The sequence below is a fragment of the Phocaeicola sp. HCN-6420 genome (genome assembly GCF_037890145.1).
GTDB lineage: Bacteria > Bacteroidota > Bacteroidia > Bacteroidales > Bacteroidaceae > Phocaeicola.
Genome location: NZ_JBBKBJ010000005.1, coordinates 115,343 through 173,013, shown reverse-complemented (window position 1 = coordinate 173,013; position 57,671 = coordinate 115,343). Strand labels below are relative to the sequence as shown.

At 45.9% G+C, this 57,671-nt stretch carries 37 protein-coding genes and 3 pseudogenes (2 of these 40 running past the window's edge); 22 read left to right on the top strand and 18 right to left on the bottom strand.

The window, feature by feature from the left end; genetic code table 11:
- The 6 genes from WKT12_RS05205 to WKT12_RS05180 form a co-directional block, all read left to right on the top strand.
- Nucleotides 1–1,104, top strand: the 3' end of a protein-coding gene (locus WKT12_RS05205; RefSeq protein WP_340319013.1) for a SusC/RagA family TonB-linked outer membrane protein. It extends 1,893 nt beyond the left edge of the window; the window shows 1,104 of its 2,997 coding nt (coding positions 1,894–2,997); the start codon falls outside the window, past its left edge; the stop codon is at nucleotides 1,102–1,104.
- 6 nt (nucleotides 1,105–1,110) lie between these two features.
- A complete protein-coding gene (locus tag WKT12_RS05200) occupies nucleotides 1,111–2,694 on the top strand; it encodes a SusD/RagB family nutrient-binding outer membrane lipoprotein (RefSeq protein WP_340319012.1) in 1,584 nt (527 codons plus the stop codon).
- Nucleotides 2,695–2,725: 31 nt separating this feature from the next.
- A complete protein-coding gene (locus WKT12_RS05195; RefSeq protein ID WP_340319011.1) occupies nucleotides 2,726–3,739 on the top strand; it encodes a glycoside hydrolase family 18 in 1,014 nt (337 codons plus the stop codon).
- 4 nt (nucleotides 3,740–3,743) lie between these two features.
- Complete coding sequence (locus WKT12_RS05190; RefSeq protein WP_340319010.1) at nucleotides 3,744–4,961, top strand: BT_3987 domain-containing protein; 1,218 nt, start codon at nucleotides 3,744–3,746, stop codon at nucleotides 4,959–4,961.
- Between the two features lie 13 nt (nucleotides 4,962–4,974).
- A complete protein-coding gene (locus WKT12_RS05185; RefSeq protein WP_340319009.1) occupies nucleotides 4,975–5,928 on the top strand; it encodes a BT_3987 domain-containing protein in 954 nt (317 codons plus the stop codon).
- Nucleotides 5,929–6,101: 173 nt separating this feature from the next.
- Nucleotides 6,102–6,296 (top strand): hypothetical protein, encoded by a 195-nt coding sequence (locus WKT12_RS05180; protein WP_340319008.1) that lies wholly within the window; start codon nucleotides 6,102–6,104, stop codon nucleotides 6,294–6,296.
- Between the two features lie 236 nt (nucleotides 6,297–6,532).
- On the opposite strand, the gene WKT12_RS05175 is transcribed toward WKT12_RS05180, so the two are convergent.
- The 3 genes and pseudogenes from WKT12_RS05175 to WKT12_RS05165 form a co-directional block, all read right to left on the bottom strand.
- The gene (locus WKT12_RS05175; RefSeq protein ID WP_340319007.1) at nucleotides 6,533–8,125 is read right to left on the bottom strand and encodes a sulfatase family protein; all 1,593 of its coding nucleotides are present in this window, start codon (nucleotides 8,123–8,125) and stop codon (nucleotides 6,533–6,535) included.
- Nucleotides 8,126–8,364: 239 nt separating this feature from the next.
- The gene (locus tag WKT12_RS05170) at nucleotides 8,365–10,182 is read right to left on the bottom strand and encodes a RagB/SusD family nutrient uptake outer membrane protein (protein WP_340319006.1); all 1,818 of its coding nucleotides are present in this window, start codon (nucleotides 10,180–10,182) and stop codon (nucleotides 8,365–8,367) included.
- 16 nt (nucleotides 10,183–10,198) lie between these two features.
- Nucleotides 10,199–13,382, bottom strand: a pseudogene (locus WKT12_RS05165) (SusC/RagA family TonB-linked outer membrane protein).
- A 220-nt stretch (nucleotides 13,383–13,602) separates the two neighbouring features.
- Here WKT12_RS05165 and WKT12_RS05160 point away from each other — a divergent pair.
- Nucleotides 13,603–15,927, top strand: a complete 2,325-nt coding sequence (locus tag WKT12_RS05160; RefSeq protein ID WP_340319005.1) for a glycoside hydrolase family 20 protein — start codon at nucleotides 13,603–13,605, stop codon at nucleotides 15,925–15,927.
- 178 nt (nucleotides 15,928–16,105) lie between these two features.
- Here WKT12_RS05160 and WKT12_RS05155 read toward each other — a convergent pair whose 3' ends face one another.
- The 4 genes from WKT12_RS05155 to WKT12_RS05140 form a co-directional block, all read right to left on the bottom strand.
- Nucleotides 16,106–17,575 carry a glycoside hydrolase family 30 protein gene (locus WKT12_RS05155; RefSeq protein ID WP_340319004.1) on the bottom strand — a complete coding sequence of 490 codons (1,470 nt, stop codon included), beginning with the start codon at nucleotides 17,573–17,575 and terminating at the stop codon, nucleotides 16,106–16,108.
- Nucleotides 17,576–17,697: 122 nt separating this feature from the next.
- A complete protein-coding gene (locus WKT12_RS05150; protein ID WP_340319003.1) occupies nucleotides 17,698–18,894 on the bottom strand; it encodes an esterase in 1,197 nt (398 codons plus the stop codon).
- A gap of 123 nt (nucleotides 18,895–19,017) precedes the next feature.
- Nucleotides 19,018–21,288, bottom strand: a complete 2,271-nt coding sequence (locus tag WKT12_RS05145) for a 2,6-beta-D-fructofuranosidase (RefSeq protein WP_340319002.1) — start codon at nucleotides 21,286–21,288, stop codon at nucleotides 19,018–19,020.
- Between the two features lie 37 nt (nucleotides 21,289–21,325).
- Nucleotides 21,326–23,665 carry a glycoside hydrolase family 3 C-terminal domain-containing protein gene (locus WKT12_RS05140; protein WP_340319001.1) on the bottom strand — a complete coding sequence of 780 codons (2,340 nt, stop codon included), beginning with the start codon at nucleotides 23,663–23,665 and terminating at the stop codon, nucleotides 21,326–21,328.
- A 688-nt stretch (nucleotides 23,666–24,353) separates the two neighbouring features.
- Here WKT12_RS05140 and WKT12_RS05135 point away from each other — a divergent pair.
- From WKT12_RS05135 to WKT12_RS05125, 3 genes and pseudogenes are all read left to right on the top strand, one after another.
- Complete coding sequence (locus tag WKT12_RS05135) at nucleotides 24,354–26,024, top strand: DUF6377 domain-containing protein (RefSeq protein ID WP_340319000.1); 1,671 nt, start codon at nucleotides 24,354–24,356, stop codon at nucleotides 26,022–26,024.
- Between the two features lie 115 nt (nucleotides 26,025–26,139).
- A pseudogene (locus WKT12_RS05130) lies at nucleotides 26,140–26,760 on the top strand (toprim domain-containing protein); the annotation flags it as partial.
- 8 nt (nucleotides 26,761–26,768) lie between these two features.
- Nucleotides 26,769–27,103 (top strand): annotated as a pseudogene (locus WKT12_RS05125) (MobV family relaxase); the annotation flags it as partial.
- Nucleotides 27,104–27,287: 184 nt separating this feature from the next.
- On the opposite strand, the gene WKT12_RS05120 reads toward WKT12_RS05125, so the two are convergent.
- Complete coding sequence (locus WKT12_RS05120) at nucleotides 27,288–28,733, bottom strand: NADH:flavin oxidoreductase (RefSeq protein WP_340318999.1); 1,446 nt, start codon at nucleotides 28,731–28,733, stop codon at nucleotides 27,288–27,290.
- Nucleotides 28,734–28,827: 94 nt separating this feature from the next.
- On the opposite strand from WKT12_RS05120, the gene WKT12_RS05115 reads away from it, so the two are divergent.
- The 5 genes from WKT12_RS05115 (at nucleotide 28,828) to WKT12_RS05095 (ending at nucleotide 34,797) form a co-directional block, all read left to right on the top strand.
- Entirely contained in the window at nucleotides 28,828–29,187 is a 360-nt protein-coding gene (locus WKT12_RS05115; RefSeq protein WP_340318998.1) for a winged helix-turn-helix transcriptional regulator, read from the top strand.
- 566 nt (nucleotides 29,188–29,753) lie between these two features.
- Entirely contained in the window at nucleotides 29,754–31,049 is a 1,296-nt protein-coding gene (locus WKT12_RS05110; RefSeq protein ID WP_340319017.1) for a hybrid sensor histidine kinase/response regulator transcription factor, read from the top strand.
- A gap of 89 nt (nucleotides 31,050–31,138) precedes the next feature.
- Nucleotides 31,139–33,514 (top strand): TonB-dependent receptor, encoded by a 2,376-nt coding sequence (locus tag WKT12_RS05105; protein ID WP_340318997.1) that lies wholly within the window; start codon nucleotides 31,139–31,141, stop codon nucleotides 33,512–33,514.
- A gap of 365 nt (nucleotides 33,515–33,879) precedes the next feature.
- Nucleotides 33,880–34,389 carry a flavodoxin gene (locus WKT12_RS05100; protein WP_340318996.1) on the top strand — a complete coding sequence of 170 codons (510 nt, stop codon included), beginning with the start codon at nucleotides 33,880–33,882 and terminating at the stop codon, nucleotides 34,387–34,389.
- A gap of 48 nt (nucleotides 34,390–34,437) precedes the next feature.
- Nucleotides 34,438–34,797 (top strand): DUF2023 family protein, encoded by a 360-nt coding sequence (locus tag WKT12_RS05095; RefSeq protein ID WP_021970288.1) that lies wholly within the window; start codon nucleotides 34,438–34,440, stop codon nucleotides 34,795–34,797.
- Between the two features lie 15 nt (nucleotides 34,798–34,812).
- Here the strand turns inward: WKT12_RS05095 and WKT12_RS05090 are convergent, their stop codons facing one another.
- From WKT12_RS05090 to metA, 3 genes are read right to left on the bottom strand one after another with little or no spacing between them, the layout of a single operon-like run.
- The gene (locus WKT12_RS05090) at nucleotides 34,813–35,769 is read right to left on the bottom strand and encodes a hypothetical protein (protein WP_340318995.1); all 957 of its coding nucleotides are present in this window, start codon (nucleotides 35,767–35,769) and stop codon (nucleotides 34,813–34,815) included.
- Nucleotides 35,756–37,585: a peptidase U32 family protein gene (locus WKT12_RS05085; RefSeq protein ID WP_021970286.1), complete on the bottom strand. Its 1,830-nt coding sequence runs from the start codon at nucleotides 37,583–37,585 to the stop codon at nucleotides 35,756–35,758. Before WKT12_RS05085 ends, WKT12_RS05090 begins: the two co-directional genes overlap by 14 nt.
- The gene (gene metA / locus WKT12_RS05080; protein ID WP_021970285.1) at nucleotides 37,585–38,508 is read right to left on the bottom strand and encodes a homoserine O-acetyltransferase MetA; all 924 of its coding nucleotides are present in this window, start codon (nucleotides 38,506–38,508) and stop codon (nucleotides 37,585–37,587) included. Before metA ends, WKT12_RS05085 begins: the two co-directional genes overlap by 1 nt.
- 367 nt (nucleotides 38,509–38,875) lie before the next feature.
- On the opposite strand from metA, the gene WKT12_RS05075 reads away from it, so the two are divergent.
- Nucleotides 38,876–41,089 carry an alpha-L-fucosidase gene (locus WKT12_RS05075; protein WP_340318994.1) on the top strand — a complete coding sequence of 738 codons (2,214 nt, stop codon included), beginning with the start codon at nucleotides 38,876–38,878 and terminating at the stop codon, nucleotides 41,087–41,089.
- Nucleotides 41,090–42,033: 944 nt separating this feature from the next.
- Here the strand turns inward: WKT12_RS05075 and WKT12_RS05070 are convergent.
- From WKT12_RS05070 to WKT12_RS05050, 5 genes are all read right to left on the bottom strand, one after another.
- Entirely contained in the window at nucleotides 42,034–43,209 is a 1,176-nt protein-coding gene (locus WKT12_RS05070) for a TolC family protein (RefSeq protein ID WP_340318993.1), read from the bottom strand.
- A gap of 2 nt (nucleotides 43,210–43,211) precedes the next feature.
- Nucleotides 43,212–46,316 carry an efflux RND transporter permease subunit gene (locus WKT12_RS05065; protein ID WP_340318992.1) on the bottom strand — a complete coding sequence of 1,035 codons (3,105 nt, stop codon included), beginning with the start codon at nucleotides 46,314–46,316 and terminating at the stop codon, nucleotides 43,212–43,214.
- Nucleotides 46,317–46,363: 47 nt separating this feature from the next.
- Entirely contained in the window at nucleotides 46,364–47,503 is a 1,140-nt protein-coding gene (locus tag WKT12_RS05060) for an efflux RND transporter periplasmic adaptor subunit (RefSeq protein ID WP_340318991.1), read from the bottom strand.
- Nucleotides 47,504–47,591: 88 nt separating this feature from the next.
- Complete coding sequence (locus WKT12_RS05055) at nucleotides 47,592–48,017, bottom strand: DUF6769 family protein (RefSeq protein ID WP_340318990.1); 426 nt, start codon at nucleotides 48,015–48,017, stop codon at nucleotides 47,592–47,594.
- A 29-nt stretch (nucleotides 48,018–48,046) separates the two neighbouring features.
- Nucleotides 48,047–49,345 carry a hemolysin family protein gene (locus WKT12_RS05050; RefSeq protein ID WP_340318989.1) on the bottom strand — a complete coding sequence of 433 codons (1,299 nt, stop codon included), beginning with the start codon at nucleotides 49,343–49,345 and terminating at the stop codon, nucleotides 48,047–48,049.
- Between the two features lie 259 nt (nucleotides 49,346–49,604).
- On the opposite strand from WKT12_RS05050, the gene WKT12_RS05045 reads away from it, so the two are divergent.
- The 6 genes from WKT12_RS05045 to WKT12_RS05020 all read left to right on the top strand — a co-directional run bounded on the left by WKT12_RS05045 (nucleotide 49,605) and on the right by WKT12_RS05020 (nucleotide 53,464).
- On the top strand, nucleotides 49,605–50,180 hold the full coding sequence (locus WKT12_RS05045; RefSeq protein ID WP_021971568.1) for a hypothetical protein: 576 nt from the start codon (nucleotides 49,605–49,607) through the stop codon (nucleotides 50,178–50,180).
- A gap of 66 nt (nucleotides 50,181–50,246) precedes the next feature.
- The gene (locus WKT12_RS05040; RefSeq protein WP_021971569.1) at nucleotides 50,247–51,476 is read left to right on the top strand and encodes a 3-phosphoshikimate 1-carboxyvinyltransferase; all 1,230 of its coding nucleotides are present in this window, start codon (nucleotides 50,247–50,249) and stop codon (nucleotides 51,474–51,476) included.
- A gap of 6 nt (nucleotides 51,477–51,482) precedes the next feature.
- Entirely contained in the window at nucleotides 51,483–51,902 is a 420-nt protein-coding gene (locus tag WKT12_RS05035) for a hypothetical protein (protein ID WP_021971570.1), read from the top strand.
- Between the two features lie 39 nt (nucleotides 51,903–51,941).
- Nucleotides 51,942–52,757 carry a metal ABC transporter permease gene (locus WKT12_RS05030; protein ID WP_340318988.1) on the top strand — a complete coding sequence of 272 codons (816 nt, stop codon included), beginning with the start codon at nucleotides 51,942–51,944 and terminating at the stop codon, nucleotides 52,755–52,757.
- Nucleotides 52,758–52,807: 50 nt separating this feature from the next.
- Nucleotides 52,808–53,233, top strand: a complete 426-nt coding sequence (gene tsaE, locus WKT12_RS05025) for a tRNA (adenosine(37)-N6)-threonylcarbamoyltransferase complex ATPase subunit type 1 TsaE (RefSeq protein ID WP_021971572.1) — start codon at nucleotides 52,808–52,810, stop codon at nucleotides 53,231–53,233.
- A 9-nt stretch (nucleotides 53,234–53,242) separates the two neighbouring features.
- On the top strand, nucleotides 53,243–53,464 hold the full coding sequence (locus WKT12_RS05020) for an immunity 17 family protein (RefSeq protein ID WP_021971573.1): 222 nt from the start codon (nucleotides 53,243–53,245) through the stop codon (nucleotides 53,462–53,464).
- 177 nt (nucleotides 53,465–53,641) lie between these two features.
- On the opposite strand, the gene WKT12_RS05015 is transcribed toward WKT12_RS05020, so the two are convergent.
- Nucleotides 53,642–55,525, bottom strand: a complete 1,884-nt coding sequence (locus tag WKT12_RS05015; RefSeq protein ID WP_340318987.1) for a DUF6562 domain-containing protein — start codon at nucleotides 55,523–55,525, stop codon at nucleotides 53,642–53,644.
- Between the two features lie 405 nt (nucleotides 55,526–55,930).
- Nucleotides 55,931–57,671 carry the 3' portion of a TonB-dependent receptor gene (locus tag WKT12_RS05010; protein WP_340318986.1) on the bottom strand. Its footprint extends 875 nt past the window's final position, so 1,741 of the gene's 2,616 nt are visible here — the last part of the coding sequence; the start codon falls outside the window, past its right edge; the stop codon is at nucleotides 55,931–55,933.

Sequence of the window (57,671 nt, the reverse complement as noted above, 5' to 3'; positions counted from 1 at the left end):
GCATCTGCTCCGGAACGTTACCTGACATTGATGCAATACGAATATGACGAACAGACTGGTCAATATGTATATCCGAGCATACATTACAATACGGATCTGAAACCAGAAAACACTAAATCGTGGGAAGTTGGTATCAATGCTAAATTTTTAAACAATCGCATTAACCTCGATGCGACATGGTATCGTTCTAATACATATAACCAAACTTTCTACGTAGATGCTTCTGCCTCATCGGGTTATGACCAAAATATAATACAAACCGGTAACATTCAGAACCAAGGTCTGGAATTGGCTGTAGGGTACAGTGACACATATAATAAAGACTGGCGTTTTTCAACTAACTTTACCTACACATTCAACCAAAACAAAGTTATCAGCCTGGCAAATGGTGCAATCAATCCGGATACCAATGAACCTATTCAGATGGATTACCTATCTAAGGGTACCTTGGGCATCGGAGGTGGTCCTACAATCCGTTTGACAGAAGGTGGAACAATGGGTGACCTTTATACCAATCAGCGCCTCCGTCAGTCACCAAACGGATATATCTGGGTTTCTCCGATGAATGAAGTTGCTCTGGAAACTACGGAATATAAAAAGATTGGATCAGTTCTCCCCAAATTCCATTTAGGATGGTCTGGAAACATAGGCTGGAAAGATTTGAACCTAAACTTTGCTTTCAGCGGACGTTTTGGAGGCATCGTAGTTTCAGATACTCAGGCACTACTCGACCGATATGGCGTATCTCAAAAAACGGCAGAAGTACGTGATGCAGGCGGAGTAGCAATTAACGGTGGAATAATCCCTGCAAAAAATTATTATGAGCAAGTTTCAAATGCAATAGGTACATACTATACTTACAGTGCAACAAACATCCGCTTGTCTGAATTAAGTATAAGTTACTCATTGCCAAAGAAATGGTTCAACGAAAAAGTAGCCATGACTGTAGGAGTAACAGGAAAGAACCTGTGGCTAATATATTGCAAAGCACCATTCGATCCTGAAAACACATCTTCTACAACCAATAATTTCTATCAAGGCGTCGACTATTTTATGCAACCCAGTACACGCAATTTAGGATTTAATGTTAAACTTTCATTTTAATAAGATATGAACCTCATTACAAAATATGCAATCTTTGCTGTTGCGGCAGTCTTGTCTACCGGCTGTACAGACAAATTTGAAGAATTCAACAAAAATCCTTACGGCCCGACATCAGAAGACCTTGCCGGTGACAATGTAGAAACAGGAATCTTGATTCAAGCCATGACTCCGGCCATTGTCCAAGGTCAACAGAATGACTCCCAAATGATAGACCAGATGGTAGGATTGGAATTCGGACGTCATGCCGCCATGATCAATCCGTGGAACGGAACAAATTTTTATACTTACAATCCAAGTATTGACTGGTACGGCATTCCGTTTGACAAAACCATTCCGCAAATCTATTCAAACTTTTTCCAAATAAAAGAAAAAACAGGTGCAAAAGGAATAATCTATGCATGGGCACAAATCATAAGAGTTGCCGCTTCACTAAAAGTAAGCGACTGCTATGGCCCAATACCCTATTCAAAGGTTAATGGTGTAGACTTTGCTGTGGCTTATGACTCAATGGAAGATCTATTCAACGCAATGTTCTCCGACTTAGACGAAGCTATATCAACCCTTGAAGCTGCAATTTCATCCAATACGGACTTTTCAACTCTTGCAGACTTTGACTACGTATACAAAGGTAACTTCACCAAATGGCTAAAATATGCAAACTCATTAAAGCTTCGCATGGCAATACGTATCGTAAATGCTAATCCTACTCTTGCTCAACAAAAGGCAGAAGAAGCAGTAAGCAATTCTGTCGGAGTCATGACAGAAGCAGGCGACGCAGCATACTGTACGTACAATGATGGTATGAATCCTTTCTACCGTGCGGGCTATACATGGGGAAATAATAAAGGTGAATTCAGGGCCAGTGCCGACATCACATCGTATATGAACGGTTACAACGACCCGCGAATGTCTGCTTATTTCGAAGAATGTGCAGCAGGAGGTTATAACGGAGTAAGAAACGGTATAGAACAAAATGCCAGTTCTTTTGCCGGGTATCAAAATACATGTTCGCAAGTTAAAGTCGGACAAAACGATCCGCTATTAATAATGTCAGCTGCCGAAGTTTACTTTTTACGAGCAGAAGGTAAACTCAGAGGCTGGGATATGGGTGATGGTAAATCGGCCAAAGAACTTTATGAAGATGGTATCAGAACCTCTATGTCCGAAAAAGGTGCTTCGATAGGCGATTATCTGAATTGTGAAAATCAGCCTGCAAACTATACAGATCCTTATAAGAGTTCTAACAGCATAAGTGCACAAACCACCATTGCACCCAAATATGACGAAAGTGCCGGATTTGAAAAGAATCTGGAACGTATTATCGTACAGAAATGGATTGCGACTTACCCAAGTGGATGGGAAACATGGGCTGACTTCCGCCGTACAGGTTATCCTAAATTCTTCCCGGTAGTAAACAACCTAAGTGGAAGTGCATCGAGCGGTGCTGTCACCGATAATGGAGGTATGAGAAGATTACCTTATTCTCAGTCTGAATACAACACCAACAATGCTAATGTTCAGAATGCAGTACAGTTGCTTGGCGGAAGTGACAAAGCAGCTACCAACCTTTGGTGGGCAAAGAAACAATAACCTAATAACATAACTTATGACAACAAATAAGATGAAAAAATTTATATATATAGCTGTTGCAATATGTTTTTTCATGCAAAGCTTTATCTACACAGCATGTAGCGACTGGACGGAGTTCGAAGCTGAAAGTTATTACGAACTACCGGATCCACTTTCAAAAGATTTAAGATATTACTACAATTCTCCTCATAAAAAAATGTTCGGATGGTTTGGCAACTGGGCCGGTAAAGGTGCATCCATGCAGTATGCATTATCAGCTTTGCCCGACAGCGTAGATTTCGTTAGCTTATGGCTTTGCTGGGGAAACCTTACCCCTGCACAGCAGGAAGACCTGAAAGAATTCCAAGCAAGAGGTTCCAAGGCTTTATTCTGCTGGCGTGCCGGTGACATAGGAGACAACCTCACTCCTGGAGGAAACGATGACCAATTGAAAAAAGAATTCTGGGGCATCGAAGAAGGTAATATCAATTCTTATATAGAAGCTGCAAAAAAATATGCTCTGGCCATTGTCGACTCCTGCAACAAATATAATGTAGATGGTTTCGACTACGACATTGAAGACCAAGGTACATTAATGGATTTTGGCAACCCTGAAATACCCAATACATTCTTACGTACTCTACGTGAGGAATTCAATAAAACCGGTAAAATGCTCGTTGTAGATATTCCCGGTGACACTTGGTGGTTAGACTATTACAGAGTGTTGGAAAACGATGTCATCGAAAGCTTAGACCATATCATCTGGCAAACTTATGGAGGGAATCAGGCATTCTTAGATAATTTCTTTACAGGAAATTCAGGCAGTGTACAACAATCAAATCCTGCCATGTTTGAAGTAACCATGAAAAAATCAATCATTACAGCTACATTCGAACAAGCCGACCTGAAATATATATTCGAAGAACAGGCTACCTATCATCCTTCTTGCGGAATAGAACATGCCGGAAACGGAGCTTATCACATCGAATATGATTATACCGGCAACCCGGACTACCCGACTGTCCGTGCTGCCATTAGCAAATTAAACCCACCTATAAACAAATAAACTTATGAAAAACATATCTTTTCTACCAATAGTTCTGATGGGACTGGTTACTCTTATGCTTTTCTCTTGTGAAGATGCAGAAAAGAAAGCAATAGATAATTTAGTCTATATAGCAGAAGCATCTTCTGCCAAAACAAAGAATGTGTCCATTTCTGATGCAGAAACGCATACCACCATCACGGCACGATTAGCGCATGCTATAGATGAAAATATAAGTTTCACCATCGAAGCAGATGAAAACATCCTGAACGAGTATAATCTCAATTATGAAGCTGCGTACAAAATGCTACCTTCTGATCTGTTTACAATACAAAACTCTAATGCCGTAATCAAGGCAGGTGAGGTTACTTCGGAACCAATTGACATTACTATTAAAGAATTTGACCCTCAAGGTGTACAATATGCTATTCCCATAAAAATAGGTAGTGTAAGTGGCAGTGTTTCAAAATCAAATTCATCATCAAAACTGATGTTACTTGTCCTGAAACCACTGGAACAACCTGTACCTAAATTTGCTTATGGCAATGCGATGATCTTGGCACCGACAGATGCATCATGGAATCTGGAATTACCTAACTATACACTGGAATGGTGGTGTCGAGTAACCGGCAAGACAGATCCAAGCAAAGGATTTTCTGTTAATAACCAAGCTCTGTTCGACAATAAGGAAGATGCCTCACAATTATATGTACGTTTTGGAGACTTAGTGTATCATGGTCCTTCCGGATATGCATACAATTTCCTACAAGTCAAAACTTTTGGCTCACAATTCGATACTGGTGACCCGACCTCAGGTGCTGGTTTGACCTCCGGCGAATGGTATCATTTTGCAATAACTTATGATGCAGCAAGCGGAACCAGCAAACTTTACCAAAATGGAAATCTCATAAGCACACTTACTACAGCTGTAGGACAAAATATGAAAATAAACAGTCTATATATGATATGTTCAGAAAAGACATATTGTAAAGACTACTTTGAAATGGCTCAGGTACGTTTATGGAAAGTAACTCGCTCTGATGCACAGATACAAAATAACATGAACTATGAAGTAGACTATACCAATAAAGATCTGATTCTTTATTTACCAATGAGTGAAGGGGAAGGTTCTACATTAAAAGATGTTACTGGCAACGGTCATGATGCTGTAATAGGAAACAATCCTTCATGGGGTGGTACCAGTGAGGCCGTTTCATGGGAAACATATTCATTTAAAGATTAAACATTGAATCATTATGAAAAGTAAATTTAAATATCTAATATTAGGCGCATTGATTTCATGTTGCGGATTAACATCATGCAACGATGATGATGAAATGAACGCTAATTCAAACTTTGTGTTCATGTATACGCCTGCAACAACAGAATATAATCTGGTATATAAAATAGATGGCTCTTTCGAAGTAGGTATGAACGAGGAAGCAACCTTGGTTCCTATACAATGCAATCGTCCGGCAGCAAGTGATATTACTGTTAATGTATCCATCGATGACCAGAATTTAGTAGATGAATACAATCAAAAACATGGTACTTCATACGTAATGCTCAAGAATGCAAGGTTGGAAGAATCAACTCTTACGATCAAACAAGGAGAATATGCAACGTCGTCTCCACTTAAAGTCATCTATGACATGGAAGAGTTCAAAAACGGTTCAACCTATTTCATACTTCCTGTAAGTATCGCCAGTATAAACGGAGAAGGTGTCAGCTTAAGTGAAACACATACATTCTACATCTTATTTGAATCAAATATAACTCTTGTAGAATATAACGAAATCACAAATACTTCAACACCAGATTTGCCTTATACTTTAGGAGAAAAGCTTGATGCTTCTTCATGGAAATATTACTTGGATGGTAAAGAAACAACCATAAACCCTTATGGTGGAACAAGTGTCGAAAACAAAGAACTTGTTATTGATATGGGAAAATTGGAACAAGTCGGCACTGTCTTCATGAGATATCAAACAACATCACGTGCAGCGAAAAATGTCGATATAGCATGTAGTACCGATGGAATTAATTATACCAATTTAGGAACTGTAACAATAACAGGTACTAACAGACATATGTGTTACATCCATCTTCTGAAAACGGAACCTGTTCAATATATCAAAATTATAAACCGAGGAAATTATGGATCTGCCTGCAAAATTTTAAAAGCCGAATTATATGCTCCAGGTGAATAATATCATATAATTTTATGGAAATACTATCCTTAAATTATTATATGAAACATTAGATATATTCTATACAAAGAGATGGCTTCATCAACATATAGTAAAATTGATGAAGCCATCTTATTATATTTTGATTACAACAAAATCTAAGAAAGTTGTATCAAACTTCAAATGACGTATTTATGAAAAACAACAAGATCATCGGTTGGACGATATTATGCCTGCATGCTGTCATCCTATTCTTCATTTTTCAGTTTGATGTTCTAGGGGAGTGGAGAAGCGTAAGTCTGACAATCAGTCTTTTCACTCTATACACGCTGGCAATTCCTTCGCTGGCGTGGTATTTGATCAATAAAGAGGAAAATAGAATAACTTGATTGAATCCAATAATTTGAAGTTAAATATACAATGATTTCATACGAAAGTAATTTTTATCCTTATATGCAATAAATCAATGATGTTCTCAAACGAATAAAAGAAAAAACAAAGTTGAAATAAATTAGAAAGTATTCAAGACGATTGAATACATAATATACAAGAAAAGCCCGTCGGTGATGAAGTGAATGACTCTGAATCACCGACGGGCTTGTTTATAGCTTATGATTTTCCCATCTTATTTTTCAGCCGGAGCAGCCGCTTCTTTTGCCTGCTTCAGCTTCTGTTCGATAGGATCCTTGTACTGAGTCTGGAGTTTCACCAGTTCAGCCTTCAGGTCTTCTGTAATCTTTTCATAACCCGGCTGACCGTAGAGGTTGTGCATTTCGGTCGGGTCTTCCTTCAAATCGTACAATTCCCATTCGTCGATGTCGTTGTAGAAATGAATGAGCTTGTAACGGTCGGTACGTACGCCGTAGTGACGTTTTACCATGTGTTCTGCCGGGAACTCATAGAAGTGATAATACAGCGACTTACGCCAATCGGCAGGCTTCTCACCCTTCAGCAGCGGAACCAGCGATACGCCCTGAATATCTTCGGGGATAGGTGCTCCGGCAAGTTCGAGGAAGGTCGGGGCATAGTCGATGTTCTGTACCATCTGAGGAATTTCACCCTTCGCCTTGAAGTCTTTCGGCAGGTGCATGATCAACGGGGTGTGCATGGATTCCTCGTACATAAAACGCTTGTCGAACCAGCCATGTTCGCCCATGTAGAATCCCTGATCGGAGGTATAGACTACCAGTGTATTGTCGAGCATGCCCTTTTCTTTCAGGTAGTCGAGTACACGACCCACATTTTCGTCGAGCGACTTCACCACCTTGGCATAGTCGCGCATGTAGCGCTGGTACTTCCATTCAGCAAGTTCCTTACCCTGCGGATTCTTCTTGTAGAAGTCGTCGATAATCGGCTGGTAGAAGTCATCGTACACCTTACGGTCTTCCGGACTCAGGCGACCGATGTAGCTTTCGTATCTTTCCTTCAGCGGAGAAGTCTTGTCGGCACGATCCATCTTGTTGTCGTAAATCAGGTCCATGTTCTTCCAGATACTCATTTCCTGAGCAGCGGCAGCGGGACGACCTTCGTAGTCATCGTAGAAATTGTCGGGCAACGGGAAGGTCTTGTCCTCGAACAGCGGCAAGTCTTCCAATGCAGGCAGCCAGTTGCGGTGGATAGCCTTGTGATGGATAAACAGGCAGAACGGCTTGTTCTTGTCGCGCTGGTTCTCCATCCAGTCGATACTCATATCCGTAATCAGGTTGGTGACATACCCCTCCTTGCGGATGGTATCGTTGTCCATCGTGATGAAGTCCGGATTATAATAATCACCCTGTTCGGGCAGAATTTCCCAATGGTCGAATCCGGTAGGCAGACTCACCAGATGCCATTTCCCGATGATAGCCGTCTGGTAACCAGCCTGCTGCAACAGCTTCGGCATGGTCTGCTGAGAACCGTCGAACACACACGTAGTATTGTCGGTAAATCCGTTGGCATGGCTGTGCTTGCCGGTAAGCATACACGCACGGCTCGGTCCACTCAGCGAGTTAGCCACAAAACTGTTGGTAAAGATTACGCCATCGTTGGCGATACGGTCCAGATTCGGAGTTTCCACAAAGCGACTTCCATAGCAGCTCATCATCTGCGCCGTATGGTCGTCGGTCATGATGTACACGATATTGTACTGTTTGGGAGCCTGTTTCTCACTGCCGCACGAAGCCAGTGAAGCCAGAGCCGCCATACCCGTCAACGGGTAAAGGAATGAAGATGTTTTCATAAAATGAAATAAAGTAAGTAAAAGTTTATACAGCTTGTTACAAAGATACCAGCTTCGGGAGGATACCCAAAGCCATCAGGCAAAAAAGTCCGAAGAAGTATGGAAAAAATTTCCCCGGACTTTTCTATGATATTCCTGCCAATTTAAGGGCACGTTTTATTTTTTCATCGGCTTGTTTCAGAAAGTTTCTGCCGGTATTATTTTCCCTTTTCCGAGAAGCATGTATCGGAATCGGAAAATTACCAGCCCGGATTCTGTTCCCACATACCGCCGGTCAGACCACCGACCATTTCCTGACGGATAGGCAACAGGTAATCGCGTTTCAAGTTGAACTGCCAGCCATTCGGATAGTTGGTATTGTTGAACGATACGATATAACCATCCTTCAGCCAGATATTCGAACCTACGGTCATGATACCGTCGAAATGTTCGCCCAGCGTACTGCCTGTATACAAGGCACCGGTAGGAGTCTTTCCAACGATCAGTTCATCGGCAGCAGCCCAGCGCAAGATATCCGTCAGACGACAGTTTTCGAGTGCTTTCTCCACACGACGTTCACGACGCACTGCCTGAATGTACTTGTCGAGGTTATGGAACGGATAATCAGCGTCAGTATTATATTCGCGGTCGAAATCTACATCCGGCATGTTCACACGGACGCGCAACGGATGCAAAGCTTTCTGAATTTCGCTGGCATTGTTTGCACCGTCCAGTTCAGCCAATGCCTCTGCATAGTTCAGCAGGATATCAGCATAACGTACCTGAATAGCCGGAGCCTGACTACGGTTTGCAGTAGTGTAGGCAGCAGAATTCGAAGTATTGAATTCTTCGTATTTCAATATAGAATAACCGGTAGTATTCTGATGATAGTTAGTTGCATCCAGCGGCGGCCATGCATACAGCGTACCGTCGTTACGGATCTGCTGTCCAGGCATGAAGACAGTCTGTGACAGACGCGGGTCACGCAGTTCGGGGCTCAGCTCGGATCCGTACGTACGTTTAGCTTCCAGCTTAGCATTGCCGGTAAACGGCTTGCCGTCAATCGTCAGATAATCGTCAACCAGTGAAGCTGAAACACCAATCTGTCCACCACCCTGACAAGCATAGTATGTTACATTGTGACCAATTCCGGCAGAAGCATTATATTCTTTCCACCACAGTACTTCCTGATTGTCGCTCAGATCGGTATCGATAAACATGTCACGATAGTCGGTCAGCGGTTTGCCAGTACTATGGATACTCCATACATTACGGTCAATCACCTCTTTAGCAGCTGTTGCAGCCAGTTCCAGCCATTCCTTGATTTTTGCATCAGGATTAGTCAACGTCTTATCGTAGAACGGGTCGTTTTCTGCACGGTGATATTTTTCCCATGTAGCAGCAAACAGAGCCACTTCACTCTTCAAGGCACGGGCTACATCGCGGTGAACACGACGGGTAGCATTATTGTCTTGCTCTTTCAAGTATGTAATGGCATCCTTCAAATCATTCAGGATGTAATCTACAATTTCCGTACGGGTATTACGCGGACGCTTCATCAGCTCTGAATCCGGATCCAACTGATCTTCTACCCATGTCACACCACCGTAATTTACCAGCAGGTGGTAATAATAAGCAGCACGGAAATAATAAGCTTCTCCCAGACACTGTTCATAGTCAGTTCCCTTATCTTCGCAGTTTGTAATATTCTGAAGCAAGAAGTTTACGTTTCGTATAGCCTTGTAATCATCCAGTTCAGCAGCATTACTAAGTGAAGTTTCACCAGCCAGACGTGTATCAATCGCATTCGGATATAAGTTATCACTGTTGGCATCGCCAAAAGCGATACCGTTGGTACTACTGCTAGACTGAGTCTTGATAGCAGTATTGTTGACAGTACCTCCACCCATCACAGGCACACTTCCCTGATAGAACATATTCAGGTACATGTTGATTTCACTGACTGTAGTGAAAGCACCTACCGTAGACATCTCCCCTTGAGGTTCCTGATTCATATCGAAGCAAGAAGTCGTCCCCAAGCATAAAACTGAAGCAATCAGTAAATGTATATTTTTCATAATTGTTTTCCCGTTTTTACATATTTAAAATAACACCGACAGAGAATACTCTGGTCATCGGATAGTTCTTACCAGCCTGCTCAAGCGCATTGCCATAACTGTTCTGAGTGAACAGACCTTCCGGATCGAAAATGCTGCTCAGCTTGGTAAAGGTCAGCAAGTTTTCGCCCGAGAAGAATACCTGAGCCTTGGTAAGGTGAATCTTTTCGATCCATGCCTTCGGCAGGTCGTAGCTGATGGTCATGTTCTTCAGACGGCAATAAGCGGCACTCTGCATGTAACGGTCGGACTTCTGAGAAGTCTTGGCACGGAACTTGCCGACAGCCTGATTACCGGCAGTGTACGGATTCGGATAGTAAGCATCCGGATTTTCCGGTGTCCAGTAGTCGAGGTGTTCCTTGAAGACAGTGACCTGTGCGTATGCACCCGAACCCCAGAAGTAAGATGTATTCATGGCAGGACACCAGTCGCGCTTGCCTACGCCCTGGAACATCAGGCTCAGTGAAAGACCTTTCCACGAGATTGATCCGTTGATGGTGTACTGGTAACGCGGAGTCGTATTACCGATGACGGTCATATCACCCATATCGCCTACGGTATTGGTACCGTTGTTGATCTTGTTATCTCCGGTTCAGGTCGACATACTTCACGTCACCCGGCATCCATTTCTGTCCGCTCAGGTAAGACAAATCGTAAGTAGAGTTATACGCATCGGCTTCTTCCTGCGTCTGGATCAGACCGGAAGCACGGTATCCCCAGATTTCACCCACTTTCTTTCCTTTGTACCAATTTTCTGAAGGATCAGAACCATCACCTTCGTAAGAAGTAACCTCGGAGGTAGCATCAGAAAGCGAACCGCCGATAGAATAATCGATATCCTTGCCGATCTTTCCTCTCCATTGCAGGGTAAGTTCCCAACCACGGTTACGCATCTCGGCGTTGTTGGTTTCGGGAGCTACAGCACCGAAGAAGTCTGCCAGAGCCACCGAAGGGCCTAACATATCACGTGTATCGCGCTGGAACACATCGAACGATCCGGTCAGGGCATTGCCGAAGAAACCGAAGTCGATACCGATATTCTTATGTTCTACCTTTTCCCAAGTCGTATTGGAGTCGACTACCGAACCCGGACTCAGATAACCCTCACGTCCGTTCTGGAAATACCAGTTGCCGAGAGAGGTCGGGTCCATGGTAGAAGCGAATGTATAGTAAGCGGCACCAGTCTGGTTACCCAGCAGACCCCAAGACACACGCAACTTCAGGTTAGACAGTACATCCAGTGTCTTCTCCATGAACGATTCATGCGTAATGTTCCATCCCAGAGAAACTGACGGGAAGAATCCCCAGCGGTTTCCTTTGGCAAAGCGGGAAGAACCGTCGTAACGTCCGTTTACTTCCACCAGATAGCGTCCCATGAAATCGTAGTTGATACGTCCGAAATAACCGCGGGTAGCCCATGCGTAGCGTGTATCTTTCACGGTACGGTCGCCGTTTGCCATTTCAAGGCTCGGATTGCTGGTAGAAAGGATATCCGTTACAGAATCGTACAGATATTTATATTTATAATATTCTTCCTGATAACCCAGCATCACGGTAAAGTTATGCTTGTCGGCAAGAGAGAATGAATAGTTGGTATACAGGTTGACAGACTGATACTGGTTGTTCATGTCGTAGCGGGTATACGAGTTGCTTGCCCCGTCGGCAATCTCCGCACGTGTACCGATATCGTATGCATCGCCCGAAGCATTCGGAATCTGCGGAAGCACCTTCAGCGCCCAGTAATCGCGCGTATTATAACGGTAAGTATAATCGAAGAAGATGTGCCAGTCCTTCAGCGGCTCCAGTTCCAGACCGCCTGTCATGGTCAGGTTGTTGTTCTCCGTATTGGTATTAGTACCGCTCTGCAAGTACGGAATCATAGACAGTTCGGTAAAGTTACCGTTCGGATCGACTACGCTCACCGTCGGACGGAAACGTGCCAGCGAGTGATAGAAACCTTCGCTCAGCGCACCTGTACCAAACGGAGTTTCATTGCTTGAGTTCATGTATTTGGTATTCACCTTCAGCTTCAGCCAGTCGGTCACCTTCGACGTAACATTGGTACTGAAGTTGAAACGCTTATAACCGATATCGGCATAACGCAACAGACCGTCTTCCTTGTACATACCACCCGAGATGTAGTACTGTGCCTTTTCGCCACCGCCGCTCACACTGACGTTGTGGTTCTGCTTGAAAGCCACATCCTTATAATGAAGATCGAAATAATCGGTATTACCCAGACCTTTGGCACTGTTTTCGAAAGCAGCCACCATCGACTGTCCGGGAGTCAGTTCTGCCCACGGATCGAGTCCGGTAGGATCGTTGATATACTGCTGCAACTGTGCCAGCTTCTCGTCGCTGTACTGTTTCACCATGCCGGCGTTTTCGCAAGCCTTGTTGAAATAAGTAGCAAACTCGTATGAATTAGCCATCTCCGGCAACGACATCGGAGAAGTCCAGCCCAAGGTAGCCTGATAGCTGACACGTGCCTTGCCTTCCTTACCTTTCTTGGTAGTGACCAGAATCACACCGTAAGCCGCACGCGCACCATAGATAGAAGAAGCAGCGGCATCCTTCAGAACGGAGATGTTTTCAATATCATTCGGGTTAACATCGGCAAGATCCATTTCCACGCCATCGACCAGCACATAGGGAGCGGCATCTCCCGACAGGTTTCCCTGACCACGCAACTGCAATGAAGAAGTGGCACCCGGACGACCGGCATTGGCATTGTCGATATACAAGCCCGGAACCATACCCTGCAAACTCTGAGTAGCGTTTGCCAGCGGACGCTGTTCCAATGTTTCACCTTCTACGGTAGCCACGGAACCAGTCAGGTTGACTTTCTTCTGCACGCCGTAACCTACTACGACAACTTCATCCAAGACCTGATTGTCCTCCTTCAGCGTAATGTTAAGAATTTTCCCGGGAGTCACCTGTACTTCCTGAGTCTGATAACCCATATACGAAATTACAATGACAGCATTTTTTGCTACGCTTAGCGTAAAATTACCATCGAGGTCAGTAATGACACCATTCGTCGAATTTCCCTTTTCTACCACTGATGCACCAATAACAGGAAACCCTGTAGCATCATACACAATACCTTTCGCTTCTACTTTCTGCTGGACGGCATTCATAATACCACTCTCTACCACCATTCCCTCAGCATTCGCTATCTGCGGACAGCCTATCCATGCAGCGACTCCCAAAAGCGACACCTGCTTCACGAAGTCCTTACTTAAAAAGAATAGATTCATAAAATATTTAATAATTAACTCCAGTTTTTAAAAAAATTGCGCAAATATAGGAATAAATACCGAGAATGTAAGATTTATTTATTATTTTTGTAGAATGAATTAAAAATAGAACAGATTTACTATGAAAAAGAATCCAGTAAAAAGATGGACGATTTGCCTTCTTATGGCAGGAGGATTAATGGCATGTGCGCCACAGGAAACCAAGCTGGGAAGCCTGAATGTCATCCCATTACCACAGGAAATAATGGAAGACACAACAGCAAAACCTTTTGTGATCAATTCTTCTACAACCATCGTCTACGAGGAGGGAAATGAAAAACTGGCAAGTACTGCCCGTCTTCTGGCTGACTATATTCAGGAGGTAACAGGTACGAAAGTCAAGACAGGTACAGAAGCAGGCAAAAACTGCATTATCCTGAAAGTCGATCCGTCTATCACCCACAAAGAAGGATACGACCTGCATATCACAGCCGATGAAGTTACCGTAACAGGAGCTACGGAAGCTGGTGTGTTCTACGGCTGCCAGACCATCCACAAGGCACTGCCCATTACAGAAGGCAAGGCACTGGCTTCGCTGCCTGCCGGAGAGGTAAAAGACTTCCCGCAGTATAACTACCGTGGATTCATGATCGATGTAGGCCGTCATTTCTTCCCGAAGGAATATCTGAAGAAACTGATTGACGTCATGGCACTGCACAACATCAATTACTTCCACTGGCATCTGACCGAAGATCAGGGCTGGCGTATCGAAATCAAGAAATATCCCAAACTGACAGAAATAGGTTCTTACCGCAAGGAAACAATTACAGCACCGGGCTCGGGTAAATTCGACGGCACACCGGTAAGCGGTTACTATACACAGGAGGACGCCAAGGAAATCGTAGCTTATGCAGCCGAACGTTTCATCACAGTCATTCCTGAAATAGACATGCCGGGACACATGCTGGCTGCGCTGGCTTCGTATCCGGAACTGGGATGTACGGGTGGGCCGTATGAAACAGCTACCAAATTCGGTGTGTTCAAAGAAGTGCTGTGCGGCGGTAATCCCAAGACATTGCAGTTTGCCAAGGACGTGGTAAACGAACTGATGGATATCTTCCCGGATGCTCCTTATATTCACATCGGAGGCGATGAATGTCCGAAAGCAGAATGGAAGAAGTGTCCGAAGTGTCAGGCTAAGATCAAGGAACTGGGACTGCGTGACACGAAGGAGCACAGCAAGGAGAACCAGCTTCAGGTGTACTTCATGAACGAAGTGGAAAAGGAAATCGCCAAACGAGGCAAGAAGATGCTGGCATGGGACGAAATTCTGGAAGGCAACCCGAATCCGGAAACAACAACCGTCATGGCTTGGACGGGCATAAAGGCTTCCATCAAGGCTGCACAACTGGGACATCCTACCATCGTCTGCCCTATCAGTCACTTGTACTTCAGCAATCCGGGTTACAACCGCCTGAAGGGAGTGAGCAGCGTAGAACGTGTATACAACTTTGAACCGCAGTCTGACAAGCTGACTCCGGAAGAGAAGAAAAACATTATCGGGGTACAGGGATGTATCTGGACCGAATGGACAAAAGACAGCCTGAAGATGGAATGGCAGATGATGCCGCGTATCGCAGCACTGAGTGAGTTGCAGTGGAGCAATCCGGCAAAGAAGGACTTGAACGGATTCCTGAAACGCCTCCGCCACCAACTGGACTTGTATGAGCTGTACGGATGCAATTACAAAAAGGATATAGAAGATGTTACGATAGACGTTGAGCCTAAAGGTGAAGGCGGAACTGCCGTAATCAAGCTGAATACGTTCGACAATGCACCGGTTTACTACACGCTGGACGGTTCGGAACCATCGGCTGCATCGCAACAGTATACTCAGCCGTTTACGGTGAACAAGACTACGACCATCAAGGCGAAGGCTATCCGCAACGGCCGCGAAAGCAACGTAACCGAAGAAACGCTGACATACAACCTGGCTACCATGCATCCGATTACCCTGAAATGTGAACCGGATGAAAAGTTCACTTACAAGGGAGCAAACCTGCTGGTAGACGGTATGACGGGAGATGACAACTACCGTTCGGGACGTTACATCGGTATTTACGGTCAGGATTTCGATGCGACCATCGACTTGCAGGAACCGAAAGAAATCTCTTCTGTTGCGCTCGGTACTTATCTGGTTCCGGGTGATTATATCTTCGGTCTGACCGGACTGGAAGTTTATGGTTCTGAAGACGGCAAGGCTTACACCAAGATTGCTTCGAAGGCTATCCCTACACTGGAGGAAGGCAGTAAGAATAATGTACTGAAACGTGATACTATCAGCTTCGACAAGACGAAGGCACGCTATGTACACATCATCGGAAAGAATACTCCGGTACTTCCGAAGTGGCATCCGGGCGCAGGCAAACAGACTTACCTGTTCCTCGATGAAATTGCTATCAACTAAGCGCCTAACGGGACAACTTATAATCCATAAGTTATAACAAAAAATCTCCTGCTTTAGCTTATCCTGATGGATAAAGCGGAAAGCAGGAGTCGAACAGATAATCAACAAAAAAGGAGTCATATCATTACTCCCCGTACGGAGAGTTTGATATGACTCCTTTTTTGTCAGGCAATCGCTATCAGAGCTTAAACGTATTGACCGAATGAGCCTTCAGCGTAGGAGAATAAACGGTACCGTTTACCTGGAAGCTGACAACCTTGTCGGTCGATTCAGCATTACCTATAACAACCACAATACTGTTATCAGTATTTACAAATGCAAGGACATCATCGTAACTGCCAGAAGTTTCAATTCTTTTCGCACCCGGCAATACATAATGGCTGACATGCTTCATAATGTAATACTCGGGAGTATAACGGAAAGTCTTGCTGTTTTCGTCGACCACAACCAATGAGTTCTGTGCCCATCCCCAGCGGCTGATACCACCTTCCATCAACGAAGTATTCCAGTACTCGTATACACTGACACCATTTTTCAGGTAGTGCTTCATCAAGTCCCACGAATGAGCAGCACCCTTCCAGTCGTTCTTACCGTTGCCACACTCCTGTTCTGTCTGATACAATTTCATATCAGGATAAGCAGCCGCAATTTTAGGCAACGCATCTTTTCCAGCCCACTGGAATCCTACACCTGTTACATAACGTGCACAAGCTGTATCTTGCAGAATGGTATCGACCAGTGCGGTATTGGCACGTTCTACCGTACCAAACATAACTTCTACCTTCTTCTCCGCCATAGCCGGCCCCAAATACTTGCCGACAAAGTTTGCCAGCCCTTTTGCCGTCCAGCAGCAACTTGGGAATATCTGAGCTGAATTGAACTCATTCTGAGGCATGACAGCAAATATATCTATACCTTCCTGACGGTAAGCATCAATGAATTTCGAGAAATACAAAGCATAGGCTTTCATGTAGGCATCTTCCTGAATAAACATATCCGTACCTTCTCTTCCTTCTTTGTCTTCCGACAAGCCATTGTCTACCACACGAGTCATATAGGTGCTTTCACCGTCTTTCAGCCGTTCTCTCAGCAAGCGAGCCATCTTCGTTGTCGACAATCCGGCATAATGCTTGTTGTACTTCATCCAAGAAGGTGGACACCAGGGAGATGCCCATATCTTCAGTTCAGGCTGATAGCGCAAGGCAGCCTGAATGAAAGGAATCAGTGTCTGCCGGTCGTGGTCTATCGAGAAATCGTTCATCTCGAAATCTCCCTCCGTTTCATCATACGAATACCAGTCGACAGCAAAGTCGTTTGCAGCAACAGGCATACGGCAGATTGTAAAATTGGCTCCCACACCAGGCGTAAACATTTCATTCAGGATGCTGTCGCGTACAGGAGCATCGAGTTTGCTTAAAGAAACCCATCCCAGTTCATTGAAACAAGTACCGAAGCCATCGATGGTCTGTCGGGTATTGGTTGTATCAATAACAATATCGGCCTCTTTGCCTGCATCTGATACAGGTACTGAGGGTTGAGTAACCCACGGTTCATCGAATGTCGTGCTGACCCATGCAGCTTCCGGGGTATGCTGACAAGCCAATAAGCCGCTTGCAGCCAAAGCTAAAAACATAAACTTCTTTACCATAGTCGTAAATGCGATTCAAGGAATTAAATTATTAATCAATTTGTTTATTTATCTGTCAGTAAGTATATCCCTGCCCAACGAACCTCGACCAGGAGTCGGGCAAGGAATTATGAACATACGGTCTACTTGAACAGTTCGGGTAACAGATGATTCAAGTATTTCCGCCAGTTACGCCATTCATGTCCGCCGTCGGTTTCCATATATTCATATTTATAGCCGTGACTATCGAGCAGCTCCCGATACTTCACATTATCCTGGAACAGGAAGTCACCGTTTCCGATGCCGATGAAATACAGCTTCGGAGCATCGGAGAACTGCTTGGCAAGTTTCTCTTCCAGATTTTCGTAGATATACGTATTCTCTCCCTTCGCCTGACGGTTGATGGCAGCCGAGAACAGACCTACATAACCAAACAGATCGGGATAGTTGGCAGAGATATAAAGCGAATGGAATCCTCCCATCGACAATCCGGCAATTGCCCGGTGAGCCTTGTCGTTAATTGTACGATAATGACTCTCCACATAGTTCATGATATCGGGGAAAGCTTTTTCGAAAGAACCCTCCATCGTCTTGGGATTGGAGAAAGACGGCTTATACATGCTGTTGGGATATTCACCCGGCACAGCTTCCTGAGCTCCGTTACCATTCGGCATGACCACAATCATGGGTTCAGCCTTTCCCTGTGCAATCAGATTATCGAGAATCTGGACAGCCCGTCCCAGTTCGCTCCATGCATTTTCATCGCCTCCGGCACCATGCAGCAGATACAATACAGGATATTGCTTATTGCCGTCTTCATATCCGGCAGGTGTATAGACCGTCATACGGCGGCGCTCCATGCCCAAGGTAGGACTGGGATACCACACCTTCGAAACGGTTCCGTGAGGAACTTCACGCACCAGATAGTTCTGCGACAAATCTCCGTCGACCAGAAAATAATTGGTATAGGTTGCAATGTCACGAATCATATACACATTACTTGGATCGAGCATACGTACTCCGTCCACATAAAAGCAGTACGTATGGAGTTCCGGCGACGGTGTCGAAGTAGTATAGGTCCAAACGCCGTCTTCACCTTTTACCATCGGAATCTGCCCGGGAGCCTCCATCATCCCCAATGATGTCTGCCGTTTAGTCTTTTCAAAGAAATCGGCCTCAACCAGCACTTCCTTTGCATTTGGAGCCAGCAACTTAAAAGTGACTGTCTGATTCTTTACCTCAGGAGAAACTATATCTCCAGTATTTACACCTACAGTTTCCTGAGCCCATGCGGAAAGTGAAATCAAGCACCCTGCCGCAAAACTTAATAATGTTTTCATAGCTAACTTATTTTTATCTAAACTACCTTATTTGTTTACTGTATCCCAAAGTTACAACTTTTCTTCTATCTGCCAGAAGTCCTGCCACAAAAGGCACGGCTCTGGCAATACCCAGTATTGAGCTTAGAAGTTCAGATGTACGGCAAACTCAGCAGTAAACGGACGGATGTATGTACCGGCCATCAGATAATTCTTGTAAGCAGAAACATCTTCCAGCAAATCGGCAGCACCGATACTTCCTGAAGCACCTTTTTCATTAAACAGGTTTACGAAATTGACAGTAAAGCCGACGTGCTTGTTCAGTGTATAGTCTACACCGGCAAATGTTTCCCAGCGTCCGTTGAAATAAAGTGTATTCGTCTTGTTGATATACTGTTTGCTCTGATAACGGAAACTTGCCCAAATACGGAACTTGTCGAAAGTATAGCTTGGATCAAGCTCTACGATATATTTGCTGACACCTGTAGATACATTATCGCTGAACGTATACGATTTTGAAGAACCGTCGCTGAAGGAAGCATTTATATCGAAGTTCTTATACAACGGATTCTGATAAGTAAACAGTCCGTGGAAAGAAAATCCCTTAAACGGATTGAGTACCACGTCGGTAGTCCATCCCATAGTCTGAATATCGTAGGTAATCGGAATCGTTACGACATCGGAAGCATCATTGGGATTTGTAAACTGAGTACGGCTCTTATAATTGCTCTGGCTGATAATAGTGAACTGAGATACAAGCTGCATCCACGGTGTATTCCAGAAAATACCGGCACGTCCGAAATGAATGTTCACAGCATCGAGAATAGGCATATAGGCACCGGCAAAATCCTGTGACTCGGGATGCTGCATGGCATATACATATTCACCCACCAGTCCGAAACCTTTTGAAATGACGAAACGGGTATTCAGAGTAGCAGCCGGATTCACCCATTTTTTATCGAAAGTAGTAATTTTTCCATTATTCACACTGTAATCGATGTTTCGGATATTCTCCGGATAAGTAGCTTCGGTATCCGTTGCATTCAGATAAGCCATCGCATTCTGTCCGCCAACAGTATAATACTCCAGACGGGCACCTGCCGACAGCCACCAGCGGTCTGTCACCTGCCAGTCATCGGATGCATAAAGTGCTGTCTTAACCTCGTGGGTATCATAATACTCGCCACCGGTATTGAAAGTATATCCCTGACTTCCGTTATGCTTCAACCATACAGGATTAGCTTCTACCGTATGTGCATAAACTCCGGTACTGGCTGTAATGCCCTGACGTTCCCACTTAAAGTTATAACCCAGACGCCAGTTATGATTTCCGTCATTGCTCTTGCCACTCAGTTCGGCAGTAGTCATCCAGTTACGCTCATAACCGATATCGCGCAACAGATAACGGCTGTTGAATGAACCGGTAAAGACATCACCAGCCTTATGGTCACCATAGTCGTAAGCATATGTATAACCAGAGTTCTCATCGGCCTCACCTATACCCGACAAAGAAAGCATCGACATATAAGCATTGGCATAACGATATTTAGAATAAACATTCAGCTTCATGCCATTGTCAAACTTATAATCCAACTTGAAATTCACATCATTGCTCATGTCGTGTACTCCATCAGAACGGTCGTATGTCTTCAGTTCACCCGTCATCACATCGCGATACGTAATGTAGCCGTTTCCCGGCAAAAATCCATCGTGTCCCAAATCGAATCCATTGTACTCTTCTACGCTACCATCACCCTTATAAATAAAAGGTCCGTAACTGTCGCCCAGTCCTTTATAGTACACATACTTATAAAATACGCTTGCTTTACCTCTGCCCTCATTCCAGGTTTTGGTCAATCCAGCTTTATACATCTGCATATTGTTGGACAGATACGTATCAGCCAGCCGGTTTGTTCCGGGATCCATATTGACATAGGCTCCAACCGAATAGCTCCATCCATTCTTGATAGGTCCAGCCAGTGCCAGATCGATGCGTTGCAGATTATAAATATTGGTAGTATAGTTGGCATGTCCTTCGAATTTTTCTCCTCCCTCACGGGTATACGAGTCGACCGAATAATTGACAGAACCATTGGTTATGGCATTCTCGCCTATAGATGTCAGTCCCACCCGGCTATGCATCGCACTACCTGCCCAGTAGCAATACGGCAGACAGGGCCAGATGCTATACGAAACAGGAAGTCCATCTTCGTAAATGGTAGTCGACAAGCTGGACGGCAGACCGATAGAAATCTGTCGCGGCTGATTGTCGGACGATGCATTCAACATGACATTTCTATTTTTTACTTCTTTTGTTTCAGGAACTGAATCTTTTACTGCCTGATCCTGCGCAAACGATACGGCAGGAGCAACCAGCAAAGAGCTTGTAAGTAATAACAAATTACGAGTTTTCATGGTTATTTTATAAAGTTATCAGGTTAATTTTCGAGAGTTATTTTTGTTGAAGTACGAGGCATGGTCTTACCGTTTCGGTAACTTTTCCCTCTTCGGTTACGGTAGCAGCAAGCGGTTTCTTGTCAGCAGCATTCTTAGCAACAAGAATCTGATAATCGCCTTCTTCAACCTGCCAGCAACTATCCTTTTCACTGAAGGAAGCCAGACTTTCATAAGGAACAGATACAGATACTGTCTGACTTTCTCCCGGCTGCAACTGACGTGTCTTGGCAAAGCCCTTCAATTCTCTTGCCGGTTTATCCATATCCTTGCCCGGAGCAGAAACATACACCTGTACAACCTCCTTGCCGCTTACCTTGCCGGTATTCTTCACGGTAACAGTCACCCGGATGTCTCCATTTTCAGCCTTATCAGCTTTCATGTCACTGTAAGAGAATGTAGTATAGCTCAATCCGTAACCGAAAGGATATGAAACCGGAACATTCTTGGTTGTATAATAACGATATCCCACATAAATACCGTCGTTGTAAGTAGTCACATCAAAGTTCTTGCGTTCGCCTTCCGTACGGACATTAGCAAATCCCTTCAACGATTCGGTCAACATCTCTTCGCTGATATCATCGGGTACCGGGAAATCATTTTTAGAAGGTACATCGTTATAACTCAACGGCCAGGTCATCGGCAAGCGTCCGGAAGGATTTTCCTTTCCCGTCAGGATATCGGCTACAGAATTTCCTCCTTCCTGTCCGGGCAACCATGCCACCAGCACAGCATCCGGTTCGTCCATCCAACTTGCAGTTTCTATTACACCACATACATTCAGAATAACAACCACCTTTTTACCTTTACGATGAAAAGCAGCAGTAACATCATCTATCATTTTTTTCTCGGCAGCAGTAAGATTGAAGTTTTCAGCAATACTACGGTCGGCAAATTCACCGGAAGTCTTTCCGATTGTAACAATCGCCATATCATTGTCAGAAGCCAGTTTCTCAAGATCCACGTTATCGAGATTCATTTCTGCAATCAGTTTCTTAGGCATGAATGCTGCATACGGATTATCCGACTTCGGCATTTGTGCCTTTGCCTCTTCGATATAAGATTCGTATACCTGCTGTAACCCCTCATCAGTCACCAGACCTGCATTTTTCAAACCGTCCATCAGCGATACGACATACGCATGATTTACATCTCCCGACCCCGTTCCACCGGCAATGAAGTCGTAAGAAGTACGTCCGAATACCGCAACATTCTTTATCTTATTGCTCACCGGCAAGGAATTTTTTTCATTCTTCAGCAATACCATACCCTCGCAAGCCGCATTACGGGTAACTTGTGCATGAGCTTTGAGGTCAGGATTATTATCAGCCACATACCCTTGGAAGCGAGGAGTTTTCAAAATACACTCCAGAATCCTCTTCACGTTACGGTCAAGGATTTCTCTGGATAATATACCGTTAAGAACAGCCTTACGGATTTCCTCACGCTGAACAAGTTTTCCCGGCATCAGCAATTCGTTGCCTGCCTCCATCTGCTGAACAGCATTATCACCGCCAAACCAGTCGGTCATCACCATTCCCTTGAATCCCCATTCGCGGCGAAGGATTTCCGTAATCAGATCGGCTCTCTGGCTGGCATATGTACCGTTTATCTTATTATAAGAAGTCATGACAGTCCAAGGCTGACTTTCTTTTACGGCTATTTCGAAAGGTTTCAAGTATATTTCACGAAAAGTACGCGGTGTACCTATTACATTATTGCTGGTACGGTTGGTTTCCTGATTGTTCAGTGCAAAATGTTTCAACGAAGTACCTACCCCGTTACGCTGTACACCCTTAATCTGTGCAGCAGTAATCTTACCAGCCAGCAACGGGTCTTCACTATAATATTCAAAATTACGCCCGTTCAACGGATTACGTTGAATATTAGTTGCCGGAGCAAGCAGTACATCTACCCCGTAATGCTTCACTTCATTTCCCATCACATCGCCTACTGCCTCAACCAGTTCGGTATTCCAGGTAGCTCCCATCACCGTTGCTACCGGAAAATGCGTACAATAAAATGTTTTATCCGTACCTTCACGAGTCGGTGCAATACGCAGTCCGGCAGGTCCGTCAGCCACTACCACGGCAGGTATGCCCAGACGAGGCACTCCATTAATCTGACCGGCAGCTCCCGGCACCAGTATAGCAGAACTTCCTACTGTAGCAGCAGAATTAGTATTTTTATTTCCGGCCGATCCAACCAATAAATCCAGTTTTTCGTCAAGTGTCATGGCACTTACTACTTTCTCTACCGGATCTTTTCCAAGTTGAGGAGTTTGTGCACATACGCACATTGGCAATATAGCCGACAGCATCACTAAGTTTCGTAGCATATTATTTCTGATTTTTAAAGTTATTAGGTTATTCTTGTTTTTCACGTCCTTCATTGTGTTTTTCAGATGTGTTTTTCTGTCCTTTCAGACTGTTGCAAAGTTATGCCTTCTACCAGTTGGCATGTCTGCATAGTAAGCAGGCATAATGAAGGAAAAGTAAACTATACATTCGCAACAACACACTAATAAACAACACATTACAATCAATCAAAAAGAATAAAAAGTAAATAAAAAAGTAATCCGTACGAAAGAACTATATATCCATACAGTCGTTAATGTAAGGTTACAGAAAGAAAATTTCCTTACAAATTACCGACTAAAAAGTACGATGAAAAGCCTATTACCTTCCGGCAAGTCGGCAAAGGAAGAAAAAAGACCAGCAAGGATGTCACTTCCCCTAAAAAGACCTGTCATTCTCTCCCCAAAACGATAAATAAACAAGACTTCTCACAAAAGAGTGGATTTTTTTGACAAACTTTTCAGCAGTTGTTTTCTACGGCTTAAAGTAAATCGCCATTTACAGATAATAACCAATAAATCAATATACTATTCCAAAATCAGACTACCTCCAAAGTAAATGCCAAAGTAAGCCGAAAAGCTGTTTCTGACCTTTCAGCAACACATAATTTATTATAAATATCTTGATTCTTAGAACAGAACCTCCTAATTTTGTCTAAAAATATCACTCATGAAAATAGTAGCCTTTATCTTGTGCACATTACTACCCCTACAAATTTTCTCCCAAAATAAGATAGAGAAATACCTGGACTCTCTGGATACAGAAGTCATCAGAAGTTCCAGCTACGCTCTGAAAAAACAAAACGAAATCAGTCAGCTTAAAAAGAATCTAGAAACGGCATCGTTTCTACAAGACAAGTATTCTTTCTGCAAACGCATCCTCATAGAATACAGCAAATACCAGGCTGATTCAGCCCAATATTACCTGAATAAATGGTATGAATACGGACAACAAAGCAAAAATCCTAAATGGGAACAAGAAATATTGCTCTACAAGGCTTACATTCAAACCCTGCGCAGCGACTTTACGAACGCCAACCATGTACTTTCCCAACTGCCCGACATTGAAAACATAGAACCCGAACTGCGCTATCTTTACGCCAGAATACAATTTGAGCGATTGCTTCACATTAATAATTTAGCAGAAAACAAAGATTCTTCCCTGAATATCCGTATATGGAACAAATATTCCCCATACATCTCTCCCACCGATGTTTATTATTCCATCTATTACACAAGCCTGTTTCCACACAAGATGACCGACAGTATCTATACGACTCTCAAGACGGAAGCAGAACGTGCCCCCAACGCTACACCACAAAAGGCTTTCCTCCAATTTTGTCTGTCGCATCTGTACGAGCTTAAAGGAGATATGGAACAATCTTTCATCTATGCCATCTGTTCAGCCATTACCGATATCCAAATGGTAAACAACGATTCCCAATCGATGCTGTACATTATACAACTGATGAGCCAGTATACGGAAGGCAAAGACCAACTGGGCAGACTGTACAAGTATACGCAATTCTGTTCCGACAATATATGCGATTATAAAGACTTGGGCAGAAGTTTACAGTTGATTGTAATACAGAATCAGGTACAGAAAATGTACAAACAGTTTATCAGTCAAAAACAGCAGCGATATTCAGCGACCCTCATAATCTGTCTGATTCTGATTATCGTGGCAGCAGGTATAGCATATGCATCAGTCAGACGATACAAGAAAAAAATAAAAGACATAACAGACGTAACTCAAGATTACCAAAAGCAACAGGCACTCATATCCGAATTGCAGCGAGAAAGCAAGACTGCCAATGACAAGATCAACGCCCTCGAAGCTGAAATAGAGAGAAAGAACAATTTCTACATCGAAAGTCTGAGAACGCAGGTCAGTCTGGTTACAAAATTTTCGCAAACCAAGAAAACCCTTCTCAACCTGATTACGACATCGCAACTGAGAGAGGCAAAGAAGCTGTTGAGTGACTCCCTGCTCAACAACAGCGAGCTCAATCAGTTGTACGAAAGTTTTGATGAGATTTTCTTGTCCATCCATCCGGACTTTGTAGAACGCTTCAACAAGCTGCTGACTCCGGAAGCACAGATTACTCTCGAATCGCCACAGAAGCTGACCATCGAATTACGTATCTATGCACTGGTATGTCTGGGAGTAACGGATAGCATAAGCATTGCCAAACTGCTGAATTACTCACCGCAAACCATCTATAATTACCGGCTGAAAATACGCCATTCGTCCATAATTCCGGAAAAGGACTTTGCCAAGACTGTCATGAACATGTATAAGGACGACCTGGCAGACGAAGAAGCGCAGTCAGACGAATAGAAAGATTCGTCTACACAGAGAAAAAACTTATCCAAGACATCAAGGTATTTCAGTAAAAACGTCCCGATGTTTTTTGATTTTTTGTACAAATTCTCAAAAAATATCGGGACGTTTTCCTGTAATCATCGCCTATCTGCAAGAAAGGGGGATAAATATCGGACTTGCCAAAAGGGAATGCAGGGAACTTCGGTTTATGAATGCCGACAAGCCCTATTTCGCCATCGGCTTTCCGAACATGGCAGGAGGATATGAAGTGCGCAACAGATACTTCAAGGGATGTGTAGCTCCGAAAGACATCACCCATATCCGACAGCAGGGCGAGCCACGAAGCGTGTGTTATCTGTTCGAGGGGTTCATGGATTACCTTTCGTTCCTTACCATACGTGTTGGGAGCAATCCGCACCCCCCACGATTGGACACGCAGGACTATATCATACTGAATTCCGTTTCCAATCTTGCGAAAGCAGAAAGCATATTGGAGACCTACGCCCGAATCGGCTGTTTCCTTGACAACGACACGGCAGGGCGGAACACCTGCAAGAAGCTGAAGGAGAGGTTCGGGGAACGGCTGCTTGACAAGTCACTGTACTATCGTGGGTATAAGGACTTGAACGACTACCTGCGCGGTAAGCCACTGTCCCAATCGGCAGAGCCGATAAAGGAGAAGGAGCAAGTCCAATCCGCAAGGCGGATGATGCAGCCACAGAAAAAGAAAGGAAGAATATATAGGTTGTAGTTTTACACATGGAAAAGGCGCACGGCAGCGACAGCGGAACGACCGCACATATCGAGCATTTCATCATACCGAAGAACGTCGACCCCACACGCACCTGAACCGCAGGCTCATCGACTACCCCGACGGGGTGAAAGACCGTTCGGCGGCTGTTCAGAGAAGACTGGAAGAAGCGGGGCTGACACGCAAAATCGGAAGCAACCAAGTACGGGCTATCCGCATCAACGTATCGGGAACGCACGAGGACATGAAGCGGATAGAGGAAGAGGGACGTTTGGACGAGTGGTGCGCCGATAATCTGAAATATTTCGCCGACACGTTCGGAAAGGAGAACATCGTGGCGGCTCAGGATACAAAGATAGCGATAAAAGTGAGAACCGGAAATATTCGGGAAAGACTTTGATTGGCAAAGCGTCTCAATGAGAAGCGCATCATGGTAAAGGCAGTAAACAACAGAGGTGTGCCCTACACAAGTGTGGCACACCTCTGCTATATGAAGTCCTTGGCGAACCTCTTCTGCAACGGCTGTTCTAATGCTTATACTTTGCAACAAACTGGTTAATCAGGTCCGGCTGCGTCATCAGTGGGCGAGCCATGCCGACATAATCAATCGCGGTCTCATTAATCATCTTCTCCATCTCTTCGTAGATGCGGTTGCCGCCCGTGACGATGACCGGCACGGAGGTCTCTCGGGCAATCTTGTCGGCCATCTCCTTGAAATAGGCGGTGTTCATCTTGTACTTGGTGAAAGGGCCGCTGACCTCAATGGCATCGATTCTTCTTTTCGCCAGCTCGCGGCAGAGATAGAGGCAGTCCTCATGCGTGACACCTTGCTCGAAATGGTCCTCGCTCTGCACCTTGATCCATACGGGGAAATCCTCGCCGACGGCGCGGCGGATTGCCCCATAGACCTCGATGGTAAGCCGATAGCGATTCTCGCGGCTTCCACCATAGTTGTCCGTGCGCCGGTTGTAGTAGGGCGTGGCAAACTGATGGAGCAGATAACCGTGGCAGGCATGAATCTCCACGCCATCGAATCCGGCTTGCTTGGCGCGCAGGGCAGCTGCGGCAAACTCGTTGATTGTATTACGGATATCCTCCTCGGTCATCTCTTTGGGAGTGATGCCCGTGTGGAGATTTTTCACGGCACTTGCCCCCATAAGCTCGCCATCGGGAGCTGTGCGCGACGAATATCCGGAGCCTACACTGACCAACTGCATCAGGATGTTGCTGCCATGGCTATGCACAAGGTCGGTGAGCCGTTGGCCACCCTCGATGAACGTATCGTCATACATGGCCAGGATGTTCATGTTCTTTTCATTCCGACCCACCACCGTATATCCGGTCAGAATCGTTCCCACACCCCCTTTGGCCAGTGATTCATAGAGGTTCAATAGCTCGTCGGTCACTTTTCCGTTCGGAGTGGGATCGCTTACCGAGGCCCGAACAAAGCGGTTTTTCATCTGCATGGGCCCGATCGAGGTTTCATCGAATAACGTTTTTGGGGGAGCGGCGGCAGTTGACGGTTCTGTGCTTGTCTCACCTTTCTGTTTGGTAATAAAACGGCAATAGGGACGTTGTACGACCATGGACATGGCTGCAAACAGCATAGCCACCACAAGCAGCGGCACAGATGCCTGCTCAAAGAGGAAGGCGGCGAAGAGTTCGTAGTCCAGCAATTCGAATCCGGTTCCAAGACACATGATGGCCATGATGAGAATCCAGAGCATCTCTCTGAATTCGGTCAGCGTCTGAATGGTTTGGGGCGAAATCTTTACATTATAGGGAACTATGCGGCCAAGTAGCTCCTGGCACGATCCCATCGGGTACATCCATGCACAATAGTGTCCCTTTTTTCCGAAAAAGGGAAAGATGAATGCCGCTATTCCCAATATCTTCTGATTCTTGTTGACTGCTATGGCCATCAACAATAGGCAGCAGGTCAACAGCTGAATGATAAGTGTTAGATTTTTCATCGTTTCTTCTGTTTTTGGTTGCAAAACTATTGAATAAGTCATATATTTGCAAGTACTTACCAAATAGTAATGTAGTAACTAAAAGGTGTATTTTATGGAATACCAGCATGTTGATGAAAAATATTCTTTTAACGGGGAGATATATTTGTGTCCGTTAGACGTGGCCATAGAGATTATTGGCGGAAGATGGAAAGCCAAGATTCTATATCATCTGCAATATGGTCCATTGCGTTCGAGCGAACTGCAACGCCGCGTAAAGGGCGAGATTTCCAACAAGATGTTCACCCAAGTAGTGCGTGAACTGGAAAAGGCGGGTGTGATACGGCGCATAGTCTACCCGGTTGTGCCGCCGAAGGTGGAATATGAACTGACCGAGTTGGGACAATCCGTTATTCCCAACATCAATGACCTGTCACAATGGGGGCGTCGTGTCGGGAAACGAATCGAGGAGTAAGAAGCGGAGCAGGTAATCTGTTCATAGACGTCAGAATGAAGAGAATTTACGGTGCATTCATTCCAAATGTGATTAGAAAATCCACTCAACTTTTTATCATTTACACGCTTGATGTTTTTCGTTTTTTGAAAAACATATTATATTTGCAGATGAAAGAGTTATTTGACAGCACAGCATCGCAAAACGCTGAAATTCGCACAGTTGCCAAATCGTTACCTCTATTTCTCAAGTAATTCGCTAAAAGTTTATTTTTCAATCGGTTAAGCCAAACCGATAAAAATCTTAAAATAGTTTTTCAATTTCTATTCAGGTTTTTACTGAATTTCTCGGTGTAATTGTATCTTTGCACAGACCAACACACTAATATAATGAAAAAACTATTATTATCTCTATATATACTCTCGTTGTGCTACTTGCCTTCAAATGCACAAACAGAAAATATGGAGCATAGATTTTAACAGGAACAGTAGACGGAGAAGATGGTATTCTTTTAGTCCATATCCAGCTATCCCAGTTTATATAAATGCAAGGATTACTGCTAAGAAAGTACTTGATATTACAAAACAATTATTATACCAATAAGAAGGATTGTATGGCTCGACAAAGACAAATTATCAAAAATCCTTAGCAATCTCTTTACAAACGCTTTGAAACATACGCCACAAAACGGCTGTATAAAAATCGGTTTGGCTTGCATAGACTATAATCAGGCAGCTTCAATTATTAAAGATTTACCTGTATACCAAAAGTATATCCACATTTATGTTCAAGATAGTGGGAAAGGTATCCCCGAAGAACAACTTACCGACATCTTCAAAAGATACTATCAGGCAGATAATAAATCTGGATTAAAATATGCAAATTGGGGTACTGGGATTGGACTATATTATGTAAAGCGGCTGGTACAACTTCATCACGGAAATGTAATAGCTCAAAATGTAAAGGACGGTTCTCAATGTCCTGGGGCCATATTTCATGTACTGCTCCCTATTGATGATAGCGCTTATGAAAAAGACGAAAGACTATCGGTTGAAAAAAATAATTTTGAGAATCTTTTTGAAGATACACCAACATATCCTTCAACAAATGCTACTATTGCGATAGACCCATCAAAACCACATCTATTGATTGTAGATGATGATATTCAAATATCGGTCTATCTCAAATCTCTATTCGAAAAGGAATATAACGTGACCAATAAATACGATGCAGAATCTGCCATAGCAGCATTAGAGAATCTGGAGCCGGACATTATCTTATCGGACGTTGTCATGGGAGAAATATCGGGATATGAGTTCTGTAAAAGGCTGAAAGCCAACCAACTTTACTGCCATATTCCTGTTATTCTGATTACAGCTAAATCGCAAATAACAGAACAAGTAGAAGGACTGAATGTAGGAGCCAGTGCATACGTTACCAAACCATTTAACCCGGAATATCTGAAAGCACTCGTCAAATCTCTCTTACAAAACAGAGATAATATACGATCCTTACTACTATCTTCTTCTACCAATAATTCGCAAACTATAACAAATGCCCTGTCTACACAAGATATGGCCTTTATGAATAATCTGTACCAGTTAATGGATAGCATGATGTCGCAAGATGATTTGAATTTTAACCTTATAGCAGAAAAGTTATGCATGAGTCGTTCTAAGTTCAACTACAAACTGAAAGGTCTAACAGGAGAAACGCCCATACATTTCTTTCTTAAGTATAAACTCAACAAAGCAGCAGAACTGCTAAAAAGCGGCAAATACAACGTATCCGAAGTCGCAGACATTACCGGATTCGGAACTGTATCTCATTTTTCTGTCAGCTTTAAGAAACAATTTGGTGTGAATCCCAGTGAATACAAATAATACAGTATAATCCTCATAAATTAGGATTGCCGGATAACGGGAATTGACGTTACTTTGCAGCCGAATTACAAAACCACTAAACAGATAGCATGAAACGTACAATTCTCGCTTCGCTGGCAACTGCCGTGACGACAGTCGCTTTTGCCGCTCCAACCGATACAGAGATTGCATTGGTCAAGGACACTACCAAAGTTATAGACATCGAAGAAGTGGTGGTTATCGCCACTCCCAAGGAAAATAACCGTCTGCGCCAGCAGGCTATTTCGTCGACTTCGCTCTCGCAGAACGAAATGCGCAACAACTCGGTGACTTCGGTCAAGGCGTTGTCGGGACTTGTACCCAATCTGTTTATCCCCGATTACGGTTCCAAGCTGACTACCTCGGTGTATGTCCGCGGTATCGGTTCGCGTATCAACACGCCTGCCGTGGGTCTGTATGTCGACAATATTCCATTTATCGACAAGTCGGCTTTCGACTTCAACTATTCCGATATCGAACGAATCGACGTGATGCGTGGTCCGCAGGGAACGCTGTACGGACGAAACACCATGGGCGGACTGATTCGTGTGTTTACCAAATCGCCTTTTACCTATCAGGGTACGGATATTCGTCTGAGCGCAGCTACATACAATGACTATAAAGCCTCTCTGACTCACTATCACCGTATTTCTTCGCAGTTCGCTTTCTCCACGGGATTCTTCTACGAGCACAAGGGAGGTTTCTTCAAGAACAGTTTCAACAACAAGCGTATCGATACGGACGATGAGTTCGGAGGACGTTTCCGTGCCATCTACCTGCCTACGGAGAACTTGAAGCTGGACCTGACACTAAATTATGAATATACCAATCAGGGAGGTTATCCGTACGAATATACCGGACGTACCGACGACAAGACGGAAGACCGCAATGAATACATCGGAAAGATTTCGTACAACCATACGTGCGGTTACAAGCGTAACTTGCTGAACGGTGGTCTGAATCTGGAACATCAGGCAGACAACTTTATCCTGAGCAGCGTGACGGGTTTCCAGTATCTGTACGACCAGATGAACCTGGATCAGGACTTTACGGAAGCTGATATTTATACGATGATGCAGAAACAGAACTCGAAGACCATCAGCGAGGAACTGGTATTGAAGTCGAAGCCGGGCAACCGCTGGCAGTGGACTACGGGAGTAAGCGGATTCTATCAGTGGCTGACAACCGATGGTCCGGTTACTTTCCAGGAAGACGGTATACAGAGCCTCATCGAGGATAACATCAACGCAGGACTCTCGCATCTGCCTGCCGGAGCGCCTACTCTGGCGGCTAAGATTACGACACGACCCTTGCCCGTATCGGGTGTGTTCGATACACCGATTTTGAACGGTGCCATTTACCACCAGTCTACGTTCAACGATGTGCTAGTAGAAGGTCTGTCGGTTACGGCTGGTCTGCGTCTGGACTACGAGAAACTGAAACTGGACTACAACTCGGTATGCGACATGAATTTCGATTTCAGCGTATCGGCTCCTTTCCTTCCAACGGCAATTGTCCGACCGCTGAATGCTAAGACGCAGTTCGTCGGCAAGGAATCGACCGACTACTTGCAGTTGCTGCCTAAGTTTACCATTCAGTACGCATGGAACAGCAAGAACAACGTGTATGCTACCGTCAGCAAGGGATACCGATCAGGAGGATACAACATTCAGATGTTCTCCGACCTGATACAGAACAACATGCGAAACGATATGATGAATGCCATCAAGCAGGACGAGGTGCTCGGCAAGTTTGCCGGAATGATGCCGGATATGCCAGCTTCGGATGTCAACGTATCGGATGCTACACTCTACAAGCCTGAATATTCATGGAACTATGAGGTTGGTTCGCACACTACCCTGTTCGACGACAAGCTGCAAGCCGACGTTGCTCTGTTCTACATGGATACACGCGACCAGCAGATTTCACGTTTTGCCGAAAGCGGACTGGGACGTATCACGGTCAATGCGGGAAAGAGCCGCAGCCTGGGAGCTGAAGCTTCCCTGCGTGCACAGGTGACTGATGCTTTCAGCCTGAACGGAAACTACGGATATACGTACGCTACCTTTACCGACTACGTGGTGAGCGACACAGAGAACTACAACGGCAACTATGTGCCTTTTGTTCCCAAGCATACGTTCAATGTAGGAGCACAGTATGTGTTCACTATGAGAAAGGGTGCTATCTTAGACAACATTACGGTGAATGCCAACTACAAGGCTGCCGGACGTATCTACTGGACAGAACAGAATAATGCCAGTCAGGCGCTGTACGGCACACTGAACGGACGTGTCAACTTCAACAAGGGCAACGGACAGTTGGCTTTCTGGATAAACAATGCACTCAACACCGACTATCAGGCATTCTACTTCGAAACCATGAACAGAGGCTTTGCGCAGAAAGGCCGTCCCCTTCAGGTAGGTGTGGATATCCGCTGCCGCTTCTGATGTCCGCCTCACATTCCGTAAACCAAACGGATATGTCGAACGAAGCTCTACATAGGATATTATGCCTTAAGGCATTAAAGAATACATTTCATAAATAGAAACTTAAAAACAAAGCATCCTCCTGTCTTTGGTTCCTTCACAACGAAGGCTAAAGCAGGAGGATGCTTTTTATAGATTGCTCCTGTTCGCGTTTCAGGCGTTTCTGCTCCGGTTCTTTTTGAAAGGTTCAGGGTTTCTCCTCAGATCACGATTCTCGCTATGTTTCTGATAGCTATATCTTTTATAAAATCATTATTTTTAGGTATTTCAAAACTCCTCCATACACCGTTACTTTGCAATGTCAAATCAACTAAAAGCATAAAGCAATGAAAAAGACTGGTGTATTTTACGGTTCTACAACAGGCACAACCGAGTCTGTTGCACGCATGATAGCAAACAAGTTAGGAATTTCTTCCGGTGACGTATACGATGTAAGCAAGCTCACTGCTGATGTGGCAGGGAGCTATGAAGCACTGATTTTAGGAACATCTACCTGGGGCGACGGCGAATTGCAGGACGACTGGTACGACGGCATCAAGGTTTTGAAAGGAATGGATCTTTCCGGCAAGACGGTTGCCCTGTTCGGATGCGGTGACTCGGAATCTTACGCCGATACGTTCTGCGACGGCATGGGTATCTTGTTCAACGAACTGAAAGACAGTGGCTGCCGCTTCATCGGTACAGTTCCAGCTACAGACTATACCTACAGTTCTTCTGTAGCCGTAACCGACGACGGGTGTTTCGTGGGGCTTGCCATCGACGACATCAACGAAAGCGACAAGACCGAAGAGCGTATAACGGCATGGATGGAAACCCTGAAAGCCGAACTTGCCTGAAACCGACCTTCGGACAACCCTATCAGTCATTCCCAACAAACTACTCCCATGAAAGTAACTGAAATCAATCCCGTAGAACTGAAAGTGTTTCTGAACCACATCTACGAATACAAAAAAGGTGTGCGTCAGATGGTGCTCTACACCACCAACAAGAAATACGAAACATTTGCCATAAACCGGTTGAAAAGCCAGCGCATCCCGTTCGTGATTCAGCCGGTAGACGAGGAACGCATCAACTTGTTTTTCGGCAAGGCAGAATGTATCAATGCCATCCGCCTGATGGTAACCCGGCCCTTGAACCTGCTCAGCCCCGAAGAAGATTTCATTCTGGGAGCTATGCTGGGATACGATATCTGTGCACAATGTAAACGTTACTGCACACGCAAGACTCGCACGCGTGCATCTTAATCAACATCGTTTTTTCTATTCATTCAGTGCACCACAATGCGGACAAACACCCTTTGTCCGCATTTTTGCTCCACACGCTCCACAGGCATACGGATATTTATCCGACTTCCGCAAGCGGTCTACACACCATACCGTATATGCAATCAGGCAGACATAGGCAGCATATACCCAAACATAAGTGAAGAATATGTACAGGAAGATACAATATGAAGCCAGTCCCAGCAGGTAGAAAAATGCTACCTCCAGCTTTGCCTGATGGAAAAGATCATCGAGCATGGCTACCCCCACCAGCAGAATCAGTCCCACACACACGATGAACAGGCCGAGGATAAACGGCACACCAAACGGATTCAGCGTAGGATCGTAATAATAGTGCATCCACGTTTCCGGTACGAAATGCTGGATGCTGTTGTATAACGTGGCAGCCATCGCCATCAGCAGCGACAAGGTAACCGGAAACACACTGTCGATGTCATTCAGTCCAATCAGCTTAATCTGTTTTTTACGTACTGCCCGATAGACAAACCACAGAAAGAAAACAGCCATTACCAAAAAGAACGGCAAGGCATGCGAACTACTGAACAAGTGAATAAAGCGGGAAATAGGATCCACCGGTACAATATGCTCCAGCAACTCGTGTTCCTGAATCCAACCGATAGTTTCCTGATCGCGTGCCACCTTTACCCAGATGGAATCCAGCGAATCCTGAGGATGCACATCAAATTCGGCTACTACCAACTGATTTCCCTTTACAACAGGAACACTATCCATGAACGGCAACTGGTGTAACCATAAGGTATCGGCCTCGACCTCGAAATTACTGCTCAGGGCATACGCCCGTTCGGGCAAGACGACCGGAAGTGAATCATCCTTTCCTTGCGGTCCCTTGTCTACCGAAGCTGCCGGACGGTAATGGCAAGCCACGATACCGAGCAGCAACAAGAGGATCAATATGTATTTACTCTTCTGCATATACTTTCATCTGACACTGCTTACAGTCGAACTGTAAACGGAAACGCTTGCCGTCGCTGCTGACCAGGAAATATGGTTCGCGGTAAGGCGAGCGCACTTTATGATGTACCGGACACCAGCCCATGCTGTAGCGCAAGCAATGCTTGCAGAACATCAGCGCAGCCTTTTCCGGTGCTTCTTTTTCGAATGCCGGTGCAATACGCCGTACCCCGTGATCGTGATAGAAAGCGGCAGCGGCGCCGTTCATCACATTTCCCAAGTATGTCAGTTCCTGAACCGGAAAAGCATGATGGGTTTCGGGCATACGCCAGATTTCCTGCGGATAATTGATGCGACGAGCCTCCAGCAGTTTCTCTACCGCCCGACGTCGCAGGTCGGACAGTTCGGACGAAGGAATAAACCAGTTGTCCGACAAGGCAATTTCTACCGCCGTAGCCTCGAACGGTGTATTTCCCAGCTTGCTCAACTGGTTCTTCAGGTTCTCCTGCTGAGGAGTACGTGCCAGTTCCTTTTCTCTGGGCAAGGCAATGCTGATACGGTTCTCATCCTCATCGGCAAGCGACAGGGTAAAGCCGAAATTATTCTCTTCCAGCCTCAGCGTCACAGCGATTTTCCGTTCGGCCGACTTCTTCTGCATCACCCGTTCAAACTCCTGATCGAAGTTACGGTACAGTTTGGTCTTGGGCTTTACACGCGGCATCTCCTGCGGATAGAGCTTGTTGCCGTCCACCCGGTTCACACGGAAGCCGCACAACTTACCCCGCTCATCGAGATAACACAAGCCGTCGCCGTTGCTGAACGACTTCACCCCCGCTACCGTGAGGTAATTGCCCCGAATCTCCTTGACCGTTCCTACCTCCTCGCCCAGCGATTTCGGTGTATCGAACGAGAAAATGCCCGGATTACGTCCGTGCGCGAAATAGTCGGTAAAGCCACGACTGAAACTCTTGTCCAACTGTGGACGGAAAGCGAGCTTCACCGTTCCCGACGAAGCACGTGTATATTCCTTGCGGCGCTTCAGGATAGCATCCAGTTTCTGACGGTAGTACGCCGTCACGTTCTTTACATACGATACATCCTTCAGTCGTCCTTCTATCTTGAGCGAAGAAGCCCCTGCATCGAGCAGTGCCTCCAGATTCTCACTCTGGTTCATATCCTTGAGCGACAGCAAGTGCTTGTTGCGCGCAATGACTTTTCCGTCGGCATCTACCATATCGAAGCCCAAGCGGCAGAACTGCGCACACTCTCCACGGTTGGCACTGCGGCCGAAGCACGCCTGACTCACGTAACATTGTCCGCTGTAACTTACGCACAACGCACCGTGCACGAAGACCTCGAGCAGCGTATCGGGACAGGCAGCATGTATTTGGGCAATCTCATCGAGCGTCAGTTCCCGTGCCAGCACCACCTGACGGAAACCGGCATCCGCCAGAAACTTGACCTTCTGCACCGTACGGTTGTCCATCTGCGTACTGGCATGCAGCGGGATAGGCGGCAGGTTGAGCCGTGTAATTCCCATATCCTGAACAATCAGCGCATCCACTCCGGCACGATACAAATCCCAGATCATCGCTTCGGTATCCTTCAATTCCTCGTCACGCAGAATCGTATTCACCGTGACATAAATACGGACATTGTACACATGCGCATACTGCACCAGTGCGGTAATGTCTTCCAGCGAATTGCCGGCAGCCGCACGTGCTCCGAAGCGGGGAGCACCGATATACACCGCATCGGCACCATGATTGATAGCCTCGATGCCGCACTCCAGGTTCTTTGCCGGAGCCAATAGTTCGATAGGACGTTGTCTGATCATTACTTTATCTGATTAATATCGTATGGAGTTTCCTGATATACATAATAGTTCAGCCAGTTGGAGAACAGCAGGTTCGCCGTACTCCGCCAGCGTACCAGCGGTCCCTTTTCAGGATCATTGTCGCGGTAATAGTTCTTCGGCATATCGATGGGCAGACCTTTTCCCAAGTCACGGCGATATTCCGTATCCAGCGTATAAGGAGAATATTCCGAATGACCGGTCACGTAAAACTCACGTCCGCCACGAGCCATCACGATATGCACGCCCGAATCGTCCGACTCGGAAATGATGGTCAGCTCAGGATGTTTCTCGATGTCCGCACGGCGCACCTCCGTGTGGCGGCTATGAGGCACGAAGAACACATCATCGAAGCCGCGGAAGATAGGCAGTTTGCTCATGCCCTCACAGATATGATGTTCGAAGATACCGAACATCTTCTTGTCGAGCGGATATTTAGGAATCCCGTAGTGATGATACAGTCCCGCCTGTGCCGCCCAGCAGATATAGAGCGTAGAAGTGACGTGCGTCCGCGTCCAGTCGAATATCTCTTGAATCTCGCCCCAATAGTTCACCTCCTCGAAATCGAGGTGTTCCACCGGCGCACCGGTAATGATCATTCCATCAAATTTCTCATCGCGCATCAATTCGAAATCGCGGTAAAACGCCTTCATGTGTTCGATGGGCGTATTCTTCGAAGTATGGCTTTTCAGTTTCATGAAACTGACCTCAATCTGCAACGGTGAGTTAGACAACAGGCGGATCAAGTCGGTTTCGGTAGTTATTTTCAGCGGCATCAAGTTGAGGATGACAATTTTCAGCGGACGAATATCCTGCGTACTGGCGCGGGAATTGTCGATAACGAAAATGTTTTCTTCCTTCAGTAAGTCGATAGCCGGAAGTTTGTCTGGTAAATTAAGTGGCATTTCTTTATGAATTAATTGCAAGTGCAAAATTAGGAAATAAAAATAAAATCTCCCTTATTCTTTCACCGGAAAGACTATGAGAGCGAACAGATTATTTGTACAAAAATGCCCGAATTTCCTCCCCATTACCAAACTATCCGGACATTCTCTCTCTGTCCTGACGAAAGCCGCCGAATTTAATCATGCCATAATAGACCTCCTCGCAGCACAAACGACCGTCCATAAACTTGCATATATTAAGAAATTTTACGAATATTGCAAACCTGTTACAGGGACGACAACATATGTTTCTTGTATCTATAAATCTAAATATTGAAATTATTAACATAGGCATTATACTGATAACTTTATACAAACTTAAAATCCAATGAAAAACCTTCTGTTCATATCCTTAAGCTGCCTGACCTTTACAGCCTACGGTCAGACCAGAGAATTTGCCAACACCATCAAAGTAGAAGATTCCGATTCCAAGGAAGTCATTCTGGAAAAGGCGGCACATGTTGTCCCCAAAGCCAACCAGTTGCGTTCGCTGGAAAACGAGTTCATCGCTTTCGTACATTTTGGTCCCAATACATTTACTCGTAGAGAATGGGGAACCGGCAAGGAAGACCCGAAAATCTTCGACCTGAAGCAGTTGGACACCGACCAATGGTGTGAAGCCATGAAAGCCGCCGGAATGAAAATGGTGATACTGACAGTAAAGCATCACGACGGCTTCGTACTGTGGCAGAGCCGCTATACCAAGCACGGCATTATGTCGACCGACTTCCAGAACGGGAAAGGAGATATTCTGAAATCGCTGTCGGCTTCCTGTAAGAAATACGGACTGAAGCTGGGCGTATATCTGTCGCCGGCAGATTTGTATCAGATTGAAAGCCCCGACGGACTGTACGGCAACCTGAGTAAGTATACGATGCGTACCATTCCGCGTCCCGTCAAAGACCGCCCCTTCAAGAACAAGACCACTTTCCAGTTCATGCTGGACGACTACAACGAATATTTCATGAACCAGTTGTTTGAAATCCTTACGGAATACGGCGACATACAAGAAGTGTGGTTCGACGGAGCCCATCCCAAGCGTAAAGGAGGACAGCGCTACAACTATGCCGCATGGAAACAACTGATTAAAGCCGTAGCTCCCAACGCTTCTGTATTCGGACGGGAAGATATCCGCTGGTGCGGCAATGAAGGTGGCAAAACCCGAGATACGGAATGGAACGTGATTACCTATCCGGAAAATCCTGATACCACCTCTTATTTCCCCGATTTGACTGATTTGGATTTAGGTAGCCGCGAAGTTTTATACAAAGGCGATTACCTGCATTATCAGCAGGCAGAAACCAATACCTCTATCCGCGAAGGATGGTTCTACCGTGACGATACCCAGCAGAAGGTAAGAAGTGCCGACGATGTGTTCGACATCTACGAACGTGCTGTGGGTGGCAACTCGACTTTCCTCCTGAATATACCGCCCAACCGGGAGGGACGTTTTTCTGACAGGGACGTGGCAACGCTGAAGGAAGTGGGCCAGCGCATCCGTGAAACATACGGTGTAGACTTGCTGAAGGGCGCAAGCGGTCCGGCAGAGGTTCTGGATGACGATAAAAATACCTTCACGACAGTTGCCTGCGGAGCGAAAATAACTCTTACGACTCCCTCTCCCATCACCTTCAACCGTCTTGTGCTTCAGGAAGCCATCGCCCTGAGAGGAGAACGTGTAGAAGAACACGTGGTAGAAGCATGGATAGACCGCAAATGGAAAGAGATAGCACGCGGCACCAACATTGGCTACAAGCGTATTCTCCGTTTCCCGGATGTAACGACCAACAAGATTCGGGTTCGTTTCACACAGACACGTCTGGATGCAGCCATCAGCAAAATATCTGCCCACTACTACCATTCACGTCCGCCACAGTTGTCGGCACACCGTGATGCAAACGGCATGGTTACCATTGAACCCTTGCGACAGGATTTCAACTGGAACCGCAACGGCGAGAACAGTGCCGACAACTTGAATGCAGGCTATACCATTTACTATACGCTGGACGGCACAGAACCTACCGCCTCATCGAAGGTTTATACAGGACCGTTCTTTGCAGACAACCAAGAAGTATCTGCCGTTTCTGTACTGAACGACCAAAAAGGCGCTGTATGCAAGGAACAGTTCGGATATGTCAAGAAAGACTGGAAAGTAGTACACGCAGGCAGTGAGGACGGCGAGCATCAGGCAGCGTTTGCCATCGATGAAGATCCGGCTACTTACTGGCAGACAGCTCCGGCAGCAACCGACCAAAGTCTGACCATCGATATGGGTAGCGTGAAGTCCATCAAAGGCTTTGCCTATACTCCTCAGAAAGCTAATCAGGAAGGTATGTTTGAGCGTGGTACGATCTGGGTAAGCACAGATAACCAGAAATGGGAAAAAGCGGATGATTTCATGTTTGGCAACCTGATCAATGACCCTGTAAAACGTTACCATTACTTCAAATCGGAAGTGAAAGCCCGCTATGTAAAGATTGAAATGGTCGAATCTGCCAATCGGTCGAAGTATGCTTCGATTGCTGAACTCGATATTCTGTAAAGCGAAAGTGATAGCATAGAGGTAATTAATCTGCCCTGCCATTTCTCCTACTATGGGAAGAAATGGCAGGGTTTTACACTATCTTCATTTGACGGATAAATTCTATTACTGTTATAATATTGACTGGAGGAAATTCGTCTATGGATATTAATCAGAATAAACTAATTATGTATCATTAATATTTAAACATAAGTTGACTCTTTCAACTGTAACTGTTTATAAATAAGAACCTATGAAAGCAATACAAAACTGCTTACAGAAAATAGTTATCTATAAAATATATTCGTTAGAAAAGCAAAAAATGGAATATAATGACAATGAAGTATATAATCACATAGGAGTAGGTTTTTTGATTGTATTCTCATATATAGTAGTTATATTGCTTTTTTTATCCGTACGATTATTTAATGAATTGAGAAACAATTCCACACTTATTGTTTGCGTTACAATATTATGTTTTTCGGCTAAGTATTTTTTCGTAAAACATTTAAAACAAAAAAATATGTTCAGGCAATTCACGAAGAGTATTTACAAATGGATTTAAAGAAAAGAAAGGAAAACTATAAAGTGGGATTATATTACGTTGTATTTGTTATTTTATTTCCTCTATTCAGCATAGTAGTTATGGAATTAATGACTATCATTATTTTAAGAAAATCCTTTACTCTGACAAAATCAATATAACCATCCACAAAAAAGAAAAGCCACTGGAAATGTACGTTTCCAATAGCTTTTCTAACTTTATAAACTCAGGTAGTTCAAACCTATGTGTGTTACAAATATTATTATTTTTCAATGCTTCTTTCTTGTCTTGATGATTGAAGTAAATCACACCGACAATGGCTATAACCGACACAAGTACTGACATGATCTTACAAGCCATAAGCCTGAAAGTAGTGTTAATACTATGGCAATAGAACAACTGAGAACAAATTATAGCTATTTTACAACCGATTTTTGTAAATGCTTGCCATCAGCTTCTGGTACTGATTCTCCAGCTCCATGTAAGCCTGCAAGTTACGATATACGTTGTCGGCTTCCGTATAATAATCGATAATAGAAAGTTGTCCTGCGGTAACGGCTTCTTTCAGCATGTCCAGCGTTTGATGCATCAGTTCCACGTCGTATGCCTGCATGGCGGTAGTCAACTGCTGCATTTCGTTGAACTGACTCTGCACCTGAGCTTCTGCCTGCAAACGGGCATTATCCAACTGATACTGGGCACTGATAGCTTGTGCACGGGCTATCTGGTGCTTCTTCCGGTTCGAAAAGATCGGTAAACTTCCTCCGATAAGGAAACCGTTGCTCTTTTCATCGAGTGAAGTGTTGCGACGATAGCCTATTTCCAGCTTCGGCAACCAGCTCTGACGACTTACACTGATGTTCTTCTCGGCAGCACGTGCGGCGGCATCGGCAGCCAGCAGCGTGGCATCGGTAGCCATTACCTCGTCGTACAGGGCGTTATAGTCTTTCAGTGCTTCTACCTGCGGATAATCGCGTGAGGTAAAGTCCACTGGAAGATTGCCGTTCATGGCAAGCAACTGCTGCAAGGCGGTACGATGAGCAGCATTGTTCTGTGAAACTTCTGTCTGCACACTCATCCGCTCCATCTTGATTTTATTGACTTCCAGTATGCCGGCATCCCCTTCTTCCAGTCGTTTTTGGAACAAGGCAAGCAGTTCGTCGGCGTTCTTTTTCCGTTCTTCCAGCAGACCTTGCTGTTTGTTCAGCATCACAAGATCGAGGCAGAGATTCTTTGCATTCAGCAGAATACTGCGACGGGTAGCCTCGTACTGACGGTGAAGAGCTTCACGCTGCAACTTTCCCGAACGGCTGCGTGCTGCATACAAGGTAGGGAAGTCGAATCCTTGTGTCACGACCAGTTCCGAACTCGACATGCCGGTGATACCCTTGGTATAAAACGGACTATATTCTACCGAAGGATCTTCCAGGTTATTCTGTGTCTGGACTTCCAACTGGGCAGCACGGGTAGTCTGCTGCTGTGCCTGCAATTCTTTATTATTCTGTTCTATCTGACGGAGCACCTCGTCGATGCCCTGTGCCTGCATGCCTGCCGTAAAGAACAGGCATGCAGCCAATGTAATATAGGTATGTTTCATAATTACTGTTTATTAGCATCTGACTTTTTGCGGTTCATCAGTTCGTATACGATCGGAATGATAAATGCATTCAGGAAGGTCGAGGTAAGCAGACCTCCCAAGATAACCTTTGCCATCGGGCTTTGGATTTCGTTGCCAGGCAAATCGCCGCGCAAGGCAAGCGGTATCAAGGCCAGAGCAGACGACAAGGCGGTCATCAGAATCGGGTTCAGACGGTCGAGTGAACCGTGGATAATGCTTTCACGTACTCCCATGCCCTGCTCGTCGCGCAAGGTATTGTAATGGCTGATCAGCAGCATACCGTTACGGGTAGCGATACCGAACAGCGAAATAAATCCGATGATAGCTGGAATGCTGACTTCACCCGTGGTAAACAGCAGGGCGAAGACACCACCTATCAGGGCAAGCGGCAGGTTCAAGAGAATCACGCCACTCTGCGAGGCGTTGCGGAACTGTACATACAGCAGCAGGAAGATGACCACGATACTCATCAGGGAGGTAAGCAGCAAGGTACGGCTGGCGGCCTGCTCGCTTTCAAACTGTCCGCCGTATTCGATGTGATAGCCTTCGGGCAGTTGTATCTTTTCGTTCACCCGTGCCTGAATATCGTTTACCACACTGCGCAGGTCACGTCCGCTGGTGTTTGCCGAAATGACAATCTTACGCTTAACGTTCTCACGGTTGATGGTATTCGGTCCCATGGACGATTCCACACGTGCCACATAGCTCAGCGGTATCTTGCGTCCCTGGGCATCGTCTATCATGAGGTCTTTGATGCGTTCCATTGAACCACGGTTGTCTTCTGCCGCACGTACCACGAGGTTGAACGATTTTCCTTTTTCGTATACCTGAGAAACCACTTCACCCGCCATGTTCACCGTAACAAACTCATTGAACTGTGCCAGTGAAATGCCATACTTGGCAAGCATCTCGCGGCGAGGCACAATCTTCAGTTCCGGACGCTCTACCTGCTGCTCCACGTTCAGGTCGGCAATGCCTTCCACATCCCGTATCGCATCCTTTATCTGGTTACCCAGAGAGAACATCTTGTTCAGGTCGTCGCCGAAAAGTTTGATGGCGATGCTTGCCTGCGTACCACTCAGCATGGCATCGATACGGTGACTGATAGGTTGTCCGATTTCGATGTTGGCTCCGGTCAGTACCGACAATTTACGGCGTACGTCTTCAAGCACCTCTTCGTGTGAACGGCTATCCAGCTCGAACGGAGCTTCTATCTCGGATACGTTTACGCCCAGTGCATGCTCGTCGAGTTCGGCACGTCCGGTCTTGCGGGCTACGGTCTTGATCTCGGGAATGGTAAGCAGCAGTTCCTCTGCCTGACGACCAATCTTATCGGATTCCTCCAGTGAAATACCCGGAAGCGAACTTACATTGATGGTAAACGAACCTTCGTTGAAGGACGGCAAGAAGCTGTGTCCCAAGGTAAAGAACGCTCCCAGTGCCACCACAAACAAAGCGATGGTACCTCCTAACACCGTTTTCTTATGACCCAGTGCCCAAAGCAGTCCACGCTCATAATGTTTTTTCAGCCATACGGCTACAAAAGCTTCTTTCGGCAGTCCGTCTTTCTTGAAATCTCCTCCCAGCAGATAGCTGCACAGTACAGGAGTGAGTGTCAGGGCTACAACGGTCGAAGCAAACAGTGACACGATGAATGCGATGCCCAGCGGAACCAGCATTCGGCCTTCCATACCGCTCAGGAAAAACAGAGGCACGAAGCTCACCACAATAATCAGGGTTGAGTTGAGGATAGGCATACGTACCTCGCGTGAAGCATGGAATACCACATCCAGCACAGGCTTGCGTTCGCCGACGGGGAGCATGCGGTTCTCACGCAGATGCTTCCATACGTTCTCCACATCGACAATGGCATCGTCTACCAGCGAGCCGATGGCAATGGCCATACCTCCCAAGCTCATGGTGTTGATGCTGAGTCCCATATAGTGCAGTACCAGAATTGCGATGACCAGCGACAACGGAAGGGTTACCAGCGAAATGATGGTGGTTCGTGTATTGGCAAGGAACAAGAAGAGTACGATGACCACGAAGATGGCTCCCTCGTAAAGAGATTCCTGTACGTTGCCGATAGAGCTTTCGATGAAACGCGACTGACGGAAGATGTCGGTAGAAACCTTTACATCGGCAGGAAGATTCTTCTGTAAGTCCTTCAATGCTACCTCCAGTTTCTCGGTCAGTTCAATGGTTCCTGTATTGGGCTGTTTGGTGACGGTAATCAGTACGGCGGGCTTGCCCTTTTCCGAAGCCAGTCCCAGCTTAGGTTGCTGAGCTCCCACACGTACGTCGGCTATGTCTTCCAGCGTCACCGGAGCACCGTCGACTGTCTTGACTACCGAACGTGCCATCTGGCGTACGTCGTCGGTAGAAACCACTCCACGCACGATGTATTCGTTGCCGTATTCATAAATCACTCCACCGTTAGTATTCTGGTTCATGCCACGGGTTACTGCCATTACCTCACCCAGTGTCACACCGTAGTGTTTCATGCGTTCGGGATGCAGCAGTATCTGATATTCCTTGATGTCACCTCCTAATACGGCAACCTGTGCCACACCTCCGGTAGACAGCAGGCGCGGACGGATGGTCCAGTCGGCAAGGGTACGCAAGTCGAGCATGGAAGTGCTGTCGGCTGTCAGTCCTACTATCAGCAGTTCCCCCAAAATAGACGACTGAGGACCGAGGGTAGGATTGCCCACGTTGGCAGGAAGCGATTCTCCCACGGCTGCCAGCTTCTCGGAAACAATCTGACGTGCCAGGTAAATATCCGTATTCCAGTCGAACTCTACCCATACCACCGAAAAACCCGTTGTAGACGAAGAACGTACACGGCGTACCCCCGTGGCACCGTTTACGGCTGTTTCAATCGGGAAGGTAACCAACTGCTCCACCTCCTCGGCAGCCATGCCTCCCGCTTCTGTCATCACCACCACGGTAGGAGCGTTCAGATCGGGAAACACATCCACTTCGGTATGAAACGCCGTATAGGTACCTCCTATCAGCAGCAAGACCGAAGCGACCAGAACCAACAAGCGGTTCTGCAATGAAAAATGTATGATTTTATTCAGCATAATACTCTAATAAATGATATCCGTATCTGATAAATACTACCCGCACATCAATGGTTGTGGGTGTGTGCAGGAATCGCATTGCTGGCAGCAGCCAGTTTCACATGCATGGCTCCGGCGGTAACGACTTTCTCTCCTCCCTTCAGGCCTGAAAGGATTTCTACGCGGGCACCGTCGCTCATGCCGAGTTTTACTTCCTGCTTCTTGTATCCTTCGGCATCTACCTGAAGGTATACGAAGTTCAGTCCCTGTTCTTCGGTAATTGCTGAAACAGGCAGACTGATGACTCCCTGCCGTTCTCCCGACAAGAGATAGACTTCGACGAAAGAGCCTGCCAGCATGTCGCCGCGGTTGTCAAATTCGAAAGTTACGGGAATATAGAACGATGCGTCACCCGACGATTTACCGTACGACAGCAGACGGCCTTTCAGGTCGTCCAGCCGGTAAACCTTGTTATCGTAAGGAGTGGTGAAATTGGCCGAAACAATCGATTTCAGTTCGGCATAATAACGCTCGGACACCTCAGCCTTCAGTTGCAGGCGGCGTGTCTGAGTAACGGTCAGCAAAGGCTGTCCCACGGTCACGTAATCGCCTTCCTTTACCAGACACGACTTGACGTATCCTCCTATCGGCGACTTGACCGATACTCCCTTGCCGTCCTTGCTGGGCGAAAGGGCTTCGTAAGCGATACGGGTATTCTCATAATTTTCTTTTAGCAGACTGAAATCTTTCTGCGAAACAATCTGCTTGTCCACCAGCTTGGCAGCACGTTCGTATTCACGCTTGGCCGTTTCATAGGCGATACGGGCACGTTTCACGGCATCTCCTTCCTGAATGTGCTGCGAAGAAACCGTCAGCAGTGCCGTACCGGCACCTACCTGCATTCCCTCGGTCAGCGGGCGGGTAAAAGTCACTACCCCCGACACACCAGCTACAACGGTAGCCTCATCTCCCTGAGCCGCCAGAATCTGTCCGCTGGTAGCAATCACGCTTCGGAACGTACCGGGCTGTACTTCTTCCACCTTCACTCCGGCAGCCTTCGCCTTTTCCGGAGTAAGAATAATTTCATCGGAATGAGCTGCATGTGCTTCCTTCGCCTCAGCCTCCGCTTCATGGCCATGTTCGTCATGACCGCCACAAGAGCCCAGCATACATGCAGCCAGAGCTCCCATCCATATATAATGCTTCATTTGAATGTAATTTATGTATTAAACACAATGATTTAGCTGTCCGCACCACAAAGGTACGGATATCACGCTGCAACCAGATTGCAGTCTTTTATACACGAATTACAGAAGCGGGAGGAGCGCGCAGTCCTGCTACCCGGACAAAATAGTGCGCATGCAGACTTTCTACATACTGTGCCCAGTCGGCATCGGCATCATCGGCCGGCAAATCCAGTACGTGCAGTACCGGAATTAACGGATAAAGTATGGAATAAAAAGAATAATCGGGAGCAATGTCGGACAGATGCTGGTCGGGCGTACTGCACTGAAAATGCGTCACACAACCACTGCCACACGAATGGCGGTCGGCATCACCGCTATGATGCATGTTGCCGCTGCATGTTTCTGTGCTACCGTACGAAACCAGATCGGACGACAAGCAGAATATTTCCGAATGATGATGGTGCGGAAGTACCTGGGCAACCAGCATCAGCATGCAGATTACCAGCAAAAAATACGATTTTAACTTCCGCTTCATCATCCGTTTGTTATCTAACTATTATAAAATCAGGCTTCTTCATCGCCATTGTCTTCAGCCACCGGCATGGTAACAAGTACCTTGTCGATACGTGCTCCGTCCATGTCGACGACTTCAAAACTGAAGCCGTTCCAGTCGAGCGTTTCACCGCTGGTAGGAATATGCTGCAATTCTTTCAGAATCAAGCCTCCTAAGGTATGGTATTCCGAAGACTCGAATAAATCGCTGCGGTTAAAGTAACAAAGAAAATCGTACAGCGAACACTGTCCGTCTACCAGCCAGCCTTCCTTGTTTACCCGCTTGATGATATCGGGTTCCTCACCCGGATCGTCGACGTTACCTACCAGACCTTCCAGAATATCGCGCAAAGTAATGATACCCGTACATACGCCAAACTCGTCGCAAACCAGTCCGCGACTGATTTTCTGTATTTTCATCTGTTCGAGTACCTTATACACATTCATGCTCTCGTGGAAATAAGCAGGCTCATGAATCAGCGAAGCCAGCTTGAAGTCGGGTTTCGACAAGTGTACCACCAGATCCTTCAGGTTGACGATTCCCTTCACATGATCCAGGTCACCGTCGGCTATCGGATAAAACTCGAACAGGTTTTCGTTTACCACCGCTCTCACTTCATCGGCAGTCATGTCCATATCCAGCCATACAATGTCACTCTTGTGCGTCATGATAGAGCTTACCTTCAGGTCACCCAGCAGGAACACGCGCTGCATGATGTCTTTTTCTACAGGCTGAACCTCTCCTTCTTCGGTTCCTTCCTCGATGATAGACTTGATTTCTTCTTCGGTCACCTTATTATCGGTTTCCTTGATATTCAGCAAGTTGAAAATAAGTTCCGTACTCTTGGAAAGCAGCCATACGAACGGCAAGGCAATAGAAGCAAGTACCTTCATAGGACGTGCCACCACCTTGGCAGCCTTCTCGGCCACGCTCAGTCCGACACGCTTCGGCACAAGCTCACCAAAAATAATCGTCAGGTAAGTTACTATTACAACGATGACACCCTGAGCCAGCGCAGCGGCGTAAGTGGTAGAAACTCCCCACGAAATCATGGTCTGAGTCAGGTCGGAAGCAATCCGGTTGCCCGAATAGATACCGGTCAAAATACCAATCAGGGTAATTCCGATTTGTACAGTAGAAAGAAAGCGATCGGGGTCATTAGCCAGTTTCAAAGCAACCTTTGCAGACTTACTGCCCTTTTTCGCATCAGAAGAAAGCCGAGATTTACGAGCTGATATTAATGCTACCTCGGACATAGCGAAGATACCGTTAAGTACTATCAACCCGACAATTATGATTATCTCATCCATATAAAAAATAAGTGTGTTTGCCTCACAAATATAACGCAATGTTCCATGACTGTGAAAGATAGCTTACACAATTAAGCAGTTTTAACAGATATTTCTTATAAAATGTTCCGGTCTGTACATTTTGTTCTCAAACTGAATACATTTCTGTCATTTCGGCTATCCCTTTCCAGCCGTTTCAGCCAATCAAGTTTTCTGTTTTTCGACCGATACGGAGTTTCCTAAATTGAAAATACCTATCTTTGGCGCAAAAATTGAAAAAATGGATACTGATTACTTAAATTACTTTGAAGAAAAATTGCAGCAAGAGCTGCTGCGCCTGTGTACCAATTACGGCGTACTCAGCGGTACTCTGCTGGCAAACGACGATATTGATGCCCGCTGGAACGACCTGGCTCCCGAATACATAGCCGATGCCGTACAACAGATACGCGACTACCCCATCGTATCGGTGGCTTGGACTGCTTACCTCGGAATGGCTGTTGCCGTCGAATGGGATGATGACTGGGGCAGCTATGCACAGGCTCCTTACCCCTCGTACTACGGTGAACAGGCGTTCGACGACATGGACGAACACATCGTACGCGACTTTCTGGAGTTGCCGCTCGACGGAGAAGAGGCAAACCAACTGGCTGATATCATCCGCCGCTGCGGACAGACTACTGTGGGTATGATACGTCACGAACAGATTGAACCGCAAAGTACACTGGCATTTCATATCTTTGCCCGCGCCTGCCGTGCCATGTTCCGCATTGGTGCCTCCATCGAGCTGAGACGTCTGGGATACCAACTCGAGAAAGTAGAATTAGGACGGATTTTGAATGAGTTGCCCTCTTAAGTTCTTCCTTTTTTAGTATCTTTGCGCATAACTTATTTGTAAACAATCAAGAAACGAAATAATAGCATGAAGCGGATAAAAGTCACACCTCCCAGCGAGGTAAACGCCGGCATCCAATTGCCTTCGTCGAAAAGCATCTGCAACCGCGCACTGATTATCAACGCCCTTGCCAAAGGGAACTGTCCTCCGGGAAACCTGTCCGACTGTGACGATACACGTGTCATGGTACAGGCCTTGCAACACATGCCGTCCATCATCGACATCATGGCGGCAGGTACAGCCATGCGCTTTCTGACGGCTTTCCTCGCCGTAAGCGAAGGCACGCACATCATTACCGGAACACAGCGCATGCAGCAACGCCCCATCAGCATACTGGTAAACGCATTACGTACCTTAGGTGCCGACGTGGAATATGCCGGAAACGAGGGTTTCCCTCCGCTGCGGATTACGGGACGCAAGCTGGTGAACAGTGAAGTGATACTGCCGGGAAATGTCAGCTCGCAATATATCTCTGCCCTGCTGATGATAGGTCCGGTGCTGAAGAACGGGCTGAAACTCACGCTGACGGGAGAAATCGTATCACGCCCGTACATCGACCTTACCCTGAAGCTGATGCACGACTTTGGTGCCTGCGTAACATGGGTAGGCGAAAACCAACTGGAAGTGAAGCCTCAGTCTTACCGGGCAGTACCTTACTACGTAGAAAGCGACTGGAGCGCGGCTTCGTACTGGTATGAGATCTGTGCACTGTCGGAAAAGGCAATTGTCTGCCTGCCGGGGTTGTTCCGCGAAAGTCCGCAGGGCGATTCGGAAGTGGCACGGCTGTTCGAGCAGTTGGGTGTGGAAACCGTTTACGGCAAACGCGAAATAACTCTCCGCAAGACGGGAAAGGTTACGGCACGCATGGAATATGATTTCGTCAACCAGCCGGATCTGGCACAGACATTCGTAGTGACTTGTGCAGTGATGGGCATCCCCTTCCGTTTCTCCGGCCTGCAAAGCCTGAAGATCAAGGAAACCGACCGCATCGCTGCCCTGATAGCCGAGATGAAAAAGCTGGGATATGTCATCACAGAAAGCGAAGGTTCCGTATTGTCGTGGGACGGTACGCGCTGCACGCCCGAAACCTGCCCCTGCATCGATACTTACGAAGACCACCGCATGGCCATGGCATTCGCCCCTGCCTGCATACGGCTGGGAGATTTATACATCAACAATCCGCAAGTCGTTACAAAATCATATCCGCACTACTGGGAAAACCTGGTACAAGCGGGCTTTAATATCACGGAGGAATAAATTATCATGTGGATACTTATCGTCATACTGGCAGGAGTGGTCCTGTTCGGACTGATTGCCGGATATTTCTACAACCGGAACATACAAAAGAAAATAGACAGTGGAGAGCTGAAGGAAGCTCCTCCCGTCGTAACAGTAGACAGTGAATGCTGCGGACAGCATCAGATTTGCGAAAAGGAAAGTCTGCTGGCTGCCGTAAGCAAACAGATAGAATACTACGACGACGAGGAACTGGACCGCTTCAAGGGACATCCTTCCGACGGATATACGGAAGAGGAAATCGAAGAGTTCCGCGACATCCTGTACTCCATGCAGGAAGTCGACGTGGCAGGATGGAGCCGGAGCCTGCAACTCCGCGGCATCGAACTGCCCGACGAACTGAAAGACGAACTTTTCCTTATCGTAGGCGAACGAAGATTTCACTAATCTTTCCGCCCTGTCTGTTTCACTACCGAATACAACTCTATGGATTTATTAGAACTGTTGCAATATACTTTTTTCCAGCATGCCCTGCTGGGTAGTCTGTTTGCCAGCATCGCCTGCGGCATCATCGGAACGTATATCGTTACCCGCCGGCTGGTATTCATCAGCGGAGGCATTACCCATGCTTCTTTCGGAGGTATCGGTATCGGACTTTATACGGGCATCTCTCCCCTGCTTACGGCTGCTGTCTTTGCGGTCTTGTCGGCCTTCGGCGTGGAATGGCTGAGCAAGCGGAGCGACATGCGCGAAGATTCTGCCATTGCTGTATTCTGGACATTCGGCATGGCCATCGGAATCATCTTCAGTTTTCTGGCACCGGGATTCACCCCCGACTTGTCGTCGTTCCTGTTCGGAAACATCCTGACCATTACGCAAGGCGACATCATCCTGCTGGGAATACTGAGCGTATTGCTGATTGCATTCTTCTCGCTGTTCCTGCGTCCCATCGTAGCCATCGCATTCGACCGTGAGTTCGCACGTTCGCAACACCTGCCCGTAGCTACTTTCGAATACCTGCTCATGATGTTCATCGCACTGACCATCGTGTCGTGCCTGCGCATGGTAGGTATCGTGCTTGCCATCTCGCTGCTCACCCTGCCCCAGATGACTGCCAACCTGTTTACCAACCGTTTCAAGAACATCATCTGGCTGTCCATCGGCATCGGCTACATCAGTTGCCTGGGCGGACTGCTGTTCTCGTACAAATACCAGATACCCTCGGGAGCTGCCATTATCTTTATTTCGATTCTGATATACGTTGCAGCAAAAATCTGCCGGCAGTTCCGTAAACAGGAATAATTATTCCCGATTTTTACTTACTTTTGCAGTAATTCAAAAAACAGATACTTATGGAAATTAAAATTACTTCTCTCGACCATATCCACGAAGCTGCCAAAGAGTTTATCGCAGCCATGGGTGACAATACCGTGTTTGCTTTCTACGGAAAGATGGGAGCTGGAAAAACAACTTTCACCAAAGCTATATGCGAAGAACTGGGAGTGACCGATGTCATCAACTCACCGACATTCGCCATCGTCAACGAATACCGTTCGGAAACAACCGGCGAACTGATTTATCACTTCGACTTCTATCGTATCAAGAAGCTGGAAGAGGTATACGACATGGGGTACGAAGACTACTTCTACAGCGGTGCCTTGTGTTTCATCGAATGGCCGGAACTGATAGAAGACCTGCTGCCGGGCAATGCCGTAAAGGTATACATTGAGGAAAACGAAGACGGAAGCCGTACGGTCCGCTTCGACGCTGAAGAATAATCCCAAGCCATGGCTACACATTACGTCATACAAGCCATATTCGTCATTGTAGGGCTGCTGGCTGTGCTGGCTGCCCTGTTCAACTGGGACTGGTTCTTTACTGCCCGCAACACACAGTTCATTGTTGCCAATGCAGGAAGAACCCGTGCACGCTTGTTTTATGCCGCCATCGGCCTGCTGATGATTGCCACAGGAGTATTCTTCTTCCTTTCCATTCAGGGATATATATAAGTTACGACTAATCCATAAAGTAGCAATTACAAAAAATGCCTCATAGTAAGTTTACTCGAACTTCTTATGCAGGATATATAGAAATATTCACTCAATGCCATAAAATAAGCCAGCCGATTCATCATACACCGATGATGAATCAGCTGGCTTATTTTGTATTATTTCTAAATGCCTCTATTATTTTTTCTCAGCGTTTGTATCTACTTCTGTTTTCACTCCGTTTATATACAATTTACCGCCATTTAAATTTCCTTCTCTGATAAGACCTAACAAGCCTTGATATCTTACAAGTCCGCCATCCTCTGCACCTCTGATGATTCTCTTAGAACCGACAAGAGCGTCCTCTTCTGCGCTAATTGAAACGGTATTTCCAGCAAAAAAGCATGTAGCCACATACAGACATGCACCTCTGCCCGAAGACAAATCTATTTCATAGCCAAAAACCTGCTGGGTTAATTTCTTTATCGTTTCACGGTACGCTTCGTCATAACGCTGAATATCGATATATCCCTTTAAGATATCGTCCAATACAGCCTTATATATCGGATTGGTTTCATCCTTTATTTCTACAATGGAATAAAGAAACTTATTACCGGAAATTGTAGCAGACGTAACGTCGTTGCCTATAAATCCAACAATACCACCGCAATCGCCTCCATCCCATGTATAAGTCATCAGGTGCGTATTTTCAACCACACAGCCTTTCACTTCTATAATACCATCGGAAACAAAACCAACAATTCCACCGACCTTATTGATACCGTTCACCTCGGAGTTAGTGACACGGCAGTTCTCTATCACAACATCGCCATAAGCTTCACCGACCATTACTCCTGAATAAGAATCTGATTTACTCTCATCTCTTACAATCCTAAAATTATCGATATGAAGATTGGCAACAGTACCACCCGCCAGATTCGGTATCAGTCCGCAAGCAACATCATTACTCAGAAGCGTAAGGTTCTTAAGGGTATGACCTCTACCATTTATTGAAAGAGCGATCTTTGAAGCAGAATTCTTGATTTCAGCACCTGCAAAATCGATGTTGCAATTTACTGTTATAACTTTATCATTAAACTGAGTCAAGTTCTTAAGCACATACGCCATATTTGCGGCTGAGTTTACAGTTACAGTATTGCCATCCATATCGGGCTTAACCACAGAAGACCCGTCGTAAACATCAAACGCTGTTCCGGATGTGCCAATTCCCGGTTTGATAACAACCTCCAGCTCGCCTGAATTTGTCAGCAAATCGCCTGTAACAGAAGTCGCACAATCGCGCTGCACAGGAATATCAGAAAATTGATAAGGTTCAAAAACAGTACCTGACTCATTCGAAAAACTTATCGTAAAATTGGCAAGTGTCTGTTCATCCACAGAAGCAAAGAGATAATCGTAAGACAACTGCATGTTGTCACCAATGATAGCTACAGGGACAGCATATTGCAACTTAGCTCCACCAGAAGCTACACCAGTAAGTGCATTGAAAGAGGTATATACAGAACTGAACGATACAGAAACCTTTGCAGGACGATTGGCTCCAGACAGATCATTGAGATCGGATGCATAGATATTCAACTGTGCAAACGGACGTTTCATTTCAACGTTGACCGTATTTCCGTTTCCAGCAAATTCCTGACAAGCATAAAAAGCATCAAGTTGCTCGTTATTACCTGTATATTTAGCTGTATTGCGTGAAATATTCTGCAATCCTCCGGCGGTATCATAAAATCCGTCACTGCTGCCGTCGGCAGAATAATCGGCCCACAACACCAATTTATAAGTCTGACTATTTTGCAGTTTCACTTTGAACTGAGCATAACCCGAAGAGAGCTTGGCAATCTGCCTTTCACTAACAAGGCTATTGTCCGCAGCACTATAAACTTCAAGGATACATCTGTTTATTGCTGCTCCACCTCCAACTTCTCCGGAAGACGTAGATGAAATTTTGGCCAAGATTGTTGTATATCCGTCCAAATCATTGTTCTCGGAAACCGGCGATTCACTACTACAGGAAACAGCTAAAAACAATATTGCCACAAAAAAGAAAACAGTTCTCATATCTTTAAAAAATTAATTATCTATACCAACGGACTCATTCTTCCTTTTTTAGTTGCCCCACAAGAACAACAAGGCTGCAAGGGCTTTATTCATGCAACTGACTTATGCTCACAAAGATAAGCATTTATCTAAAATGACATGCTCAATTGTAAAATTTTTATAACAAAAGGCTCATATCTCTTTCTTTTTCATTCAGGGATATATATAATCAGGAATAAACATCGGGAGAACTCAAAAAGTTCCTCCTCACACTTAACCGGAAATTTGTACAAATTTTCGGTTTTTTTGTACAAAAACAAAAAGGATGTCGTGATAACACAAAAAATCCGCACAAGTCTATGCCGGAACTTTCAGGCATGACTTATGCGGAAATCTCAAACTTAAAATATTATTTCAGGAATAAGGTTAGAACCCAATCTTAAACTGCAAACCGATAACGGAACGACTGCCGCCCACAAAAGTAGGATAATTGATCTGACGACCGGTATTGCCTGCATCGACTATATACTCCGTATCGAATACATTCTTGCCGAAAGCACCGATCTCGTAATACACGTTCTTGGGCTGGAAACGATATCCGGCAGTAAAATTGGCCAGTCCGTAACCATCCTGTGTAAGTTCCGGTTCGTTGCTGTCTTCAAAGTATACCTTCGACTTATACGAGTAAGTGGGGCGGAAATAGATCTGAGAGGTCTTTCCCGTAGGAACAGTTACATCCAGTCCGACCGAGAAACTATGCTTAGGAGTCAGTCGGAAACGATTACCTGCATATTCCTGTTCGATTCCGTTCTCATCCTTCTCGTTGAACTTACCGTCGATGTAGGCATAGTTTCCAAAGATATTCAGGTACCGGCAAGGAGCATAACTCAATCCGGCTTCCACACCAAAGGAATGAGCTTTTCCGGCATCGTCTGCCACATACTTGCTGGAAAGCTGGTCGAAACGCGTCGTCTGGAAATGATTCCAGTCGTAATAATATGCACACAGGTCGTAGTTCAGCCGTCCGTTCAGCAAGGCACCTTTCACGCCAGCTTCGTAACTATAGATAATCTCAGGAGCCAGCCGCGACAAGTCGTCCGGATCGTTGTTATAATAAATCACACCGGGACGTCTGCCTCGAGATACACTGACATAGAAATTGTTCCGCTTGTACATATAGTTCAGGGCTACACGTCCCACCCATGAGAAATAATCGTCGGAAGCAGCGACTTTCTGTCCGCCGGCAGTGGGATGATATATCAGGGATCCAAATACTCCGGGAACAGTCGTCGATGAATATGCCGAATACAGATGCTCGTATGTACCTCTCAGTCCTACGGTCAGAGAAAGACCTTTTACCAGCTTGAAGGTACCGTCAGCAAACACTTCTACCGCCTGATTGGTTCCGTAATTGGTTCCGTTTTCAGAATAATCGTCGGGAAGCGACTGGTTGGAAACGCCTTTCAAAGTAGCCAGAATCGTCTGCCCCTGTGTACCCAGTCCGCCAAGCAACTGGTCGAGATCCATTCCAGCCATAGCCAGCGCCGCCTTCAGGTCGCCATAGATATCGGGTGTGGCAGTAGTCTGTGCCGGTTTCCCGTTTCCGTCGACCAGCGGTGTATCGGGGAACCATTTACCCATCAACTGGTTCATCGTACTTTCTACTACCGGACGCAACTGTTCGGGAAGCTGCGAGGTAAGCAGTGGCAAGAATCCGTTCAGCAGTTCGGAGAACTGTCCTTTCAGATTGCCTTGTATATATACAGGGTACATATTCTGCATATTGGTATGTGCGATTACTTCCTGCGAAGAATGTTCAAAGAAATAACTGGCACCTACAAATCCCGAAAAATGTTTCCGGCTATCGTAGTTGAAACGGAACTCCTGACTGAACTGTGTTCCCCTGGCTTTCTCCTGACAAGCCAGTAAAGGCACATATGTACCATCGGCATCGAACGTTTCATCCGACTGGAATGCACGGAAGCCGGTAATGGAAGACATCTTCCAGTTATCGTTCAGGGTATGGTCGGCCAGGAACGTAGCTCCGCCTACATGACGCTTGATGCCCAGATCATCTCCCTCCTCCAGATTGGCAGGACGGTTCGGGTCGGGATTGCCATACTCCGGCTTATTGGTCTTAAATGAGGTACCGGGATAATTATCGTGC

Excerpts from the sequence above, each read along its gene's own strand:
- WKT12_RS05200 (WP_340319012.1), top strand. The coding sequence starts at position 1,111 with ATGAACCTCATTACAAAATATGCAATCTTTGCTGTTGCGGCAGTCTTG.
- WKT12_RS05195 (WP_340319011.1), top strand. The coding sequence starts at position 2,726 with ATGAAAAAATTTATATATATAGCTGTTGCAATATGTTTTTTCATGCAA.
- WKT12_RS05190 (WP_340319010.1), top strand. The coding sequence starts at position 3,744 with ATGAAAAACATATCTTTTCTACCAATAGTTCTGATGGGACTGGTTACT.
- WKT12_RS05185 (WP_340319009.1), top strand. The coding sequence starts at position 4,975 with ATGAAAAGTAAATTTAAATATCTAATATTAGGCGCATTGATTTCATGT.
- WKT12_RS05180 (WP_340319008.1), top strand. The coding sequence starts at position 6,102 with ATGAAAAACAACAAGATCATCGGTTGGACGATATTATGCCTGCATGCT.
- WKT12_RS05175 (WP_340319007.1), bottom strand. The coding sequence starts at position 8,125 with ATGAAAACATCTTCATTCCTTTACCCGTTGACGGGTATGGCGGCTCTG.
- WKT12_RS05170 (WP_340319006.1), bottom strand. The coding sequence starts at position 10,182 with ATGAAAAATATACATTTACTGATTGCTTCAGTTTTATGCTTGGGGACG.
- WKT12_RS05160 (WP_340319005.1), top strand. The coding sequence starts at position 13,603 with ATGAAAAAGAATCCAGTAAAAAGATGGACGATTTGCCTTCTTATGGCA.
- WKT12_RS05155 (WP_340319004.1), bottom strand. The coding sequence starts at position 17,575 with ATGGTAAAGAAGTTTATGTTTTTAGCTTTGGCTGCAAGCGGCTTATTG.
- WKT12_RS05150 (WP_340319003.1), bottom strand. The coding sequence starts at position 18,894 with ATGAAAACATTATTAAGTTTTGCGGCAGGGTGCTTGATTTCACTTTCC.
- WKT12_RS05145 (WP_340319002.1), bottom strand. The coding sequence starts at position 21,288 with ATGAAAACTCGTAATTTGTTATTACTTACAAGCTCTTTGCTGGTTGCT.
- WKT12_RS05140 (WP_340319001.1), bottom strand. The coding sequence starts at position 23,665 with ATGCTACGAAACTTAGTGATGCTGTCGGCTATATTGCCAATGTGCGTA.
- WKT12_RS05135 (WP_340319000.1), top strand. The coding sequence starts at position 24,354 with ATGAAAATAGTAGCCTTTATCTTGTGCACATTACTACCCCTACAAATT.
- WKT12_RS05120 (WP_340318999.1), bottom strand. The coding sequence starts at position 28,733 with ATGAAAAATCTAACACTTATCATTCAGCTGTTGACCTGCTGCCTATTG.
- WKT12_RS05115 (WP_340318998.1), top strand. The coding sequence starts at position 28,828 with ATGGAATACCAGCATGTTGATGAAAAATATTCTTTTAACGGGGAGATA.
- WKT12_RS05105 (WP_340318997.1), top strand. The coding sequence starts at position 31,139 with ATGAAACGTACAATTCTCGCTTCGCTGGCAACTGCCGTGACGACAGTC.
- WKT12_RS05100 (WP_340318996.1), top strand. The coding sequence starts at position 33,880 with ATGAAAAAGACTGGTGTATTTTACGGTTCTACAACAGGCACAACCGAG.
- WKT12_RS05095 (WP_021970288.1), top strand. The coding sequence starts at position 34,438 with ATGAAAGTAACTGAAATCAATCCCGTAGAACTGAAAGTGTTTCTGAAC.
- WKT12_RS05090 (WP_340318995.1), bottom strand. The coding sequence starts at position 35,769 with ATGCAGAAGAGTAAATACATATTGATCCTCTTGTTGCTGCTCGGTATC.
- WKT12_RS05085 (WP_021970286.1), bottom strand. The coding sequence starts at position 37,585 with ATGATCAGACAACGTCCTATCGAACTATTGGCTCCGGCAAAGAACCTG.
- metA (WP_021970285.1), bottom strand. The coding sequence starts at position 38,508 with ATGCCACTTAATTTACCAGACAAACTTCCGGCTATCGACTTACTGAAG.
- WKT12_RS05075 (WP_340318994.1), top strand. The coding sequence starts at position 38,876 with ATGAAAAACCTTCTGTTCATATCCTTAAGCTGCCTGACCTTTACAGCC.
- WKT12_RS05070 (WP_340318993.1), bottom strand. The coding sequence starts at position 43,209 with ATGAAACATACCTATATTACATTGGCTGCATGCCTGTTCTTTACGGCA.
- WKT12_RS05065 (WP_340318992.1), bottom strand. The coding sequence starts at position 46,316 with ATGCTGAATAAAATCATACATTTTTCATTGCAGAACCGCTTGTTGGTT.
- WKT12_RS05060 (WP_340318991.1), bottom strand. The coding sequence starts at position 47,503 with ATGAAGCATTATATATGGATGGGAGCTCTGGCTGCATGTATGCTGGGC.
- WKT12_RS05055 (WP_340318990.1), bottom strand. The coding sequence starts at position 48,017 with ATGAAGCGGAAGTTAAAATCGTATTTTTTGCTGGTAATCTGCATGCTG.
- WKT12_RS05050 (WP_340318989.1), bottom strand. The coding sequence starts at position 49,345 with ATGGATGAGATAATCATAATTGTCGGGTTGATAGTACTTAACGGTATC.
- WKT12_RS05045 (WP_021971568.1), top strand. The coding sequence starts at position 49,605 with ATGGATACTGATTACTTAAATTACTTTGAAGAAAAATTGCAGCAAGAG.
- WKT12_RS05040 (WP_021971569.1), top strand. The coding sequence starts at position 50,247 with ATGAAGCGGATAAAAGTCACACCTCCCAGCGAGGTAAACGCCGGCATC.
- WKT12_RS05035 (WP_021971570.1), top strand. The coding sequence starts at position 51,483 with ATGTGGATACTTATCGTCATACTGGCAGGAGTGGTCCTGTTCGGACTG.
- WKT12_RS05030 (WP_340318988.1), top strand. The coding sequence starts at position 51,942 with ATGGATTTATTAGAACTGTTGCAATATACTTTTTTCCAGCATGCCCTG.
- tsaE (WP_021971572.1), top strand. The coding sequence starts at position 52,808 with ATGGAAATTAAAATTACTTCTCTCGACCATATCCACGAAGCTGCCAAA.
- WKT12_RS05020 (WP_021971573.1), top strand. The coding sequence starts at position 53,243 with ATGGCTACACATTACGTCATACAAGCCATATTCGTCATTGTAGGGCTG.
- WKT12_RS05015 (WP_340318987.1), bottom strand. The coding sequence starts at position 55,525 with ATGAGAACTGTTTTCTTTTTTGTGGCAATATTGTTTTTAGCTGTTTCC.